The sequence below is a fragment of the Blastomonas sp. genome (assembly GCF_030373265.1).
Lineage (GTDB): Bacteria > Pseudomonadota > Alphaproteobacteria > Sphingomonadales > Sphingomonadaceae > Blastomonas.
This window is the reverse complement of record NZ_JAUCZC010000009.1, coordinates 1-56,879: the sequence shown is the minus strand read 5'-3', so window position 1 is coordinate 56,879 and position 56,879 is coordinate 1. Positions and strand designations below refer to the sequence as shown.

Genomic DNA, 56,879 nt, shown 5'->3' with positions numbered 1-56,879 from the left:
TCGACGACATTCTCGAGAGTCTCGCGGTCGAACCACCGCCGGCGCGCATCCTCGGCAACCGCGAGCTGATCGATCGGCTGTTCGCCTCGGACCGCTATGAGGACATCCTCGCGGCGCTTGAGGCCGAGGGCTCGGAGTGGAGCGGCAAAGAGCTCGCAACGCTGGCGCACAAGTCGCCGCAGACCTGCAAGGTGGCGCTGCGCCAGCTCAAGGAAGGCGCGGCCATGCCCGATTTCGCCAGTGAGATGGCGCAGGAATACGCCATCGGCGCGCGCGTCGTGCAGAGGCACGATTTCATCGAGGGCGTGCGGGCGCTGATCATCGAGAAGGACAATGCCCCGCGCTGGAACCCCGAAACCCCCGAAGGCGTGACTGATGCGCTGCTCGACAGCATCTTTGCGCCGCTTCCCGCCGATCAGGCCTGGACCCCATTGGAGATTGCACGATGACCTATGAAACCCTGCTCGTCGAACAGCGCGGTGCCGTCACGCTGATCACGCTCAACCGTCCCCAGGCGCTCAACGCGCTCAACAGCCAGGTGCTCGCCGATCTGATCGCCGCACTCGGCGCGTTCGATGCCGACGCCAGCCAGGGCTGCGCGGTGCTGACCGGCAGCGAAAAGGCGTTCGCCGCCGGCGCGGACATCAAGGAAATGGCGTCGCAGTCCTTCGCCGACATGTACGGCAGCAACTTCTTTGCCGGCTACGACCGGGTCACTGCGACCCGCAAGCCGGTGATCGCCGCGGTCGCAGGCTACGCGCTGGGCGGTGGCTGCGAGCTGGCGATGATGTGCGATTTCATCATCGCAGGCGACAACGCCAAGTTCGGCCAGCCCGAGATCAAGCTGGCGGTGACGCCGGGCATGGGCGGATCGCAGCGCATGGCGCGCGCGATCGGCAAGGCCAAGACGATGGACATGTGCCTGACCGGCCGGATGATGGACGCGGCCGAAGCCGAGCAATCGGGTCTGGTTGCGCGGGTCGTGCCCGTCGCCGATCTGGTCGAGGAAGCCGTCAAGGCGGCGACCACGATTGCGGGCATGGCGCCGCTGGCGACGCTGGCGGTCAAGGAAATGGTCAACGCCGCGTTCGAGACCACGCTGCAGCAGGGGGTGGTGTTCGAACGCCGCCTGTTCCACGGGCTGTTCGGCAGCGAGGACCAGACCGAAGGCATGGCGGCGTTCGTCGAGAAGCGCCCCGGCAACTGGACCGGTCGCTGATCGAGCGCGGACCGCCGCTGGTGGAGTGAGGCTTAAAATGGGTTGGGCGCGTTCCTATCTTCTGGCTCAGACAGGAACCGCCGTATCATGACCCAGACAGCCACCCCCTCCAAAGCCCGCCCACCGCATCCCCTGCTGACGCTGAGCGAGGGCAGGGCGGTGTTCGAGCTGGGCTGGTTCGTCGCGCTGCGCCGCGCGATGAAGCGGCTGCCCAAAGGCGATGGGCATTCTGTCATCGTGCTTCCCGGCTTTCTGGCGGGCGACACCTCGACGCGGCCGATGCGCGGACTACTCACCGATCTGGGCTATGCGACCTATGGCTGGGATCTGGGACGCAACCTGCGCTTCAACAGCGATCGCGAACAGGCGCTGTATGCGCTGCTCGACCGTGTCCACCAGGAGTCGGGCAGGCCGGTGTCGCTGATCGGCTGGAGCCTGGGCGGACTGTTCGCGCGCGAAATGGCCAAGCACAGCCCCGACAAGGTGCGCCAGGTGATCAGCCTGGGCAGCCCGTTGTCCAACGATCGCGGCTATACCAACGCCAGCCGTCTGTTCGAGCGGCTGAACGGCAAGGATCCCGAGCCGCTGCGGCAGGGTCGCTTCAGCCGTCTCGACGAAGCCCCGCCGGTGCCCACCACCTCGATCCTCAGCCGCAGCGACGGCATCGTCGCCTGGCGTGCGTCGGTGCAGAAGCCGGGGCCGCAGGCCGAAACGCTCGAGGTCATCGCCAGCCATTGCGGGCTGGCAGTGAACCCAGCGGTGATGTACGCGCTCGCCGACCGGCTGGCGCAGCCCGAAGGCGAATGGCAGAAGTTCGATCGTTCAGGCTGGCGCTCGATGGTGTTCCGGACCGTCGCGACGGACTGAGGGGGCGCGCGGTCAAAAGGGTGCAGGGAGGAAGCGTGAGACCTGCATGCTATTGCTCTTCGGCGCGCCAAACATAACCAATGTCATCGGCTGGTCAGGCACACCCAGCACGATGCTGAATGGACCGTTGTGATATTCTATCATTCTGGCAGGGAGCGATCCGAGCTCGGTCAACGTGTTCGTCGGGCTTTTGCAAATATCGGATCGTGTCGAGTCCTTGCATTCGATGGCGAGGGATGATTCGCCGGCTGCCACCTGGCGAAGCTTGCGTAATGCGTCGAGGGCCACCGACACCGGCAATCCTTTGCTAACAAGGGCGTAGCCATCAATCGGACACGGTTCAGAGCTGCTTAGAGCCGCTTCATACCCCGAATTGCGGGAGATGGCGCGGATACCGAGTTCTGCTTCTGCCTGATCGACCGAAGGGGTCCGTCGGTCGGCAAAGGCAACTCTCCACCACCGACGCGCGCATCCCAATGGTACCCGGCTTGCTGCCTCACGGTAGATCATCACCACCTCACCAGGTGGCGCCATCTGATTCTTTACACGTTCCGCTTCGACGATCGGGCCATGCTCGAGTCCGGCCAATGCCCAGTCGCCGGCTTCCGCTGCGGGCAGTTCAAGCGCCTCACTTACGGTAAGCGGCGGCTGCAAAGCCATCGCCAATAGCGTCAGCATCTCAAGGCTCACCGCATTGTTCCTGTCGCATCTAACTCACCCGCTGGGACTCTTGCGACAGAAAGCTATGCGGTTGTGCGCACGGGTCAATGCCGGATGACTGCAAAGCGCGATCGGGGCTGGACATTACGGCACGCGCCCCCAAATGAGCAGCCTCAAGGAGACGATATCGTGCACAGCATCTGGGCCCAGCTTGCCATCGCCATGTCCGCGCTTGCAGGAACTGCGGCGATTGCCGATTCGCGGCGCATGCGGCGGCGGAATTTCGACCGGGTGGGGTTCATGCCCTGGCCGCTGATCCTCATCGTCTCGGCGGTGATCGCGGTGTTCGCCACCGCGATCGCGCTCAAGGGCTATTGATCGGCCGGAGGGCGTTTACAGGCAGGCTTCGAGGAATGCCTGTTCGAAGCCGAACTGCCGCGCCTTTTCCAGCGTATAAGGGCGCAGACCCGTCGAGCGGTATTCGCCGATGATCTTGCCGTCGGCGCCTTCGTCCATGTATTCGAACTTGAACAGTTCCTGGGTGACGATGACTTCGCCCTCCATGCCGATCACCTCGGTGATGTTGGTGACGCGGCGCGAACCATCGCGCAGGCGCTTGACCTGGACGATCAGATCGACCGATTCGGCGATCTGGCGGCTGATCGCTTCCTTGGGGATCTTGATGTCGCCCATCAGGATCATGTTTTCCATACGGCCCAAGGCTTCGCGCGGGCTGTTGGCGTGGAGCGTACACATCGATCCATCGTGACCGGTGTTCATCGCGGCGAGCAGATCGAAGCACTCCGCGCCACGAATTTCGCCCAGGATTATGCGATCAGGACGCATACGCAGCGCGTTCTTGACCAGATCGCCAATGCTGATCGCGCCCTTGCCTTCGAGGTTGGGCGGACGCGTTTCCAGCGGCAGCCAGTGCGGCTGCTGCAGGCGAAGTTCGGCGGCATCCTCGATGGTCAGCACGCGCTCGCCCGGATCGATCATCTTCGACAGCGCGTTGAGCATGGTCGTCTTGCCCGAGCCGGTACCGCCCGAGATGACGACGTTGAAGCGGCAGGCGCCGGCGATCTTCAGCGCGGTCGCCATCTTTTCCGACATCGCGTTCCAATCCTTGAGATTGTCGAGCGTGATCGGCTTTTCGGAAAACTTACGAATCGAGATCGCGGTGCCGCGCAGCGACAGCGGCGGAATGATGACGTTGACGCGGCTGCCGTCCTTGAGACGGGCATCGGCCAGCGGCGTGGTCTGGTCGATCCGACGGCCGACCTGGTTGACGATGCGCTGGGCGATCTGCAGCAGATGTTCCTCATCGCGGAACTGGATCGGCGCGATGGTGAGCTTGCCCTTTTTTTCGATATAGGTCTGCTCGGGGCCGTTGACCATGATGTCGGTGATGTCGGGATCGGTAAGCAGCTCTTCGAGCGGGCCGAAGCCGAGCAGCTCGTCGATCAGCACCTTCTCGAGCGCGAACTGTTCGCGCCGGTTGAGCGTCAGCTTCAATTCGGCGAGCACTTCGAGGATGATCGGGCGGAACTCCTCGGCGAGCTCGTCCTTGGTCAGCGTGGCAGCCGCTTCGGGATCGACGCGTTCGAGCAGGCGCGGCAGCACCTGTTCCTTGATCTTGTGGACAGAGGCTTCGAAACCTTCGACCCGCGGCCCGGTGTCGGCGATCGAATTGGCGCGATCGGACAGCCGGGTCATCGCCTCGTTCAGCGCGACGCTCTCGGGGGTTTGATCCAGCATGTCGAGGCTGGGGAGTTCGGCGGAATCAAGGTCGGGAAACTGATCGCCGCCCATATCGAGCGACAGGCCGAGCCGGGATTCGGGGGCAGGGGCAGGTCCTCCGCCCTTCATCGGGCGTGCCACGCCAAAGCTTGGCCGCGCCCCGGCGCCCATCTGACCTATTCCGTTTTTTCTGCCAAACGCGCTCATGATGACCGATTTTCCCGGATTATTTGACAGATCAAACATCTGTCGATGACCAGAATGGTGAATAGCCCGGAAACTTTGACAATGTCCTAACGCCAGCCTTGGCTGACCGGGCATAAGGACGGATGACAGCGCCGGGCGGCCGTGATGCAGCTTGCATCACACCGCATATCGGGCATTAAGCCCGGCAAAAGTTAACAACATCCAAGCAGGTCTGCGCATTGCCCGATAATTCCGATTCCCAGACCGCAGCCGAGGCCAATCGCACCAATATCGCGGCCGGAATGGCCTATGCGCTGGCAGGCTTCGCGCTGCTGTCCGGCGGCGACGGGATGATCAAGTCCGCCAGCGGCGAATGGCCCGGCATGGCGGTGGCGGCGCTGCGTTTTACCATCGGTGCGATCGGGCTCGGCGTGGTGCTGCTGCTGGTCGAGGGCCCCAAGGGGTTCCGGTTCCCGCGGCCCAGGGTGCAGCTTGCGCGCGGTTTCTTCCTGGCTGCGGCGACTTTGACGTTCTTTACCAGCATCTTCATGATGCCGCTGGCAACCGCGGTGTCGATCCAGTTCATGGCGCCGTTGCTGACCGCGGTGATATCGTCGATCCTGTATCGCGAGCAGCTCAGCCGGGGACGATGGCTGGCGACCTTGGTGGCTTTTGTCGGGGTGATCATTGTGCTGCGCCCGAGCTTTGCCGATCTTGGCGTGGCGGCGCTGCTGCCGCTGGCGGCGGCGTTCGGCATGAGCGGGCTGATGATGACCAATGCCCGCGCCGCAGGGTCCGGCAGCGTGCTGCTGATGCAGTTTCTGGTGGCCGCGATCGCGGCGCCGATCCTGGTGCTGGCGGCGGCGATCGGCCATGTCTCGGGCTATCCGCCGCTGCGGGTCGGCTGGCCCAGCAATCATGTGATCCTGGTGTGCACCGTGGTCGCGGTATCGGCGAGCTTTGCGCACATGCTGATCTACACCGCAACGGTGCGCGGGTCGGCGGCGGTGGTCGCGCCGATGGTGTACGTCCAGATTCTGGTGGCGATCGGCATCGGGGTGGTGTTCTATTCCGACTATCCTGATCTGGTCGCACTGGCGGGCACCGGGATCATCATCGCCAGCGGCATCTACCTGCTGCGCGACGGACGCAAATAGGGGACGGGCATGGGACTGACGGGCTGGATCATCGGAATGGCCCTGCAGGCAACAGCACTGCCGAGCCTGCCTGCGCCGCCATCGCTGCCATGCTGGATCGAAGGACGCTGGCTGTCCGAAGAGGCCGACGACCGCTGGACCGAAGAAAACTGGACCGGATGCCGCGCGCAGACGATGCTGGGCACCGGGCGCGGCGGCCGCGCCGATGCGGTCACCAGCTATGAGTTCATGCGGATCGCGCGCAACGAGAATGGCGATCTGATGTTCTACGGATCGCCCTTCGGCAACCCCGCCGCCGCCTTTCGCGCGGTCAAGGCGGGCCCGGCCGAGGTGGTCTTCGTCAACCCCAACCACACCTACCCGCAGCGCATCCGTTACTGGATGGAGGGCGGGATGCTGCACGCCGAAGCGTCGATGATCGATGGCAGCAAGCCGCAGGCGTGGCGTTACAAAAGGGTCGCGGGCAAATAGCCTAGAGCAGCCATTCGACCGGCATCGCGCGCCAGAACACCACCTGCGCACGGCGCAGCAGGGTCGTGGCGGGATCGTGAGTGTGGATCACCGTGCCATCGGGGCGCTCGTCGATCCATCGCAGCGCGCCTCCTTCGGTCAGCTCGACCTGATAGGCGCGCTGGCGCATCGGTACGCTGAACAGCTCCTGCAGACGGCTGGCAAGCGCGGGGCTGTCCATGAGAAAGCCGAGCTCGGTGTTGAGATGCATCGAGCGCGGATCGAAATTGAACGATCCGACGAACAGCTTCTGGCCGTCGATGGTGAAGGTCTTGGCGTGCAGCGACGAGCGGCTCGAGCGTGGCAGGCTGCCGATCACACCGCTGCGCGGCGCCGGATGGCGCGGAGCATCGCCTTTCATTTCCCACAGATGCACGCCGGCGCGCAGCAATTGTTTGCGATAGCGGGCATAGCCGGCATGGACCACCGCGACATCGGTCGACGAGAGCGCGTTGGTCAGCACGTCGACCGTGACCCCGCGGGCCGACAGCGCCTCGAACATGGCAGCGCCTGCCTTGGCCGGGACGAAATAGGCCGACACCAGACCGAGCCGTTCGCGCGCCTGCTCCATGATCGCGCCGATCTCGCCGATCGGCTGCGGCGTGCGTGGCGAATGGCCCAGTGCCTTGGCGGGATCATCGCTGATCATCTTTACCGGCACCCAGTCGTAATCGATCGCGTGATGGGTCAGCGGGTCGGCATAGGACAGGGTATCGACCGCAGCCTCGTACTCTTGTGCCAGCCGATCGCTGTCCTTCAGCCGCTGTGTCTTGCGCGCCAGCTCACCCAGCGCACCGGGGCCAGCAGACGGCAGCATCAAGGGGGCAGGATAGGACGACGCGCTGGTCCAGTAGCGCGCGAAATCTGCGGCCATCTCGGGGACGATCGCACCGATCGCCAGCACGTCGAGATCGGCGAATTCGGGCTGGTCGCCGGGACCAAAATATTCATCGCCGATGTTGCGCCCGCCGATGATTGTCATCTGGTTGTCGGCGGTCATGCTCTTGTTGTGCATCCGCCGGTTGAGCCGGATGCAATGCAGCAGATAGCCGATCAGCTTTGGCGTGCGGATCACCGAGGGGTTGAACAGCCGCACCTCGATATTGGGGTGGCTCTCCAGCGCGACCAGTTCGTCATCGAGCCTGGCGATGCCGTTGTCGTCGAGCAGCAGGCGGACCTTTACCCCGCGGTCGGCGGCTTCGCGCAGCTCTTCCAGCAGCAACAGCCCCGCGACATCCTCGCGCCAGATGTAATACTGCACATCGAGATAGCGGTCGGCCGCGCGGATGAGCTTGACCCGAGCCGCATAAGCCCCGCGCGAGTCGATCAGCGGCAGGATGCCGGACAGGCCGGGATGCTCCGCCTCGAGCCCCGCGATCGCCTTGCCGATCCGGCTGTCGGGCGTGTCCTCGGGCGGGGGAGGGACAGGTTCGGGCGGCAGCTTGGGCAAGCGGAAGATCAGCCGCAGGACAACCACGGCCGCGACCAGCCCCGCAAGCACCAGCAGGATCGCCCCCCACAAGCTCATCGGGTGCCGGGCAGACGCAATTTGGCCCAGACGGGCAGATGATCGGACGCCAGGGCCGCCAGACGGCTCGAGTGCACCGCGGCTTGCTCCACCGCCAGCTCGGCCGAGACGAACATCCGATCGAGATGCCCCACCGGCCAGCGCGCGGGGAAGCTGGGACCCGGGCGAATATGCTCGAAGTGCCGCACCAGGTGGAGCAGGCCCGATGGCTCGCGGCGCCATTCGTTGAAATCACCGGTGATCAATGTCGGGCGCTCCTCGTCCTGCGCGTGGACATGGCCGACCAGGGCCTTGAGCTGGCGTGGCCGCCACAGGCCCGACAGGTCGAGATGCGCGCCGACGATGCGCAATGGGCTGCCGTCGATTTCCAGGTCCGCCAGCACCGCGCCGCGCGGCTCGAGCATCGGCAGCTTCAGCCGCTCGCCGCGGATGATATCGACCCGCGGCGAGACGAGGATGGCGTTGCCGTGCCAGCCGATGCCGTTGCGCGCGGTTGTGACCGGCACCACCTGCCAGCCGGCTTCTGCGACCAGACCTGCAGGCAGCGCGCTGTGCCGCTCGCCGAGGCGGCGGTCGGCCTCCTGCAGCACCGCGATGTCCGCGCCGGTTTCCGCGAGCACGCGCATGATCCGCTCGGGATCATGCCTGCGGTCGGCGCCGATCGCCTTGCGGATGTTGTAGCTCACGACACCAAAGGTTTGGGGATCCGTGGTTTCGGGACTGGCGGCGGTCATCGGATGTGCGGCCTCATGGCGTGGCGTCGGTGCCCGGGTGCGGGTCTGGATCGGCGGGTCGTCACCATATTACGAACGCGATAGTCGATTGTTGCGGTTACCGCCAGTTGCCGTGGTCGGCAGGCGCCGGATCTACCCCGCGGGGGGCGGCACCAGCCCCATGGCCTGCAGCACGGCAGCCTGCACCAGCATCGTCACCAGCCAGTATCCCGCCGCGCTGGCGATGGCGCGCGCCCCGGCTCCGCCGACGCTCAGGTTCACCACCAAAGCGGGGAGCACGAAGCCAATCCAGATGATGAACGCGCTGCCCAGTGCCATCGTCCAGGGCGGGGCCTGATCGGGTGCGAGGATCACCGCGCCGGCCAGGATCGCGACCAGCCAGAACTCGGCAATCAGCGCGGCGATGCCGACGCCGATGCCGATTGCCCGTCCAGATGCCCGCGCCCAGGCATAGCCGATGGCCAGCCCGGCAAAGGTCGCCGCCAGGATCGGAACAATGTTCAGCCAGATATAGATCATGCGCCCGCGCTCCTTTGGGCAAGCATGCACCAGACGCGTTCGATTGGCGAGGGCGGCGCGCGCACTTGCCGCCATGCGTTATTTGCATTGGCCCGCCGGGCATTAGGTTGTAATACAGGACTGATCTAGACGACAGGGGTGGCGCGCAGTGGCAATCGAATTCAAGGTCAATGGCAGGGATGTAAGCGTCGAGGCGGATGCCGATACGCCGCTGCTGTGGGCGCTGCGCGAGGATTTGCAGCTCACCGGCACCAAGTTCGGCTGCGGTATTGCCGCGTGCGGGGCATGTTCGGTGCATGTCGATGGCCAGATCACCCGCTCGTGCAGCGTACCGATCAGCGAAATCGCAGGCCGCTCGGTCACCACCATCGAGGGGCTCAAAGGGAGCGATGGCGCGCTCCACACCGTCCAGCGGGCGTGGATCGAGGCGCAGGTGCCGCAATGCGGCTATTGCCAGTCGGGCCAGATCATGGCGGCGGTGGCGCTGATCGAGGCGACCGGAAGCCCGAGCGACGCGCAGATCGACGAGGCGATGACCAACATCTGTCGCTGCGGCACCTATCCGCGCATCCGCAAGGCGATCCTCGCGGCGACCGGGCAAGCTGCGGCCGCCTTGCAGGGAGACGCATGATGGCAGACAATCCCACCCCGCACCTCGATATGCCGATCGAAGCTGCGCCGCCGAAGAAGAAGAAGGGCATGGTGCGCCGCGCCTTTCTGGTCGGCAGCGCGCTGCTGGTCGGCGGCGGCGTGTTCGGCGTCTACTGGAGCGACAGCTCAGCCAGGGCGCGCGCCAAGACGCTGACCGAGACCGGCAACGACCGCAATTTCCTCGGCTGGATGAAGATCGCCGAGGACGACACCGTCACCGTCTATTCGCCGCACATCGATTTTGGCCAGGGCAGCCATACCGCGCTTGGCCAGATGCTCGCGGACGAGCTCGATGCCGACTGGAGCAAGGTCAGGGTCGAGCAGGCGCCTGCCGACACCGCCTTTGCCAACACGCCTCTGGGCAAGGGCTTTCTCGCCGAGATGTCGGGTGCCCCCGGCGTCATCAACGCGCTGCCCGGTGCACTGATCGCGATGATCGCGCGCTCGCTGCCGCTTCAGATCACCGGTGGCTCGTCGGCGGTGCGCTACACCGGCCAGGTTGGCATGCGCACGGTGGGAGCAGCGGTCCGGCTCGCGCTGATCGAGGAGGCGGCTGATCGCCTGGGCGTTCCGACAAGCGAGCTAACCACTGCGGACAGCAAGGTGATCCACGCCAAGTCCGGCAAGGCGCTGCGCTATGGCGAGCTTGCCGCGGGCGCGGCCGAACGCTCGCTGTCGAGCGACCCGGTGCTCAAGACGCGCGACCAGTTCACGCTGATCGGCAAGCCGGTTCCCCGGCTCGATATCCCCGCCAAGGTCGATGGCAGCGCGGTCTATGGCATCGATCTTGTTCTGCCCGAGATGCGCGTCGCGACCATCGCCGCTGCCCCGGTGCGCGGCGGCAAGCTGCTGTCGGTGGACGAAAAGCCCGCGCTCGCCGTGACGGGGCTCGAGAAGGTCATCAAGCTCGATGATGCGGTGATCGTCGTCGCCAAACGCTATTGGCAGGCGCAAAAGGGGCTGAAGGCGCTCAGCCCACAGTTCTCCGATGGCGGCCATGGCAATGTTTCCAGCGCCTCGATCTACTCGGCACAAGAAGCGCTGCGCAAGGCGGGCAAGCCCGAGAACGAGGGCGGCGAGGGCGATGTCGATGCCGCGTTCGGCGTGGCGGGCGCAAAGACGCTGACCGCCGAGTATCGCGTCCCGTTTCTGCACCACGCGATGATGGAGCCATTCGCGCTGACCGGGCATTACGCGCAGGGCAAGCTCACGCTGTGGGGCGGTCTGCAGGACCCGCTCTCGACTCGCGCGCGCGCCGCCAAGGCGGCGGGCATCGCCATGGACGATGTCGTGTTCAATCCCATGATCATGGGCGGCGGCTTCGGACGACGCTTCCCCGACATGACCGAAATCATCGATCAGGTGGCGTTGCTCGCCAAGCAGGTGCCCTATCCGGTGAAGCTGATCTGGAGCCGCGAGGAAGAGGTGCGCCACGGCACCTATCGCCCGCAATCCTCGGCGCAATTGAAGGCAACGCTGGGCCAGGACGGCAGGATCAGCGCCTGGCGCACCGATTATGTGCAGAGCGGCGATGCCGAGGGTGAGACCAGCTTCATCTACGCGATTCCCGCTACCTCGCGGCGGCATTTCAGCTATCAGTCGAACCAGATGGATGGTCCGTGGCGCTCGGTGAATTCGACCCAGATCGGCTTCTGTAACGAAAGCTTCATCGACGAACTGGCGCATTCCGCGGGCGAGGATCCTTACCAGTTCCGCCGCAAGCATCTGCCTGCAGGCTCGCGCCACCTCAAGGTGCTCGATACCGTCGCCCAGCGCGCCGGCTGGGGGAGCCCGTTGCCCGAGGGTGTCGGGCGCGGTATCGCCATCGTCGAGAGCTTCGGCACCATCGTCGCCGAAGTGATCGAGGCGAGCGTGCGCGAGGATGGCAGCCCCAAGGTGCTCAAGGCCTGGGCGGTGGTCGATTGCGGCACCACGGTCAATCCGCTCAACGCCGAGGCGCAGATTGCAGGCGGGCTGATCATGGGGCTGTCCTCGGCGATCGGCGAGGCGATCACGCTCGACAAGGGCGCGGTGGTGCAGAGCAATTTCAACGATTACAACATCCTCAAGCTCGCCGATGCGCCGCCGATGATCGACGTGCATTTCCTCGAGAGCGGGGCCAAGATCGGCGGCATCGGCGAGCCGGGCGTCCCGCCGGCATCGCCTGCGCTCGCCAATGCGCTGTTCGCCGCGACCGGCAAGCGCATCCGCACGCTGCCCATTCTGACCCAGGCCAAGGCCTGATCGTGCGCGGCCCGCGTGCTTGAAGGCTGGGGCGCGCTGATCCTCGCGGCAGGCGCGGGGCGGCGCTTTGGCGGGGGCAAGTTGCTCGCCGATCTGGGCGGCGTGCCGGTGATCCGGAGGACCACCGAAGCGGTGCTGGCGGCGGGGTTTGATACCGTATTGGTCGCGACCGGCGACCAGCACCGCGCAATCGCGACCGCGCTCGAAGGGCTGTCCTGCCGCATCGTGCCGACACCCGGATGGGAGGAGGGCATGGCCGCCTCGATCCGCACCGGCAGCGTCGCGCTCGCCGCGTGCCGCAAGGGCGTGTTCGTGTTTCTGGGCGATATGCCTTTGGTGCCTGCGGCGCTGTGCGGTCGGCTGGCGGAGCTCGCCGAGACGGCAGGCTATGCCGCACGGCCGGTTGTCGACGGCAGGCCGGGTCATCCGGTCTGCTTCGTGCGCGAGGCGGTGGCAGACTTGGCCCGGCTTGAAGGTGATCAGGGTGCGGCGCACGGCCTCAAGCGCCGGCGCGATGTCGCCTATCTGGAGACCGACGATATCGGCGCGATCCTGGACATCGATTCGCCCGAGGACCTGCTGACCGCCGAGCGCGCATGGAAATTGCGCGCAACTTCGGCGACCAGCGACAGCGCGATATCGCGCGGCGCCTTGCCGAAGCCCTGAAGCCCGATCGGCGCGTGCAGCCGCGCGATGGCGCGCTCGGACACGCCATGGCCGCGCAATTTCTCGCGCCGCATCTCGAGCCGCGCGCGCGCACCGATCGCACCCACGTAGAACGCCTCGGACTGCAGCGCGTGCGCCAGCGCCTGCTCGTCGTCCTCGCGGTCATGGGACATCACCGCGACCGCGGTCCAGCGATCAAGGCCAATGGCGTCCAGCGCATCAACCGCGGCGGTGCGATAATAGCCGATGCCCGAAAACGGCGCCTGTTCGGGGCCGTTGGGGGTGATCAGCGCCACCTCCATGCCCGCCTGCTGCGCCAGCGCAGCACTCGCCAGCGCCGCAGCATCCTCGCCGATCAGCACCAGCCGCAGCACCGGCTCGAACAGCTTGGCGTAGTGGCTTCCATCCCATGGCTCGGGCGGCGGGGTTGTCGCGGACACGGCGTCGCGCGTGCGACCGTCGCTGCGCCACAGCACCGGCGTGCGGGTGGCAAACCCCTCCAGCAGCGCCGCCACCGAAGGCTCTGCCAGCGATACCTGCTCGACCAGCACCGAGATCCCCGAGCCGCAGGCCAATTTGATATCGATCCACGGACTGCCCTCGCCATAGCGCAGCAGCCGGGGTTCGCCATCGAGGATGACCTCGCGTCCGTGGCGCGCGACATCGTCCTCGATGCAGCCGCCGGACAGGAAGCCCCAATGCTGGGCGTCGGTGATCAGCATCTGCGCCCCGATCTCGCGCGGGGCGGGGCCGGAGGTTTCGACCAAAGTCGCGATCGCGCACAGCGGATGGTCGGCCCGCATATCCAACAAAACGGGCCGGATATCGTCCACCGCAGCCGCCAGCCGCCAGGCGCTCATCGTGTTGTGCTCCTCATCCGCGCTGCAGCACCAGCTCGGCCATCGCATCGATGATCGCCTCGCGGTCGAGCCGATAGGCGTGATACAGATCGAGCAGGTCGCCGGTCTGGCCGAAGCGGTCGGTGCCCAAGGGGCTGACCCGGTGGCCGCGCACCCCACCCAGCCAAGACAGCGCCGAGGGCGATCCATCGAGCACGGTGACGAGGCCTGCATCAGGGCTCAGAGCGCCGAGCAGCTTTTCGATATGGCTGGGACCTTGCGCCTTGCCGGTCCAGCGCGCGGCGCGCTGCGCGGACCAGTCGCGGTGCAGCCGGTCGGGCGAGGTCACCGCGAGCAGGCCGAGCCCGGGGATGTCGTCCTTGAGCGCGTCCCACGCCGCCAGCGCTTCGGGCGCGACCGCGCCGCAATAGGCGATCGCGGCGTCTGCCTGGCCCGACGGTTCGCGCAGCCAATAGGCACCCGCGATCGCGTCGTCCTCCCAGCTGCTATCCGTGCGGGCTGCCTGCTCGATCACCCGCGTCGTCAGCCGCAGATAAACCGAACTGCCGCCGTCCGCCTGCATATGCGCGAACGCCCAGCCCATCATCAGCGCGACCTCGTCGGCAAACGCCGGCTCGAAGCTTTCCAGCCCCGGCTGGCCCATGCCGATCAACGGGGTGTTGATCGACTGGTGAGCGCCGCCTTCGCCGGCCAGCGTGATCCCCGAGGGCGTACCGACCAGCAGGAACCGCGCATCCTGGTAGCAGCCGTAATTGAGCGCATCGAGCCCGCGCGCGATGAAGGGATCATAGACGGTTCCCACCGGCATCAGCCGCGTGCCGAAATGCGGCGCGGCAAGGCCCAAGGAGGCCAGCGCGAGGAAGAAGTTGTTCTCGGCGATTCCCAGCTCGATATGCTGTCCGGCGCGGTGCGCGGACCATTTCTGCGCCGAGGGGATCTTGATCCGCTGGTAGACATCGGCGAGCTCCTGCCGCCGGAACAGTCCGCGCTGGTTGACGAACGCGCCAAGATTGGTGGTCTGGGTGACATCGGGCGCGGTGGTGACCAGCCGGTCGGCGAGCGGTTCGCTCGATTTGGCCAGATCGTGCAGCACCTTGCCGAACGCCGCTTGCGTCGATTGCTCCTTGCCTTCGGGCACCGGCAGCCGGTCGGGCAGGGGGATGGCGGGCGCGGCATGCTCGGCCTGCTTGCGCGCGATCGGGCTGGCATCCACGAACGCCTGCAGCGTGCTGGCGAGGTTGTCGCCCAACCCGGACCATTTGCCCCATTCCTCGCCCGGCGAAATGCCCAGATCGCTGCGCAGGCTTTCGATCTGGCCGGTGTTCATCATCCCTGAATGGTTGTCCTTGTGCCCTGCGAGCGGCAGGCCATAGCCCTTGACGGTATAGGCGATCAGCAGCGTCGGGCGCTCGTCGTCCATGCTGTCAAAGGCGTCGAGCAGCGTCTCGATGCAATGCCCGCCCAGATTGGTCATCAGCCGGGCGAGTTCGGCGTCGTCAAACGAGCCGAGCAGATCGGCGACGCCGCGCTTCTTGCCGATGTCGTGCATCAGCCGCTCGCGCCACGCCGCGCCGCCCAGATAGGTGAGCGCGGCGAATTCGGCGTTGGGGCAGGTCTCGATCCAGTCCTCGAGCGCCTTGCCGCCGGGGCGCTGGAAGGCCGCGCGCTGCAATTTGCCGTGCTTGAGCGTGACGACGCGCCAGCCGCAGGTCTCGAAGATGTCGTCGAAGCGGCGGAACATGCGGTCGGCGGTGGTGGCATCGAGCGACTGGCGGTTGTAGTCGACCACCCACCAGCAGTTGCGCAGATCGTGCTTGTAGCCCTCGATCAGGCATTCGTAGATGTTGCCCTCGTCGAGCTCGGCATCACCCATCAGCGCGATCATCCGGCCCGACTGCTCCTCGCGCATCTGGCCGTGCGCGATCAGATAATCCTGCACCAGCGAGGAGAACGCGGTGATCGCGACGCCGAGGCCTACCGATCCGGTGGAGAAATCCACCGGGATGGAATCCTTGGTGCGCGAGGGGTAGCTCTGCACCCCGCCAAGCCCGCGGAAGCGCTCCATCTTCTCGCGGGTCTGCTCATCGAGCAGATAATGGATCGCGTGCAGCACGGGCCCGGCATGCGGCTTGACCGCAACCTTGTCCTGCGGGCGCAGCGCGTGGAAATACAAGGCCGCCATGATCGCGGTCATCGAGGCGCAGCTCGCCTGGTGCCCACCGACCTTGAGGCCGTCACGCTTGTCGCGCAGCGTGTTGGCGTTGTGGATCATCCACGACGACAGCCAGCGCAGCCTTTGCTCGATCTGGGTCAGCAACTCGACCGTCTCGGCGCGGTCCGGCCGGGTCGCGATGTCGGCGGCGAGGGTCGATGCAGTCATTGGCGGGGTAACCTTCCGATGGGCCAAGGGCAGGGCTGCATGCTATATCGTTGGTCGGCCGGATTTTGCTAGGTTGCAAAAACGCCGCCGGTCGATTGTGATGCAGTCCGAGCGGCAAAGACTGAGCGAGGGCGCAAGACCAATGAGCGACGAACGGCCTTCGGGCGAGATCATCGACCAGATCATCCACACCACCGCCAGCGACGGCAGATCGATCTGCATCCGCTCGATCCGCAGCTCGGACGCCGAGCAGATGCGCGCGGGCATCGCGCATCTTTCCACCCAGTCGCGCTATCTGCGGTTCTTCTCGGTGCAGCCGATGCCATCGGACAGCGTCATCCGGAAACTGGTCGACGCCGACGGGCATGACCATATCGCCTGGGGTGCGATCCATATGGACGGCGCGGACAACCCCGCGATCGGCGCGGTCCACGCCTTCCGCAGCTCCGAGCAGGACCGGTCGGGCGAGTTCTCGGTCGCGATCCTCGACGATTATCACGGCATCGGGCTGGGTCGGATGCTGACGGCGGTGCTGCTGATCAACTGCTGCGCCGAGCAGATGCCAGTGCTCGACATCCAGACGCTGGCGGAAAACCAGGCCGCGATCGGCTTCATCCGCGCGATCGGAGGCGAGCTGCGGCAATGGGACAGCGGCGTGCAGGACTATACTTTGGAGGTGAAGCCCGCCATCGCCAAGCTGCGCGCGACCAGCGACCTGCAGGGGATCCGCGACATCTTCGCGGCGCTCGACCGCTATCTATAAGGCGAGGCCCCGGCGAGGCCCCGGCGAGGCGTGGTCAGCCCGGGCGATTGCCCATCATCTCGCCCAGCCGCACCGGCCGTTCGGGCGCCCAATCGGGATTGAACACGATGTTGTCCTGCCGGAACAGCATGATCACCGTCGATCCCAGCAGGAAGCGACCCATTTCCGCGCCCTTGGCGAGCGTGATGTCCTGATCGGTGTAATCCCATTGCGAGAGCCTGCCCGTGCGCTTGGCGTTGATCACCCCGTGCCAGGGCGTCGCCATGCTGCCCACCACCGTAGCGCCGACCAGCACCATCACGAACGGGCCGTGCTCGGGCGATTCGAACACGCACACCACGCGCTCGTTGCGCGCGAACAGGTTGGCGACGCCGCGTGCGGTCACCGGATTGACCGAGTAGAGCGCGCCGGGAACATGGATCATCCGCATCAGCCGCCCGTCGCAGGGCATGTGCAACCGGTGATAGTCGCGCGGCGACAGGTACAGATTGGCAAAGCTGCCATGCTGGAAGGGTGCGGCCAGCGCGGCATCGCCGCCGACCAGATCGGTGATGGTGTAGCGGTGGCCCTTGGCCTGCAGGATATGGTGGTCGTCGATCGCGCCGAACTGGCTGATCGCGCCATCGACCGGGCTGACGAAATCCGCGTCGGCCAAGGGCCGCGCACCGGCCTTGAGCGGGCGGGTGAAAAAGTCGTTGAAGCTGGCATAGCTTGCGATATCGGGGTTTTCCGCCTCGCTCATGTCGACCTTGTAGCGGCCCACGAACCAGCGGATCAGCCTGGTGGTCGCGCCGCCGCCGCGCGCTCCGGCTACACGCCCGGCCAGCGTGGTGACGAGTTGCTTGGGCAGCAGGTGCTGCAGAAGGATGCTCAGACGTTCGGACATCTGTGAGGCTGTGTGCGAAAAACCGCGTCAGGTCCAGCCACTGTGCGGCGGGTGGTGCGCCCGGTGGTGCGTTCAGTCGAGCCCGAGCTTGCGCAGCACCCGGTAGCCGAAGGATTTCACCGCATTGTTGACCGGATAGCGCCGGGGCGGGGCGGGGTTGAGGCCGAACTTGCGCAGCACCGAATTCATCGCGTGCGCGTCGGTCTCGGCATAGCTCCATTCGGAGCGCCAGGTGATCGACAGCGAGATCGAGGGCTTGTCGCCGTTGCGGACATAATGCGGCGCCATCACGGGGACGAAGATCGCCTGGCCGGGATCGAGGCGGTAATCGGTGCCGTGTGCGGCAAAGCCCTCGTCCCAGGGCAGATTGCGCGGCCCGCCGCCCGAATGATAGGCCTCGTGCGCTTGCGGCGCGGCAAAGCGCGGGTCGCCTGCCGGGAACACCGTCATCGTCTTGTGGCCGCGCAATTGCAGCAGGATGTTGTGTTCGGGATCGAAATGATAGGGCGTCATCGATCCGGGCGAGGACACGAAGATGAAGCCTTCCGGGCGCAGCATCGCGCCGGTCGTCACGCTGGTGACATCGTCGAGTTCACCCAGCAGCGCCAGCAACAGATCGCTATAGGCCGGCACCTGTTCGATGTTCTTGAGCACGCACCAGCTGTTGGCGCTGTCGATCCCGCGGATCGTCTCGCCGATGGTCATGCCGTTCGAGGGCACGTCCTCGGGGCGGATGCCGATGGGCAGATCGCCGCGGTTGTATTCGAGCGACCGGTCGGGCAGCGATTCGCCCAGCTTCGCCAGCGCCTCGAGCTCGAGCAGCGGGTGCTGCAGCAGGCAGTGGCTGAGCACATGCGGCGTTTCGGGATAGCACAGCGCAAAGCGTGCCTTGGCATCGCCGGTGAACACCGCGCCGGTCAGGGCATCTGCAAATTCGGCCGGATGGGGCTGATCAGTCATCGTCATTCTCCACGGAATGGGAAGGCGCGGGGGCACCGGCAGCAGCGGCGCGGCGACGGTCCATCATGCGTTCGCCCTGGCGGAACAGGCCGAACAGGGCAGGGCGACCATAGCCCTTGAGCGCGACCGACACGCGCGCGACATGGCGGCGCTCGGCCCACAGGCTGTCGATCATCGGATGGCCCTCGGCGGCGCAGCTGTCCATCCAGGCGAGGCCATGATGCTTCAAAATATCGAGATTGTCGATCTGCAGCAGCACCCCGGGCGAGAAGCGGGCGTATTCCTCGGCAAAAGCGGTCTTGAACGAGAAGCCGCCGGGCGGGCTCAGGAAATTGACCAGCATTGCGATCGCATGTCCATCGAGCCGCATGGCGATGAGATGCAGCCGCCCGGAGGCGTGCGCGGCGTGGCTCGCCTCGAGAAACAGGGCCCGGGTCTCCGTCATATCGGTCAGGGCAGAGCCGTTGCGGCCCTTCCATCCCGATTGCTCGAGCGCCATGAACTCGGCCAGCCAGGCATCGAGCCCGGCGGGCTCGCAGCCCTCGATGGTTTCGATGCTGCCAAGCTCGGCGAGCCGGTTGCGCAGGCGGGCCAGTTCCTTGCGCTTCTTCTTGCGCACCACCTGCTCGTAATAGGCGGGGCCATCGAGGTCGGTCGCCAGCATCGCGCGTTCTTCGGCGAGCACGATGGCGCAGCCGCGTTGCTGGCGGGCGCAAAGCTGCTCCAGCGCGGCGAACACCGGGCCATCGGTGGCGATGCCGTGCAGGTGCAGAAACAGGCCCGCATTCGACCTGCGGTCAAGATCGCCAAGCAGCGCTTGCCAGAATGCGGTTTCGTGGCCGGGCCGAACCAAAGGCGTGCCCAGAAAGCAGTTGGGGTGCCGCCAGTTCTGGCTGTGCGGCACCGGCCATCGGCCATAATGCGTCTCGCGCGCGATCGGCATCAGTCCGCACAACTGGTCATCGATATGCACCGCGGCGATCTCGGCTCGGCGCAGCGTATCGCAGTGGCGGATCGCGGGAACCAGAAACTCGGGCGCATGGAAAAAATTGGGCTCGCTGGCGGTATCGGCAAGCCGGTGCCAGGCGTTCACGAACGCTGCATCGAGGGCCGCCGGATCGAAACGCGACAGGCGCATCCCGACGTCTGCCGCCGTGACGGTTATCGATCCTGCCGTGACCAGGCCTTGATCCATGCGGCTATAGCGTTCCTGCTTCAGTCCGGAACAACCTCGGACCCCCAAGACGCTATAGCGCATAACATCGAAACAACAGCTTAAGTGCAGTGGTTAATCCGTTAAGCCTGAAACGCGATCATGGCGCGGCGGCAGTTGCCAAGAAAAAGCCCCGCCGGAAGGGACCGGCGGGGCGAGTTGTCGTTCAGATGAGAAGGCTAACGCAAGCTTCAGCCGGCGGCAAGTGCCGCAAGCAGCAGCAAGGCGACGATGTTGGTGATCTTGATCATCGGGTTGACCGCAGGGCCTGCGGTGTCCTTGTAGGGATCGCCCACGGTGTCGCCGGTGACCGCGGCCTTGTGTGCTTCGGATCCCTTGCCGCCATGGTTGCCGTCCTCGATGTACTTCTTGGCGTTGTCCCACGCGCCGCCGCCGCTGGTCATCGACAAGGCGACAAACAGGCCGGAGACGATCACGCCGAGCAGCAGCGCACCCAGCGCAGCAAAGCCATTGGCCTGGCCCGCGACCGCGGTGATGACGTAATAGACCACGATCGGCGCGAGCACCGGCAGCAGCGAGGGGATGATCATCTCCTTGATCGCAGCCTTGGTGACCAGATCGACCGTGCGGGCGTAATCGGGCTTCGAGGTGCCCAGCATGATGCCGGGGTTGGTGCGGAACTGCTCGCGCACCTCCTCGACCACCGCGCCCGCTGCGCGGCCCACCGCGGTCATTCCCATCGCGCCGAACAGATAGGGCAGCAACGCGCCGAGCAGCAGCCCGACGATCACGTACGGGTTGGACAGCGAGAAATCGACCGGGACATCGGGGAAGAACTCCTTGAGGTCGGTGGTGTACGCGCCGAACAGCACCAACGCGGCAAGCCCTGCCGAGCCGATCGCATAGCCCTTGGTCACCGCCTTGGTGGTGTTGCCGACCGCATCGAGCGCATCGGTCTTTTCGCGGACGCTGTCGGGAAGGCCTGCCATTTCGGCGATTCCGCCCGCGTTGTCGGTCACCGGGCCATACGCATCCAATGCAACGACCATACCGGCGAGCGCCAGCATCGCGGTCGCGGCAAAGGCGATGCCGACCACGCCAGCGAGCTGGTGCGCGACGATCACCGCGACCACGATCAGCAGCGTCGGCAACGCGGTCGCCTCGAGGCTGATCGCCAGCCCCTGGATGACGTTGGTGCCGTGCCCGGTTTCGGACGCCTTGGCGATCGAGCGGACCGGGCGATAGTTGGTGCCGGTGTAGTATTCGGTGATCCAGATGATCAGCCCGGTGACGCCCAGCCCGACCAGCATCGTCAGATACAGGTCCATTCCGGTGAAGGTCTGGGTGATCACGCCTTCCTCGGGCTTCAACGAATAGGCGCTGCCCATGCCGATGATCGCATCGGTGACGAAATACAGACCGATCGCCGAGAGCACCGCGGTGACCGCGAAGCCCTTGTACATCGCGCCCATGATCGAGTTCGATGATCCCAGCCGCACGAAATAGGTGCCGATGATCGAGGTCAGGATGCACAGTCCGCAGACGCCCAGCGGCAGTCCGACCAAAGGCAGCAATGCGGCATCATCGCCTGCCACCAGCAGCGCAATCGCGACCATGGTGACGCCGATGGTGACGACATAGGTTTCGAACAGATCGGCCGCCATCCCGGCGCAGTCGCCGACATTGTCGCCGACGTTATCGGCGATCACCGCAGGGTTGCGCGGGTCATCCTCGGGAATGCCGGCCTCGACCTTGCCGACCAGGTCGGCGCCGACATCGGCAGCCTTGGTGAAGATGCCGCCGCCCAGACGCGCGAAGATCGAGATCAAGGACGCGCCGAACGCGAGCGCAACCAGGCCGTTGACGATGTTGCGGTCTTCGGGATTGCTCAGGCCATGGCCTGCGACTGCATAGAGGTAATAGAAATAGCCCGCGGTGGCGAGCAAGCCGAGCCCGGCGACCAGCATTCCGGTGATCGCCCCCGCGCGAAACGCCAGCGTGAGGCCCGCCTGCAGCGAGACGCTCGCGGCCTGCGCGGTGCGCATGTTGGCGCGGACCGAGATGTTCATGCCGATATAGCCCGCAACGCCCGACAGCACCGCGCCGAGCAGGAAGCCGATGGCGGAGACGGGATTGCCGAACTTGTCGAGCAGCGCCCAGACGAGCACCAGCACGACGGCTCCGACGATGGCGATGGTGCGATACTGGCGGCCGAGATAGGCCTGTGCGCCTTCCTGAATGGCGGCGCCGATTTCCTGCATTCTGGCGTTGCCGGGTGACTGGCTCAAGACCTGGCGGCTGGTGAAGATTCCATACAGAACCGCAACCACCCCACAAAGGATGGCTATCAAAACAACATTCATGCGTCGCTCCCCCAAAAAAGCGAAGGCCATATTGGCCAAGGTCGGTGATCACCGCGCCCTTCACATGAACGTCAGCGTCCCGGCGCATAGGTATAAGCGGGGTTTACAGGGGCGCAACTTAATAAAGTTAAGGGTTCAGCCGTGCAGCCAGCCGAGCTTTTTTGGCAAATCGACCGGCAATCCGTTCCATACCAGGCTGAGGCCAGACCCTTCGGAAAAACTGCCGACGCGCTGTGCGGCGACCGGCAAATGCGCTTCGCTGTCGGCGGCGAACAGCAGCCGATAATCGTCGCCACCGGTGGCGGCCGACAGGGCAGAGGCCTGATCGGCGCCAAACGTCTGGACGAAGTCGTCCGAAAGCGGAACCTTGGCCAGATTGATCCGCACCGCCAGGTTCGAGGCGCCTGCCATCCGCGCGGCATCGATCAGCAGCCCATCGGACACGTCCATCATCGCATGCGCGATCGGCGCCAGCGCGCGGCCATCGGCGATGCGCGCCTGCGGCCGGCGATAGGCCGCGATCAGCGAAGGCGGCGCGCTCTTGCCCTTCTGCAGCAGCTGCAGCCCGGCCCAGCCATCGCCGATCGTCCCGGTGACGAACAGCCCGTCGCCTGCGAGCGCGCCGCTGCGCGAAGGCGGCACCGGCACCGAGGGGAGGCCGATCGCGGTCAGCGACAGCACCCGCGGCGTGCCCACCGGCGCGCTGATCGTATCGCCGCCGATCAGCATCATGCCGTAATGGATTAGAGCCTCGCCCAGTCCGTCGACAAAGGCGCGGTCCCACGCCGCATCCCCGGACAGCGTGTGCCCGGTCAGGCAGGCCAGCGGGGTCGCGCCCTTGGCGGCCAGATCGGACACATTCACCGCGACCAGCTTCCACGCGACATCGGCGGGGGGATCGGCGGCGAGGAAGTGCACGCCCTCGGCGAGCATGTCCTTGGTGACGACCAGCGCCTGCTGGCCGATGGTCAGCACCGCCGCGTCATCGTTGAGCCCCCGCGCCGCCGGATCGGTGGCGAGCTTGCGGAGCAGGTCGATGAAGGCGGGCTCGGTGGTCAAGACCAAACAGCCTGACCTTTTACGTCACCCCCGCGCAGGCGGGGGTCCCGCTTTTGCGCCAGCGTCACACCGAAGCGGGATTCCCGCGTTCGCGGGAATGACGAAGATGGGCCGTTATGCCCGCACATCTTTGGCAATCGCGTCGAGCAACCCGTTGGCAAAGCGCGTGTCCTTGGCGTCGAAGAACGCGTGCGCGACATCGAGATATTCGTTGATCACGCTGCCCACCGGGACATCGCGCCGCGCCAGCAGCTCATAGGTGCCCGCGCGCAGGATCTGGTGCAACGTGCGGTCGAGCCGGGTCAGCGACCAGCCGCTGGCAAGCTTGCCCTCGATCAGCCCATCGATCTCGGCGAGCCGCGCAGTGGTGCCTTCGACGACATCGTCAAAGAAGTCGACATCGGCGTCGGCGAACTGGTCGTCATCGATTTCCTCCCCCAGCCGGTGCATGTGGAACTCGTGCAGCAACTGCGGGATGGGGATTTCCTCCATCGTGTGCTGGTACAGCGCCTGGACCGCGGCAAGGCGGGCGGCGGAGCGGGATTGGGATTTTGGGTTCATTGGGGTTCCATCATGTCAGGCGGCGCCGGACGCTGTCGGCGTGCGCGGGCAGGCCTTCCATCTCGGCGAGCGCCACCGCTGCCGGACCGATCGCCTGCAGGCCTTCGCGACCCAGCTCGATAAAGCTGGTGCGCTTCATGAAATCGAGCACCGACAGGCCCGAAGAAAAGCGTGCGCGCCGCCCGGTGGGCAGCACATGGTTGGGCCCGGCGACGTAATCGCCGACGGCCTCGGGGGTGAGGCGCCCCAGGAACACCGAGCCAGCGTGCTTCACCTTGGCGAACAGCTTTTCGGGCTCATCGACCGCGAGCTCGAGATGCTCGGCGGCGAGCCGGTTGACCAGCGGCATCGCGTCTTCGAGGCTGTCGACGACGATGATCGCGCCGTTGGTTTCCCACGCCTTGGTTGCAACCTGTTCGGTCGAAAGCTGGGCGAGCTGGACACCGACGGTATCCGCGACAATGTCGGCAAAGCCCGCATCGTCGGTGAACAGGATCGACTGGCTGGTCGGGTCATGTTCGGACTGGCTGAGCAGGTCGGCGGCGATCCATTCGGGGTCGCTTTTGGCGTCCGACACCACGACGATCTCGGAGGGGCCTGCGACCATGTCGATGCCGACCACGCCGTAAAGCTGGCGCTTGGCCTCGGCGACCCAGGCATTGCCGGGGCCGGTGATGACATCGACCGCGCGGATCGTGTCGGTGCCGAAGGCAAGCGCCGCAACCGCCTGCGCGCCACCGATCCGCCAGATCTCGTCGACTCCTGCCAGATGCGCAGCGGCGAGCACCAGCGGGTTGATGATCCCCTGGGGCGTGGGCGTGACGACGACCAGTCGCTCGACCCCTGCGACCTTGGCGGGGATCGCGTTCATCAGCAGCGATGATGGGTATGCCGCGCGGCCACCGGGCACGTAGAGCCCGGCAGCATCGACCGCGGTCCAGCGCGCACCGAGGCGCACGCCTGCGGCATCGGTATAGTCACGGTCCTCGGGCAGTTGCGCTGCGTGATAGGCGCGAATGCGGCTGGCGGCGAGATCGAGCGCGGTGCGCAGCTCGTCGGAGAGCGCCGCATAGGCTGCCGCACACTCCGCCTTGCCGATGCTCCAGCCGTCGCCATCAAGGCTGTGGTTGTCGAAGCGTGCGGTGTAATCGATCAGCGCCGCATCGCCGCGCGCCTTGACGTCGGCGATGATCGCGGTGACATCGCGGCTGACCTCGATATCGCTCTCGCGACGACCGCGCACCAGCCGGTCGAACGCCTTGGCGAAATTGGCATCGCGCGTGGAAAGTCGCAGCGTCATGCCGCCTGCCTCTGCTCGGCGGCGAGATCGCGGAACGCGGACATCAGCGGCCCCAGCCGCGCATGATCCTTTTTGAGCGCGGCGCGGTTGATGATCAGCCGTGCCGACACCTGCGTGATGACTTCGGTTTCAACCAGGCCGTTGTCCTTGAGCGTGCGGCCCGATTCCACCAGATCGACGATCTGCCGCGCCAGACCCAGCGAGGGGGCGAGCTCCATCGCGCCGTTCAGCTTCACGCACTCGGCCTGCACGCCCTGCCGTTCGAAATGGCGGCGGGTGATGTTGGGATATTTGGTGGCGACGCGGATGTGCGACGGGCGCGGCTGGCGCGCGCCGGCCTCGTCGACGGGCTCTGCCACCGACAGGCGGCAATGGCCGAAGTTGAGGTCCACGGGCGCGTAGAGGTCCGAATAATCGAACTCGTCGATCACGTCCGAGCCGACGATGCCGATCTGCGCCGCGCCATGCGCCACGAAGGTCGCGACATCGAACGCGCGCACGCGGATGATGTCCATGTCGGCGCGGTTGGTGCGGAAGCGCAGCGAGCGGTTCTTGGGATCGTGGAATTCGGGCGCAGGCTCGATCCCCACCCGCGCCAGCACGGGCAGGGCATCGTCGAGGATTCGCCCCTTGGGGATTGCAAAGATCAGCGTGTCGGCCATGGTCGCGGCATGTAGGGCCAAGCAGGGCAAAGGGCAATATGGAGCGGCACGACGAAATCGCATGGCAGATCGGCGCGCAGGCCGATCACGTGGCGGCCAATGATGCGCCGGCGACCGCGGCGATCTGCCGCGCGCTGATTGCCCTGGCACGCGGAGATACGGCGTGCGGGCGACGGATCGCGGATTGGCCGGGCGATGTGCTCGCCGATGCAATGCCGCTGCGGCTGGCGGGCGGGCTGCATCATCTGTTCCGCAAGGGGGAGGGGCCTGCGCTGGGCGCGGTCTACGCCCGCGAGGTGACGGGGCAGGCTCAGATCGATGCGATCGTCGCAGACGTGGTGGCCGCGCACGATGCCGAGCTGCTGCCGTGGTTCGACGGCCCGCCGCAGACCAACGAGGCGGGGCGCTCGGCAAGCTTCGTCGCGGCGCTGCACTGGCTGGCGAGCCGGACGACGGCTGTGTTCGAACTGGGCGAGATCGGGTCGAGCGCGGGGATGAACCTGCTGATCGACCGTTATGGCTATGATCTTGGCGGGGTGGTCTCGGGCCCTGCGGATGCACCGTGCACGATCCGCCCCGACTGGCAGGGCGCGCCTCCACCGGATACGGCTTTCCACATCACCAGCGTGCGCGGCTGCGACCTCCAGCCGATCGATGTGCGCGATGACGCCGCTGCCGACCGGCTGATCGCCTATATCTGGCCCGAGGCGCATGCGCGGTTCGAACGGATGGAGGCGGGCATCGCGATGATCCGTGCGCGCCCAGTCGATCTGGTCCAGGCCGACGCTGCCGACTGGGTCACCGCGCGGCTGGCCGAGCCGCAGGAGCCGGGCGTCACCCGCGTGCTGATGCATTCGATCGTTTGGCAATACATCCCGCCCGAGCGGCAGGTGATGATCGAAGCCGCGATGGCCCGAGCGGGGGCCGCAGCGACGGCGGAACGCCCGCTGGGATGGATCGCGCTGGAAACCAACCGCGCGACCTTCCGCCATGAGTTGAAGGTGCGGTACTGGCCCGGCGGTTGCGAGCCGAGTCTGCTCGGCGAAGCGCAGGCACATGGCGCCTGGGTGCGGTGGCGCTGAGATGGGGCCTTTTGCCTGACGTGGCGCGCGCGCCTGATGGCTCGGCCAAGGCTGCAACCGGACATGCGGGCAGATTTAGCCGCATTTTAAGGTTTGCCGCCTATCGCGGAACCTCGATCGGGCGGGCTCCGGCGGCACCATCGCGAGACAGGGCATGCACAAGACGATTTCATCCGCAGAAACCATCGTGCTCCTGGTGATCCTGGCGTGTTTCGGCGCGTCGGTAGTGCTGTCCTCTCAAGGATACGGAGAGGTGGCCTGGGGCAAGTTCGCGTTCCCCTATCTCTGCTCGCTGGGTCTGGTTGTCCTGGGCACGTTCTACAGAACGTCGCGCAACAACGACCGGATCGCCACGGTCCTCATCGTGACCGGATTGTACGTGGGGTTCACCAACGCCGGCGCGACCTTGAATTATCTGCTGTTCAGCGCCGATGCCCCGAAACTGGACCCGCTGCTGATGGCGCTGGATGCCATGATCGGTTTCGAATGGGCCGCCTTTGTGATGTGGTTCGAAGGACGGCAGCTGCTTTCCGACATTCTGGGGATCGTCTACCAAAGCTCGCTGCTCCAGCTCATGCTCGTCATCGGGCTGCTCGGGTTCACTGGCAGGACGCGTTCACTGCACGAATTCATGCTGGTTGGCGTTTTTTCGAGTGTCGTCAGCATATCGATCTGGGCGGTTGCCCCCAGCTTCGGACCGGCACACATCGTCGAGCTGCCCGCGCACCTGCGCGATGGCCTCGGTCTGACCGTCGATGCGGACTACATCGCGCATCTCCGGCTGATCGCCAATAACGGGTCGGAAGTGATTGAACCCTTGTCGCTGCAGGGGCTGATCGCCTTCCCGTCGATGCACACGGTGATGGCCATGATGACCGTGTTCTACACACGGCGGACCAGCCTGTTTCCCGTGTTTCTTGCGATCAACATCCTGATGCTGCCCGCCATCCTTCTGCACGGCGGCCACCATCTGGTGGATGTGCTGGGCGGCTTTGCAGTCTTTGCGTTTGTTGTCTGCGCCATCCGCGCTTTGGGCCACGCCGGTGCGCACCTGGTGCCAGCCCCGGCGTACGCGGGGACTGGCATTGCTCCTACGTTAGGGCGGGATAGCGTCCGCGACGATCCGGCGCTGTCGGCGCGGGCGGACTGAATAGAAATAGCCGGCTATCGCCCGGATGGGGCCTGATCGTTTGGATCGGCCAACCATTCTTCCATCGCCGCGATCAACGCATCCGGCTGTTCCCACGGCACGAAATGCCCGCCGGGGGCTTTCACCAGCGTCAGGTCGGGAACCAGGGTGTCGATGCCGACGAGCAAGGACGGACGCAGCGCGTAATCGTCCATCGCCCAATAGAGCAAAGTCGGCTGGGTCACCGGGGGGAAGGGGCGGTCGAGATATGCGGGCCGCTCCACTTCCCCTTCCATCGGCGGGACGATCAGCGGGCTGGCACGGTACCAGTTGACCATCGCGGTGAACGCGCCGGGGGTCTGCCATTGCGCGAGGTAGATCGCGCGTTCCTCCGGCGTGATGTGGACCACCGCGCTGGGTTCGGCAAAGCGCGAATCGAAATAGGCATCCCAGCCCATCTGCGCGACGATTTGCTCGAAATCCGGGCGACGCATTTCGGTGATGTATTGCGCCGAGGCGCGCTGGTCGGGGTCATCGAACAGCGCCTTCTGATAGGTGAACGGGTGCGCGGAATTGGCCATGATCAGCCGGGTGATCCGGTCGGGATGATTGAGCGCGGCCATCCACGCGATCGCGCCGCCCCAGTCGTGACCGACCAGGGTGAAGGTGTCGATACCCAGATGATCGGCCAGCGCCAGCAGATCCGCGACCATGGCCTTGGGCTGATACGCCTCGATGCCCTCGGGCTTGGAGGACCCTGCAAAGCCGCGCTGGTCGGGTGCGATCAGCCGGTAGCGGTCGGCGAAATGCGCCATCACGTAGCGCCACGTGCGGTGCGATTCGGGAAACCCGTGCAGCAGGATCAGCGGCGGCGCGTCGGCGGGGCCGGTGATCGCGACGTCGAGTTCGACCCCGGTGGGCAGCGCGATGCGGGTGAGTGCAAAATCGGTCATCACATGGTCCCCACAGGATCTGACGGCGAAGGCTCATGCCAACCATTTCTGCCGAAAAGCGTCAAGGCATCTGTCCGAACATGCGCCGCAGTCGACGGTGCCGGTGGTCGAAGAACATGCGGATCAGCGCAGCCGTCACGTCGGGCAGGATCTTTGGTTCAAACTCCAGCGTGTCGGTGACCTTGCAGCCGGTGCCGGCATCGGTCAGCCGGCGCTCGTGCCGCCACTGCGCCATTCCGGTCATCGGTGATTGCTCGACAAACCCCGATCCTGGCTCCAGCGAGAGCAAAGTGAGCGCGCTCGTCCCGGCTGGGAGGAAGCCGCCGAGCAGCAGCCGACTGCGAAACAGCGGCTGGCCTGGCGTCAGCGGCAGGTCAGTCAGACTATCCACCCCCGGCGGCGACGTCATCGCCAGCACCGGCATCATCTCGCGCCGCAATCCGGTCAGCGATGTCACCGATCGCCAGACCTGCACGCGGTCGGCGGCGAGTGCGGAGGTGAACGAGGCGGTGTGATTGCGCAGGGTTATTCCCCGGGTGCGCGGGCCTTGATCGCCATCGCGTGGACCTTCTGCCCCGGCAGGTCGCCCAGCGCGGCGTTGACCATCCGCTGGCGTTCGAGCCGCGACTTGCCGGTGAAGGCGGCGCTTTCGATGATCACGGTGAAATGCGATTCGCCGCTGCCGTCATCGCCCATATGGCCGCTGTGCTTGGCGCTGTCGTTGATCACGTCGAGCTGCAGCGGCGATAGCGCCGTCCTCAGCCGGTTTTCGATTTCGCTGGCCATCGGGCCCTTGGTTTTCGTGTCCATGCCACCCTATATAGACCGTTCCTTGCCGCAATACGAGGCGGCACGCAGCAACGGACGGCGTGGATTTTGACGGACTCTGGAGGATCGCAGCGAGATGGCGGCAGCGCACGGCGTCGGGCGCGATTCCATGGGCGGGTCGAGGGGACCGGACACCGCTGCGACTGGGCCGAGTGCCCCGAGGATGGCGAGTTTCGCGCGCCGCCGGCCGAAAATCGCGCGCATGGGGCGCAGTTCGATGGGCCGGGCCGCTATCGCTGGTTCTGCCTCGAGCACATCCGCGCGTTCAACGAACGCTACAATTTCTTCGCGGGAATGAGCGCCGAAGAGATCTACGAGGCGCAGCGGCCAACCTCGGGCTGGGACCGCGAGACCCGCGCCTTTGCCGCAGGTGCGGGCCAGGCGCCGCGCTGGGGCGACTTTTCGGATCCGCTCGATGCCATCGGCGCGCGCTTTCGGCAGAACATCAAGGATCGCGCCGCCGCCCAGGCCAACGACCGCGCCGCGGCGCAGCGCGGGCTCAGCGTCGCCGATCGCAGCGCGCTCAAGACTTTGGGGCTGAGTGCGGACGCCGACCGCGCCACGATCCGCCAGGCGTATTCAAAGCTGGTCCGCGCCTATCACCCGGACCGTAACGGCGGCGACCGCAGCCACGAGAAAGCCTTGCAGGAGGTCATCGCCGCCTATACGCACTTGCGCAAACTTGCTGCATTTGCCTGATGATGCCATCGGGCAGGGGCATCCCCCAAACGACCGACAATTAGCGGACACCACCATGACAGATATTTCCAATACCCAGCCTGACAGCCGCGACGGCACCGTGCTTGATGCCCCCGACCGGATGGTGAAGGCGCGCGACGTGTTCGGCGTCGACATCGACATGGAAGTGCCCGCTTTCAGCGAGGCCGACGAGCGCGTTCCCGATCTCGACCCAAGCTATGTGTTCGACCCGGAAACCACGCTCGCGGTGCTGGCGGGCTTTGCCCACAACCGCCGCGTGATGGTGCAGGGCTATCACGGCACGGGCAAGTCGACGCACATCGAGCAGATCGCCGCGCGACTCAACTGGCCGTGCATCCGCATCAACCTCGATGCGCATATCAGCCGTATCGATCTGGTCGGGCGCGACGCGATCGTGCTGCGCGACGGCAAGCAGGTCACCGAGTTCCGCGAGGGCCTGCTGCCCTGGGCGCTGCAGACCCCGACTGCTCTGGTGTTCGACGAATATGACGCGGGCCGCCCCGACGTGATGTTCGTGATCCAGCGCGTGCTCGAGACCGAGGGCAAATTGACGCTGCTCGACCAGAACCGGGTGATCCGCCCGAACCCGTATTTCCGGCTGTTCGCCACCGCCAACACCGTGGGCCTGGGTGACACCAGCGGGCTGTATCACGGCACCCAGCAGATCAACCAGGGCCAGATGGACCGGTGGAACATCGTGTGCACGCTCAACTATCTGCCCGCCGAGACCGAAGCCAAGGTGGTGCTCGCCAAGGTCGGCGAGACCGATCCCAAGGTGGTCAAGAACATGGTCAAGGTTGCCGATCTCACCCGCCAGGGTTTCATCAACGGCGATATCTCGACCGTGATGAGCCCGCGCACCGTGATCAGCTGGGCACAGAACGCCGCGATCTTCCACAACATCGGCTTCGCGTTCCGGCTGTCGTTCCTCAACAAATGCGACGAGGCCGAACGGATGCTGGTGGCGGAATATTATCAGCGCGTGTTCGGTGAGGATCTGCCCGAGAGCATCATCGGCAAGGGGTGATTTTGCGAGGTTGCGATGGACAAGGCGACAGCGATTGCTCGATTGAAGGCACACGAGGCCGAGCTTCGCGCGCTTGGCGTTGAGCGATTGTCCCTGTTTGGTTCAACCGCGCGGGGCGAAGAGGGCCCGCAGTCCGATATCGATCTGGCTGCGCGCTTCGCTGCAGTCGCGCAAGTTGGCGTCTTCCAATATGCCAAGATTGCAGACCGGTTGGAGGAAATTCTTACCGTAAAGGTTGATTTGGTAGCGGAACCTGCTCGCAAACCGAGAATGCAGATTGCGATCGACCGGGACCGAGTTGATGTCTTCTAACCGGGAGCACGATCGCCTGCAGGACATCATCGAAAATGCAGAATTCGTTGCAGATTACCTGGCTGACATGACCCTCCAGCAATTCTCTGCCAGTCGGATGACGGTTGATGCGATTGAGCGGTGTCTGCAGCGCATAACGGAGGCCGTCATCAGGATTGGAGAGGAGCGGATCGCCACCATCGCTCCCGACGTTCCGTTCCATGCCTTGCGTGGATTGGGCAACAGACTGCGTCATGAATATGACATGGTGGATCACGAAATTATATACGCAGCAGCCAAAAACGACGTGCCGCAATTGGCAGAGTGCTGCCGGGCAGCTTTGGACACGTGAGGGCGCTCTGGCCACCGCTGTCATATTGATATAATACACCGCTGTGTTCAAGAATATGCGATTCGGATCGGGGCGTTTTGGGGGTGGCGGGGCTTCTCCTGCGGATGCGCCGTGGCCTCCTGCGGGGCTGGGCGAGGCGCGCAATCCGTGGCTTGACACTGCCGACGGCGTTGCTCAGCCCGAACCGGTCAAGCCGCCGCGAACGCGCTGGTGGTGGGGCAAAAGGATCATCGCGGCAGGGTTCGCATTGTTCCTGATCCTGCTGGGCTGGCTGGCGATCACAGCGCCGCTGTCCAAGTCGCTTCAGCCGATCGCGCCGCCCGAAATCACCCTGCTCGCCGCCGATGGCACGCCGATCGCGCGCAGCGGGGCGGTGGTGGAAGAGCCGGTGGTGGTCGAGCGCCTGCCTGTGCATGTCGTACAGGCGTTCCTGGCGATCGAGGACCGGCGGTTCTATTCGCACTGGGGCATCGACCCGCGCGGCCTCGCACGCGCGCTTTGGGCGAACGTGTCAGGCGACAGCGGCACGCAGGGCGGCAGCACGATCACCCAGCAGCTCGCCAAGATCAGCTTTCTCACCCCCGAACGCAGCCTGACACGCAAGTTGCGCGAGATGCTGATCGCGTTCTGGCTCGAGGCTTGGCTGACCAAGGACGAGATCCTCGGGCGTTATCTTTCGAACGCCTATTTCGGCGACAATGTGTACGGGCTGCGCGCGGCATCGCTGCACTATTTCGATCGTCAGCCCGAGCGGCTCAAGCCCGAGCAGGCGATCCTGCTCGCAGGGCTGGTGCAGGCCCCCTCGCGCTTTGCCCCGACCCGCAACTGGGAAGGCGCGAGCCGTCGCGCAGCGATGGTGCGCACCGCGATGGTCAATGCAGGCTTCATGACGCGGGCGGAGGCGGATGCGCTGCCTTCGCCGCGGCTAGACGTGCACGAACGACCCAAGATCGCCAACGGCACCTATTTTGCCGACTGGGCGATGCCGCAGGCGCGCGCGCTGACGGAAATGTCGCACGCCCGTCTTGAGCTCACGACGACGCTCGACGCCCGGCTGCAGCGCGCTGCCGAGCGCATCGTTTCGCGCGCAGGGCTTGGCAAGGCGCAGGTGGCTTTGGTGGCGATGCGCACCAATGGCGAAGTGGTCGCGATGGTCGGCGGCAAGAACCACAAGGACTCGCCCTTCAACCGCGCGACCCAGGCGCGCCGGCAGCCGGGATCGACCTTCAAGCTGTTCGTCTATCTGGCGGCGCTCGAGGCCGGCATGGAGCCCGAGACGCTTGTCGATGACAGCCCGATCACCACCGGTACCTATCGTCCGCGCAACGCCGGCGACCGCTATCGCGGCACGATCAGCCTCGAAGAGGCGTTCATCCATTCGAGCAATGTCGCTGCCGTCCGGCTGTTCCAGCAATTGGGCAGCGAGGCCGTGATCAAGCAGGCGACCCAGCTTGGCCTCAAGGGGCCCTTTACCGAGGGCGACCCCAGCCTGGCTTTGGGCAGCGCCAGCGCCAGCCTGATCGAGCTCACCGCAGCCTTTGCCGGGGTCGCGGGCAACCAGTGGCCGGTCGAGCCGCACGCCTTTGCGCGCGAGGAGCAGGGCTGGTTCGAGTGGCTGGTCGAGGGCCCCGACAGCTATTCATCGCGGGTGCACGAGCAGATGCAGGACATGCTGCGCGCGGCGGTCAACCGCGGCACCGGGCGGGCGGCGAGCCTTTCCATCCCCAATTTCGGCAAGACCGGCACCAGCCAGGACAACCGCGACGCGCTGTTCGTCGGCTATGCCGGCGATCTCGTCGTCGGCGTGTGGATCGGCAACGACGACAACAGCCCGATGCAGGGGATCCGCGGCGGCGGTCTGCCCGCGCGCATCTGGCGGCAGTTCATGGGCGAGGCAGTGCGCGGCGCGGTTCCGCCACGGCGTGCCGCGCCTGCGGCACCCCCCGAAGAGATCGACTCTGATCCCGTCATCGGTCCGTTGATCGAGGGCGAGATCGATGCGCAGGTCGGCGGTACGAATGTCCGAGTCACGCCCGAGGGCGTCACCATTTCGGGCGATGTCGGTGGCGCGCCCGTGGCGGTGACGGTCGACGGCAACGGCGCGAGCGTCCAGCGGCAGCGCCCGCCGCCCCCTCCGCCATCCGAACCGCCGCAATAAGCGCCGCAGCGCCGCCGTCTGCTTGACATCGGTCGTGTCCATCTCCAGCCATAGGGTATGACAAATCGTACCCCGCTCGATGACCTGAAGAACGTGCTGGCCGGCACAGCGCGCGCGATCGCGAACGAGCCTGAGGTCGAGGTGGCGTTCACCGCCGATCCGCCGTCGCAATCGGGCAACAAATTGCGCGTGCCGATGCCGGGGCGCAAATTGCCCGCCGATCAGGTCGCCGAGGCGCGCGGTTTTGCCGATCTGTATGCGCTGCGGCTCAAGCATCACAACGCCATGCAGCACAACGCCAATGCGCCCAAGGAGGCGGTGGCGCGTGCGGCCTTCGATGCGGTCGAACAGGTGCGGATCGAGGCTTTGGGCACCCGCTCGATGACCGGGCTGGGCGCCAATCTGGATGCCGCGCTGGAAATGCGGATGCGCTCTGACCCGATCGCGCGGGCAACCAAAGTCGATGAGGTGCCGCTCTCGACCGCACTCGGGCTGATCGTGCGCGAGCGGCTGACCGGCAAGCCGATGCCCGCGGGCGCGGTCGCCGGGGTCGATCTGGTACGAGAATGGATCGAGGACAAGGGCGGCGAGGATATCGACAATCTCGCGCTGTCCCTCGACGACCAGGGCGCGTTTGCCGCGCTCGCCACCCGGCTGCTCGAACATCTCGAGCTTACCGAAGGCCAGATGGACGAGGAGGACAGCCAGGACGACGGCGACGACGACGATTCCTCCGAGGAAGGCGAGCCCGAAGACCAGGACGGCGAGCAGGACGGTTCCGATCAGGGCCAGACCGAAGCGCGCGGCGAGGAGCAGACCGGCGAGAACGAGGACGGCGACCAGTCCGAGACCGAAGGCGAAATGGAGCAGGGCGACGACGGCGACCCCGGCGAGATGGGCGACGATGGCATGATGCCGACCCGGCCCAACCGCCCATGGACCGATCTGCCCTCGGACTTCGAGTACAAGGCCTGGTCGACCCGCTTCGACGAGGTGGTCGAGGCCACCGACCTGTGCGACGAGGACGAACTGCTGCGGCTGCGCGCCTATCTCGACCAGCAATTGGCGCATCTGCAGGGCGCGGTGACCAAGCTTGCCAACAGGCTGCAGCGGCGGTTGATGGCGCAGCAGAGCCGCAGCTGGGACTTCGACCAGGAAGAAGGCATGCTCGATGCCGCGCGTCTGGCGCGGGTCGTGGTCGCGCCGGGACATTCGCTGTCGTACAAGATCGAGCGCGAAACCGACTTCCGCGATACCGTCGTGACCTTGCTGATCGACAATTCGGGATCGATGCGCGGACGCCCGATCAGCATCGCGGCGATCAGCGCCGACATCATGGCGCGCACGCTCGAACGCTGCGGGGTCAAGACCGAGATCCTGGGCTTCACCACCAAGGCGTGGAAGGGTGGCCAGTGCCGCGAGGACTGGCTGGCGCAAGGCCGCCCGCAGCTCCCAGGCCGGCTCAACGACCTGCGCCATATCGTCTACAAAAAGGCCGACGAGCCCTGGCGGCGCGCGCGCAAGAACCTTGGCCTGATGATGCGCGAGGGGTTGCTGAAGGAGAACATCGACGGCGAGGCTTTGCTCTGGGCCCACAACCGCCTGCTCGCGCGCCACGAGGAGCGGCGCATCCTGATGGTGATCTCCGACGGCGCGCCGGTCGATGACTCGACATTGTCGGTCAACCACGGCGCGTATCTCGAGCAGCACCTGCGCAAGGTCATCGACTGGATCGAGCGGATGTCGCCGGTCCAGTTGATCGCCATCGGCATCGGCCACGACGTCACCCGCTACTACAAGCGCGCGGTGACGATCATGGACGCAGAACAGCTGGGCGGCACGATGGTCGAGCAGCTGGCGGGGTTGTTCGACGACGCATAGCAAGCTGACTCATTGCTTATGTTATAACTTTGTGATAACAGTTCGGCCATGAAATCTGCTCTTCGCAAAATGGGTAACTCCACCGGTATGATATTGCCCAAGCCAGTTCTGGACGAGCTGGGCGTGAGCACGGGTACCGAAATGGACGTCGTCGTTGAAAACGGGCGCGTGGTGGCGACGCCGATCGTTCGTGACCGTCACCATGGCTGGGCAGAAGCGGCACAGATCATCGGGGATAGCGAGCTCGATGAGGCGTCGGCCGACTGGCTTGGCTTTGCCAACGATGACGACGAAAGCTTGACGTGGTGAAACGCGCCTTCCCCCAGCAGGGAGAGGTCTGGCTGTTCGCGCTCGATCCGACACGCGGCGCTGAAATTCAGAAAACCAGACCCTGCGTGATTGTGAGCCCCGATGTGCTGAACGCAAGACTTAAGACGGTGATCATCGTTCCCATGACGAGTGGCGGATTTGAGGCGCCTTTCCGACTGGAGGTCTGCTTCCAGGGGCGCGACGGCCTTTTACTGCCTGACCAGATGCGCGCGGTAGACAGGGCGCGGGGTATAAAGAATCTTGGCAAGATCGACGGGACGGCTTTGTCTGCATTGCTCGCCATTTTGCGCGAAATGTTCGGCAAATAGACGCACCTGCATCAGGTGTTGCTAAAGCGGTTTGCTGCGATTAACCAAGCGATTAAATCACTGATCCCGATCTGGAGAACCCGCCTTGAACGTATCCGAAGCCGTTGCCACCCGTCGGTCCGTGCGCCAGTTCAGGCCCGATGCGGTGCCGCTCGAGACGATCACGGAGATCCTGACCAAGGCGCAGCGCTCGCCATCGGGGGGCAATACCCAGCCCTGGCACGCCATTGTGCTGACCGGCGAGCCGCTCGCTGACCTCACCGCCCAGATCAAGGCCAAGGCGGCCGAGGAGCCGATGGGCGCGGGGATGGAATACGACATCTACCCCAAGGGCCTCGAAGGCCGCTACGAGGAGCAGCGGCGGCTGGTCGGCAAGAGGATGTTCGATGCTTTGGGGCTCGCGCGGGACGATGCTGCGGGGCGCATCGCACAGATGGGCAAGAACTGGGACAGCTTCGGCGCGCCGGTGCAGATCTTCACCTATTGCCGCACCTATATGGGGTCGCCGCAATGGTCCGACATGGGGATGTGGCTGCAGACCGTAATGCTGCTGCTCCGCGAAGCCGGGCTCGACAGCTGCCCGCAGGAAATCTGGGCGATGTATGGCAGTTACATGCGCGAGCTGCTAGGCATCAGCGACGACTATATCTTCTTCACCGGTATGGCGGTGGGCTATCGCGACCCCGATGCGCCGATCAACAATTTCGCGGTGCCGCGGGTCGACCTGACCGATGCCATCGAATTTCGAGGGTTCTGACAGACAGCCGGCATTCATCGGCTGCCGGATAATCTGCGTCCATCCCGCCGCGGAACTGGTCACGCGGGCCTGGGGAGATTATAGCAGCCGATAGAATCCGACCGGGTCGCACCGAGGACAGTATCTGCCGCCGCAGGATTTGCGGCGAGGCAGACGGGGTGTGACTATGCGCAAAGGCTTCCATGGATGCAGGATACAGCGCGATTGCGTCGCCGTGGCGATGCGCGCGCGTGGTCCGGCTGCATTTGCACCCTTTCGAATGCGCGCTAAGGCTGGCGACCGGGATTCGTACAAGCGCGCCGGGGGGCAGCAACCGATATCATGGCATTGAAACCCGTCACTGCATCCGCGCCGACCAGCCGCGACGAGGTCGGGCGTTCGGCCGGCCGATTGATCCGCCAGCTTGGTCTTGTGCGGCTGCTCGCGACCTTGGGCTTTCTGGTGTTCGCCATCGCGGTCGCCCGGTTCAGCCCGCAGATGCCGCTGCTGGGCGACGCCGAAAACGCGATGTACGACATGCGCGCGGCGAATTTTGCCCAGAAAGTCGACCAGGACCCGCGCATCCTGATGGTGGTCTATACCGACGACACGCTGATCGACACCGGCCAGCGTTCTCCGGTGGACCGCACCATCCTGGCCAATGCGCTGACGAATCTCGACGCGATGGGCGCAAAATCGATCGGCATAGATATCCTGTTCGATCAGCCGCAGGACGACGATGCGGCGCTCAAGTCGGCGCTGCGATCGATGACCACGCCCACCCATGTCGCTTATGCCTCGAACGATACCAACACCGAGGCGATCCAGTTTCGTCAGCAGGAATTTCTCGAGCAGTTCCTCAAGGATGTCACGACCGACAAGACGGTGCCCACCAGCATCCGTCTGCTGACCGATGCCGATGGCGTGGCGCGGCGCTGGCCTGACCAGCCGAAGAACCTGCCGCCGATCATGGTGCGCGCGATGACGCCGCCCAATGCCGCCTTTGCCGATTATCGCGGCGCCATTCGCTTCCGGCTGCCGCTGTCGTCGGACCGTCCGGTGATCAACAAGCTGCCGATCGATCTGTTCGCCGACTCCGCCAGCGCCGAGTTCCTGGCCAGCGAGGTCGCCGGCAAGCACATCCTGATCGGGGGCGATTTCGTCGACTTCGACAAGTTCGACACCCCGTTGACCCGCATCGGCGATGTCGTCACCGGCGAATCGCAGATGATCGGGCTGGAAGTGCACGCGCACATGATGTCGCAGCTGCTCGATAACGATCAGCCGTTTGCGTCTCCCGGCTGGTCGCTGTGGGTGATCGCCTTCGTCGTGGTGATCGCGGGCTGCGCCACCGCGATCAGCCAGGCGCGCGCGTGGATCATGGGGTTGCTGCTGGGGTCGCAGATCCTGTTCTTCATCACCGTGCCGTTCATCCTGCAACATCAGGGTTTCGATACGCTCAATCTGCCGAGCTTCGGCTGGGCGACGGGATGGCTGCTTGCCTATACCTCGGTCGGCGCGGCGGCGCGTGTGGTCGGCTCCAAGCAGCGCGCCTTCGCGCAGAACGCTTTGGGCAAATATCTGCCCCGCTCGGTGGCGGCGGAGATCCTCAAGGACCCCGACAAACTGGCGCTGCACGGCGAGAAGCGCGAGATCTTCTGCGTGTTCACCGATCTGGAAGGGTTCACCAAGCTGACCCACGCGATCGAGCCGGAAATGGTGGCGTTGCTGCTCAACGATTATCTCGACCGGCTGGCAGACGTGGTGCTGCAATATGGCGGCACGCTCGACAAGTTCGTCGGCGATGCGGTGGTCGCCTTCTGGGGCGCGCCGATCAGCTTTCCCGACGATGGCGAGCGCGCGGTCCGCGCCGCGTGGGCGATGTATGAAGCGGGCGAGGATTTCCGCCGCAGCGCGCCCGAAGGCGTGCCGCCGATCGGCCGCACCCGGGTGGGCGTGCATTTCGGCGAGGCGATCGTCGGCAATTTCGGCGGCGAGGGCCGTATCCAGTACACCGCCTTCGGCGACAGCATGAACACCGCCGCGCGGCTGGAGGCGGCCAACAAGAATCTCGATACCCGCGTGCTGGTCAGCCGCGAGGCAGCGGAGCGTTCCGGGCTCGACTGGTATCGTCCGATGGGGCGGATTGTGCTAAGAGGGCGCGCCAAGCCGGTGGATATATTCGAACCCGCGCCGGACATGCCGGTCAGCGAACGCACCAGTATCGGGGAGCTGGTGGCGGCCCACCAGGCAGGTGATTTGGCCGCTGTGGTTCAACTCACAACACGGCTTGAAGCATTGGGGCAAGAAGAGGCCATCGCGAATCTGTTCAAGCGACTTGGTCAGACACAAAAAGGAGAAAGCTATGTTCTCGGTTGAAAGGAAGTCCGTACTTCGCCGGGCGCTTGCGTTGGGTGCAGTCTTAACTTTGGGGATTACCGCAAGCGGTGCCGCCATCGCGCAATCGATGGTCGTCCGATCGGCGGGGCCCTCGGCGGCGCAATATCCCGCCGGCAAGAAGCTGCCCGCCAACACCAAGGTGGTGCTCAAGGCCAGCGACCGCGTAACTGTGCTCGACAAGGCGGGAACGCGCGTTCTTTCCGGCCCCGGCACCTTCACGCTCGATGGCGCGGTCAAGCGCGACCAGACGCAGAGCACGCAGATCGCCAGCCTGCTGTCGACCAGCGGCGGAGCCAGCCGGACCCGCACCGGAGCCGTTCGCGGTGCCCCGTCCGAAGCCAAGCCTGCAGCGCCGCGCAGCCCCAATCTGTGGTTCATTGATGCCAGCAAGGCGGGCAAGTTCTGTGTGGCTGAGCCCAACCGGCTGCTGTTCTGGCGCTCGAGCGTGGCGGATGACGTCAACCTCAAGCTGTCCGGCACCGGCGGTGCCTCGGCCGACCTCTTGTGGAAGAAGGGATCGGGCAACCGCGTGTGGCCGTTCGCCGAGGTCCCGGTGGTGAGCGGTTCGAGCTACACGCTGACCGGACCCGACGGCGCGGCGAAGAAGATCGACCTGGTCGTGCTGCCCAGCGTACCCACCGAGATCGACGAGGTTGCCGGAACGCTGATCGAGAATGGTTGCGAGAATCAGCTCAGCCTCTTGGTCGAATCCATGGCAGCGATCGAACCAGATACCGCAACCAGCGGCGACCGCTGATCTGATCGCGTTTCAACCCCGCCCGGGCCGCTGCGACCGGCCCGGGCGGGGTTTTTGTATCCGCGCCATGGTGCTTGACGGCCCGCGCGGTTTGCAGGCAAGGGCAGGGGGTCATGACCCAGTCCGCACCTTCATCCGACAAGGCACCTTTGGTGCTGTTCAACAGCCTGACGCGTTCGCTAGAGCCGTTCGAGCCCGTCCACCCGGGCGAGGCGCGGGTCTATAGCTGCGGGCCCACGGTGTATAATTACCAGCACATCGGAAACATGCGTGCCTATGTTTTCGCCGATACGCTGGGACGCACGTTGCAATGGAAGGCCTACAAGCTCACCCATGTCATCAACATCACCGATGTCGGCCATTTGACGTCCGACGCCGATGAGGGCGAGGACAAGATGGAACGCATGGCGGCGCGTGAGGGCAAGTCTGCGTGGGATATCGCGCGCTTCTATCAGGAGGATTTCGAGCGCGATCTGGCCCGCTTGAACGTCCAGCCCAAGCAGCATCCGCGTGCGACCGAATATGTCGGGGCGATGATCGAGTGGGGCAAGTCGATGGCCGACAAGCACTGCTATGAGTTGGACAGCGGGCTCTATTTCGATGTAACGACCGTGGCCGATTATGGCCGCCTGGCGCGCGCGGTGACCGAGGACGGTGAGGGCCGGATCGAGGGCGTGGAAGGCAAGCGCAACGCTGCTGACTTTGCGATCTGGCGCAAGACACCCATCGGCGAGACGCGGCAGATGGAGTGGGATTCGCCCTGGGGCCGGGGTGCCCCGGGCTGGCACCTGGAGTGCTCGGTGATGGGAGAAAAACTGCTCGGCTTCCCCTTCGACATCCATACCGGCGGTATCGACCATCGCGAAATTCATCATCCCAATGAAATCGCCCAGAATCAGGCATTCTGCTGCACTAATGGTCTGGATGATCCGCGAAACTCCGGCGCCAAGATCTGGATGCACAACAACTTCCTGATCGACCGCACCGGCAAGATGTCGAAGTCGTCCGGAGAGTTCCTCCGGCTGCAGTTGCTCATCGACAAGGGGTTCCACCCGCTTGCGTATCGGCTGATGTGCCTGCAGGCGCATTACCGCAGCGAGCTCGAGTTCAGTTGGGACAATCTGCTCGCGGCACTGACGCGATTGAAGCGGCTGGTGATGGCGGTCGCTGCCTTGCGATCGGGCGCGAGCGCGGCCGATACGGTCGATCATCCGCGTCTGGTCCAGCTGCTGGGCGATTTCGACGCTGCGGTATCCGATGACTTGAACACGTCGAAGGCGCTCACTGTGCTCGACGAGGTGCTGGCGCAGAAGAAGGTCGATGCAGGGCAGCGACTGGCAGTGATTGCCGCGATGGACGCCGTGCTGGGCTTTGGGCTGCTGGCGCTTGAGCGTGCAGACCTGCGCCTTCGCCCGGCGGCGGCGACCATCGACGAGGCCGACGTCGAGCGCCTGCTGAAGCTGCGCAAGGAGGCCCGCGCCGACAAGAACTTCGCGGCATCCGATGCGATCCGCGACGAGTTGACCAGCGCGGGTATCGAGGTGATGGATGGTGATCCGCTCGGCTGGGAGTGGCGGATCGAGGTCTAGCGCGCTCTTTGGATACAACATTCCCGAGTTCCCGAGCGAAGTCGAGGGACGTACACGCTACCGTCGGCGAACACGTCCCTCGACTTCGCTCGGGACAGACGGGTAGGGTTCGTTCTCCGGCGAAAGCCGGAGCCCAGGAGTCGGATTGCGCCACAACCGCTCTGGATTCCGGCGGCGGCCGGAGAACAGGTAGCGGTGCGTTTGCCTGAACAGGAGAGAGCATGACCAAGGCCGTAATTTCCGCGCTGGTGCGCCCGTTCCTGGAAAGCTCGATCCCTCAGGGCGTAGACGTCGCCTGGATCGGTTCGACCGAAGAGGCGGTGCGCGAGGTGGCCGATGCGGACATCGCCTGGGTCGACATGCACGACAAGCAGGCAATGCGCGATGTGATGCTCGCCGGAACGCAGCTCAAATGGGTCTCGACGCTGTATGCCGGGCTCGACCACTTCCCGGTCGAGCAACTGACCGCGCGCGCCACCCGCGTCACCAACGGCGTCGGCATCAATACGATTGCGGTCGCCGAATATGCGGTGCTGGGGATGCTGAGCATGGCCAAGTGCTATGCCGATGTCGTGCGCGCCGCCGACCGCAAGGAATGGCTGTGGGCCTCGCCGGGCACGATCGAACTGTTCGAGACCCGCGCGCTGATCATCGGCTATGGCGCGATCGGAGCGGCGATCGGCGAGCGGCTCAAGGGGTTCGGCGTCGCGGTGACCGGCGTTGCGCGCACCGCGCGGCCGGGCGAAGGCGTGTTGGGTGCGGACGACTGGCGCAGCAGGATCGGGGACTATGACTGGGTGGTCGTCGCCACGCCGGCGACGCGCGAGACCGATGCGCTGATCGGCGAGGCGGAACTGGCGGCGATGAAGCCCGAGGCGATTCTGGTGAACATCGCGCGCGGCGAGTGCGTCGATCAGGACGCGCTGATCGCCGCGCTCAAGGCCAAGAGCATCGCCGGCGCGTTCCTCGATGTCACCACGCCCGAGCCGCTGCCTGCCGATCACGAACTGTGGACGCTGCCCAACGTGCAGATTTCGATGCACCTGTCGGGCCGCGCGCAGACCCGCATGTTCCAGCGGTCGGCGGCGCTGTTCGCGGACAACCTTGGCCGTTACGTGCGCGGCGAGGCGCTGGTCAACGAGGTCGACCTGGCGCTGGGTTACTGATCGCGCGCTCGGCGCTCAGCTGTATCTGGCGTGCGCCGCCGCGATCTTCACGTGATAACTGTTCGCGGCATAGCCCGCGCCGTTATAGCCCTTGGCAAAGGCGATGCAGGTCGCTGCGACGTTGCTGATCGCCTTGAGCGCGGTCACCAGCTTTTTGGAGGTGATGAACGCGGCGAACGCGTTGAGGTGCGCGGCCTCTGACACCCTCATCGCGTCCCAGAACGCCTCGACGGTCTCGAAGCCCGCTGCCTTGTGGTTGAACCCCATGATCTGCGCGCCGCCCACCGAGGCTGAGAGCAGCGCGGCTTGGCGGTCGAGCGCCATCGCCTTCCACAGCCGGACATATTCGCCCTGGCCGCCGATATAGAGCTTCCGGTCCCAGCGCGCGCTCGACAGATTGGGGTGGCTCGCGCGGAATTTCCCTTCGGTGTAGCGGTCGAAGATATGCGCTTCGAACAGGATCTTGGGCAGATGCGGGCCATCGAGAAACCCGCCGGGGCCGTCGAGCGCGAGAATATCGGCGCGCACGTCCTTGAACCAGCCGCCGCCGCTTTCGACCTCCCACACCGCGCGGATCTGGGCGATGGTGCAGCCCAGGGCCGTCGCGACCTGCTGGAAGTCCGCTGCGGTCAGACCGATCTTCGCCGCCGTTGCCGCCGGGCCCGTCGATCGCGCAATCCCCAGCGTGTCGAGCAGGCCGTCGACCGCGACGACCTCGGCCTGTGTGAAAGGCTTTCCGGCGCGCAGCGCCTTGATCGCGGAAAAGACAGGGGACCGGTCCATGTATAATGACCTCCGGTGCTGGGGCGACGCTTCGCGCGCAGCCGATAGCTTATCCGATCGCACGCGCAGATGAAGTTATGATCGGTTAATGCCCAATAATACTGCGCCAATTCCAACATTCACAGGCCTTTGAACGCGGCACCGGTCCGCGCCCCAAAGGCCGGTCCCGACCGCGGCAACGCGCGGGGCATCCGATGCGGGCTTTTGGCGGGTGACTCGGCAAATATTTGGGGTTATGCCTTGGGTCACACGGGGCTTGGGCTGCGGAGTCCATGGTTTCGCAACGCTTTTTCCGCCCGGGCACCAAGCACAATGCACCGCCCGGTCATCCTTTCGGTCGCACGATTGCAACAATCTGCCAATTTCGGTTTCCGGGGGAGTTATCCATGACCAAAGCATCCGATCTGTTCATCCAGTGTCTGGAGGAGGAGGGCGTCGAGTATATCTTCGGCGTACCTGGCGAAGAAAATCTCGACATGCTCGATTCGCTCAGCCGGTCGACCCAGATCAAGCTGATCCTCACCCGGCACGAACAGGGTGCAGGCTTCATGGCGGCGACTTATGGCCGTCACACCGGCAAGACCGGGGTGTGCATGGCGACCTTGGGCCCGGGCGCGACCAACTTCGTCACCGCTGCGGCCTATGCGCAGCTCGGCGGCATGCCGATCCTGATGGTGACCGGCCAGAAGCCTATCAAGAAATCCAAGCAGGGTCGCTTCCAGATCCTCGACGTCGTCGGCATGATGAAGCCGATCACCAAGTTCACCCATCAGCTCGCCAGCGCCGACAACATCCCCAGCCGCGTGCGCGAGGCGTTCCGTCTGGCCGAAGAGGAAAAGCCCGGCGCGACGCATATCGAGTTTCCCGAGGACATCGCCGAGGAAAAGACCGATTCGGTTCCTTTGAAGCCCAGCCAGACCCGGCGGCCCAACGCCGACAAGAAGTCGATCCGCGCGGCGGTGACCGCGCTGGAAAAAGCCAAGTCGCCGATCCTGGTGATCGGGGCAGGGGCCAACCGCACGATGACCAGCCGCATGCTGCTGCAGTTCATCGAGAAGACCGGCATTCCCTTCCTCACCACCCAATTGGGCAAGGGCGTGATCGACGAGCGGCACCCCAAGTTCGTCGGCTGTGCGGCGCTCTCGGCGGGCGATTTCGTCCACCGGGCGGTGGAAGCGGCCGACCTTATCGTCAACATCGGCCATGACGTGATCGAAAAGCCGCCGTTCTTCATGCATCCAGGCGGCACCCCGGTGATCCACATCTCGTCCAAGACCGCCGAGGTCGACCCAGTCTATTTCCCCGAGATCGAGGTGATCGGCGATATCGCCAACGCAATCTGGCAGATGAAGGAAGACATCGTCCCCAATGGCGGATGGAAGTTCGACCATATGCTCGCCTTCCGCAAGGCTGAGGTCGATCACACCAAATCGCTGTCGGACGATGCGCGCTTCCCGATCTTCCCGCCCTATCTGGTGCAGCAGATCCGCGATGCGATGCCCGATGACGGCATCATCTGCCTCGACAACGGCGTCTACAAGATATGGTTCGCGCGCGGCTACGAGGCCTATCGCCCCAACACCGTGCTGCTCGACAACGCGCTCGCCACGATGGGCGCGGGGCTGCCGTCGGCGATGATGTCGTCTATGGTCTATCCCGACCGCAAGGTGCTGGCGATCTGCGGCGATGGCGGGTTCATGATGAACAGCCAGGAGATGGAAACCGCGGTCCGCCTCAAGCTCAACATGACCGTGCTGATCCTCAACGACAACAGCTACGGCATGATCCGCTGGAAGCAGGCGAACATGGGCTTTGCCGATTTCGGCCTGACCTATGGCAACCCCGATTTCGTCAAATATGCCGAGGCCTATGGCGCCAACGGCTATCGCGTCGAAAGCGCCGAGCACCTCAAGGAACTGCTCGCGCACACGCGCGACACGCCAGGGGTGCATCTCATCGATTGCCCGGTTGATTATTCGGAGAACGATCAGATCTTGAACATCGACATCAAGAAGATGGCGAAAGAGCTTTAAACAGAAATCCCCCTCTCCCCTTCAGGGGAGAGGGCCGGGGAGAGGGGAATGGACTTCCCGCTTCCCGCTTCATGCCAAGGGGGAGGGCGGCCCCCTCTCCCAACCCTCTCCCCTGAAGGGGAGAGGGCTATAAGGGACCCGCTATGACCACCCTCAAATCCGTCTATCCGCTCTATCTCAACAACGTCGCCCAGCAGCCGAACACCGATCTCGAGGTGACCGACAAGTTCACCGGCGAGGTCGCGTTTCGCGTCGCGCAGGCCGATGCCGCGACGATCGACGCTGCGATCGCGGGCGCTGTCGAGGCAGCCGAGCCGATGGCGCGGATGCCGAGCTATAAGCGGCAGGAAATCCTCAACCATTGCGTCACCCGGTTCAAGGAGCGGGCAGACGAGCTGGCCTATTCGCTGTGCGTCGAGGCGGGCAAGCCGATCAAGGATTCCGAAGGCGAGGTCAGCCGGCTGATCGACACCTTCCGCATCGCGGCCGAAGAATCGGTGCGGATGGCGGGCGAGGTCCAGACGATGGACATCAGCCCGCGCGCCAAGGGCTATCGCGGCATGTGGAAGCGGGTGCCGATCGGGCCGTGCTCGTTCATCTCGCCGTTCAATTTTCCTTTGAATCTTGCCGCGCACAAGATCGCGCCCGCGATCGCGGTGGGCTGCCCGTTCGTGATGAAGCCCGCCAGCCGCACGCCGTTGGGCGCGATCATCATGGGCGAGGTGCTCGCCGAGACCGACCTGCCCAAGGGCGCGTTCTCAATCCTGCCCGCCAGCCGCGATGGCGCCGACCTGTTCACCACCGATGACCGGCTCAAGCTGCTCTCATTCACCGGCTCGCCCGATGTCGGCTGGGACCTCAAGGCCCGCTGCGGCAAGAAGAAGGTCGTGCTCGAGCTCGGCGGCAACGCTGCGGTGATCATCGATTCCGATGCCAATCTCGACGATGCGATGGAGCGCGTGATCTTCGGCGCCTTCTACCAGTCAGGGCAAAGCTGCATCGGGGTGCAGCGCATTCTGATCCATGCCGATGTCTACGAAAAGTTCCGCGACATGCTGGTCGCCAAGGCCAAGACATTGGTCTCGGGCGACCCCAAGGACCGCGACACCTTTATCGGCCCGATGATCCACGTCAAAGAGGCGACCCGCCTGGACGGCTGGGTCCAGGAAGCGGTCTCACTGGGCGGCACATTGTTGTGCGGTGGCAAGCGCGATGGCGCGATGCTCGAGGCGACCCTGCTCGAAAACGTGCCGCACGAAGCGAAGATCGTCACCGAAGAGGCGTTTGGCCCGGTCGCGGTGCTTTCGAGTTTCACCGATTTCGGCAAGGCGATGAAAGAGGTCAACGCCAGCAAGTTCGGGCTGCAGGCAGGCGTGTTCACCCGCGACCTGTTCAAGATGTTCGACTGCTGGGACCATCTCGATGTCGGCGGAATCGTGATCAACGACGTCCCCAGTTTCCGCATCGACAACATGCCCTATGGCGGGGTCAAGGATTCGGGGCTGGGCCGCGAGGGCATCCGCTTTGCGATGGAAGACATGACCGAGATCCGCAACCTGCTGATCCGGGGCCAGTAGTCCGCCAGAGGGTTGCGCCGCCCGAGTGGGACCGCGCAACCCTGCCGACGTCGTTTGCTGAGTTAAGGCATCACAACCCCGCCCAGTGATGGCGCGGTGTTGAAGAAGTCGTGCGCCTCGCTGCCGATCGCGAGACCCAGCGGAACCCCGCCGATGTTCTCGCCATCGCGGCGCGGGATGCCGTCGAACCGCCAGTGGACGCCCAGATAGATCCGGCTGACCGAGTTTTCCCAGACCGCTTCGGCGAAATTGTCGAAGGTCTTGTCCACCCGGGTCCGGGTCGATCCATCGGGATCGCTGGCAATGCCGTCGAGCTCATCCGACACAAAGCTGAAGGTTTCCTTGGCGATCGGCGCGCTGTCGTGCGTCTCGACGTCGAGCACGTCCTTGAGCGTGATCGGCCCCGGCGCGGTGCTGAGCGCCAGCCGCAGCGTCTGGAACAGCGCCGCGCCGAAGGTGGCATGGCCCGAGGGGTAGGCAGGGAAGTTGGGGCTGCGGGTCATGGGCCCTGCGGTGTTGGTCTGCGGCGCGCCCAACGGTGCCCAGAACGGATCGCCACCCCGCACTGCATCCTCCTGGCGCAGCCCAACGACGGGCCGCCACAGGTCATAGACATACTTCCAGTGCCACGCGTCGATGCCGGAATCTGCCATCGCGACGTTGAGCTGGGCAAACAGCTCGGCGGCCTTGGGAATGTTCAGCGCCAGCGGCTCGATCACCCGGCGCGCGACCTGATTGTACAGCCGCGGCGGCACACCCAGGTTCATCGCGCCATCATAGCCCCAATAGACCCCGATGCGCTCCTGCTCTGCGCTCCGCTTGCCGCGCAGCTTCGCGCCATAGTCGCGGACTTCGTCGAAATCGTCGCGGTAGTCGGGGTTGTTGAGATAGTCGGACAGGCCGGTCCCCGGAAACGGATCGAGCGGCTGGTTCGATGCGCCGGTAAACCGCGTGACATTGCCCCACACCGGGCCCAGCCGGTTCTGCCCAGGCTGGAACGGGTCTGCCCGATGCTGGCCATAGACAGGGTCCGAGGGCTGGTTGGTGACGATATCGATATCCGAGCCATCTCCGGTCCGCGCATCGAGGATCGCCTGGCCGACCTGTTGGCCATATGCGAACCGCGCGGCGTTCACCGCCCCGGTCGAATCGTCGATATAGATGCCATAGCGCGGATACATCGCCTTGAGCGTGACCACCGCGGCGCCGGCGATGATGTCGGTCACGCTGCCGCCCGGTGCAGGGCCAAGGCCGTGGGCGATCGATTTCTTGCTCAGCCAGGCGGCGCCGGGATTGCCGCTGCTGAACGCAACCGCATCGTGAATGGCAAGATGAACGATCGCCATCGCCCGCGAGGTGCGGATCGGCCCGGGTTGCTGGGCATTGTTGAAGCCGCGGGTAAAGTCACGCCGCGAGCACTCCAAAAGTATTGCGTTCCAATACAGAACCGGATTCATGGTCAATTCCTTCAGACAAGCGTCATCGCTCTGCCAAATCAGGGCAGAGGAAACATAAGACACAGAAAAACGGCCACCAATCTGGTGACAGGTAACCGTATACGACTTTATTGTGTTGATGTGCGTGACGGCATCGAACAGGGCCCTTGTTCACGCGAGGTAATGCTACTGAGGTATGGGCCGAATCTATAGGACGGATACGACAGTTTTAGCATTAAACTTTGTTTAAGGACGTCTTTGGTCGGTCAGGCCGGGTAGGCGATGCCCAGCACTTCCCACTCCTTGGTCCCGCCCGGCAACGCCACCGTGCGCAGATCGCCTATCGCGGCGCCGCGCAGCGCGCGGGCGAGGGGGGAATTCCAGCCGATCCGGCCTGCGCCCGCGTCCTGCTCGTCATCGCCGACCAGGGTGAGGGTGCGGCGGTTGTCGTCCTCGTCTGCGATCTCGACCTCGGCGCCGAACCACACCTTGGAGTGGTCGGTCTGCGCGGCGGGATCGACCACCCTTGCTGCCTTCATCTTGCGCGCCAGCCGGTTCAGCTCGCGGTCGATCTCGCGCATCCGCTTGCGGCCATAGAGATAATCGCCGTTTTCGCTGCGGTCGCCATTGCCCGCCGCCCAGCTGACGATCTCGACGATCGCCGGCCGCTCGACGCCGAGCAGTTCGTCATACCGCGCCTTGAGCGCGGCGTAGCCCGATGGGGTGATGTAGTTGGGGCGGTCCATGGATGGGCTTTAGCAAGGCAGGGCGGACAAGGCGACGGCCTCCACCGTCATTCCCGCGAAGGCGGGGGTGAAGCTTCTGCTCGAACGATGCGCAAAAGCGTCGCCCCCGCCTTCGCGGGGGTGACGGAGCCTGGGATGGTCAGCCAGGCGAGTTCTTGCCCAGATAGCGTGTGAGCTTGTTGTTGCCGCGCATCGTCGACCGCTCGGGGTGCATCACGTCGTAGACCACCGCGTTCTCGAGCACGCGCTGGACATAGTTCTTGGTCTCGAAGATCGGGATTTTCTCGACCCATTCGACGATGTCGATGCCGCCGGTGCGCGGGTCGCCATTGGCGCGCAGCCACTTGTTCACGTTACCGGGACCGGCGTTGTAAGCCGCGACCGCGAGGGGATAGCTGCCGCCGAAATAGTCCATCATCCGCGCGAAATAGCCCGCGCCGAGCTGGATGTTGTATTGCGTGTCATCGGTCAGCGCGCCCAGCGAATAGCTCAGACCCATCTTGCCCGCCTGCTCGCGCGCGGTGCCCGGCATCAGCTGCATCAGCCCACGCGCGCCGGCGTGGCTGACCGCGTTCTGCGCATACTGGCTTTCCTGCCGGGTGATCGCGTGGATCATCGTCCAGTTGTTCTGGAAGCCTGGCGGTACCGGCATCTGCGGGAAAGCGAGCGATTGCAGATCGTCGACCCCCTTGGTGCGCGCTGCCTGGCCGACGATCACCGCAAGATCACGCCGTCCGATCTGGCGTGCCAGTTCGGCGGCCATCACATGTTCCTCGGGGGTTTTCGCGGAAGCGGCAACCGCACCAAAGAAGCGCCGCTGAGTGGGCCAGTCGCCGCTGCGTGCGATCACCTGGGTCGCCTGCACCAAACTGCTGGCGTTGAACCGTCCGCGATCGACTGCGCTCACCTGAACCCGCGGCGTCTCGGCAAAGGGAGCGATCGTCCGGCCCAGCCGCTCGGTGGCGAGCTGGCCGTAATAATGGTCAGGGTATTCCGCCGCCATTTCGAAATACCGGGTCGCTTCTGCCGTATCGCCCGCGGCAGCCGCTGCGCGCCCGGCCCAATAGAACCCCTTGGACCGGGTCTGCGGGGTGCGTGCGCCGCCGCCGTAGCGCGCGAACATGCCGATCGCGTCGCGCGGACGGCCAAGGTTCTGCAACGCCACCGTGCCGGCAAGCCAGGTCAGGCTGGTGTAATCATCGCGCACGCCCAGGCTTTCGTCGGAGATGTCGTGCCCTTGCGGGAACGCATCATCGACCTTGGAGGCGATGTCAAACGCGGTGCTGTATTGATTGTCATTGTTCGCGCCGCGTGCCTGCTGCAGCAGCAGTTCGTACCACGCTTCGGGATTGGTCGGACGATATTCGAGCGGCGGGCGGCTGGCGAGCAGATTGCGCGCCATCGGCCAGTTTCCGCTGTCGTTGAGCCGCTTGGCGCGCTGAGCCACGAAGCCTGAATCGCGCATCGCCTCGGCCCCGAGAGCGCCCGCGAGGCTGTCGGCGTCGGGCAGGTTCTTGAGCATCGCCAGCCGCGCCGCGAAAGTCGCGCGGCGTTCGGGCGAAACGAAGCCGAACTGTTCTTCGGCATCGGGCGTCGCCTTGGCCCACAGCAGGGCGTCCATCCGCGTGTCGTGATCGGCCAGCGTGAAATCGGTGCCAAAGCGGCTGAACAATTGCATCCTGTCCTGCGGCATCATCGTGCCGCCGCGCCAGGCCTTGGCCGCCTCGGCGCGGGCGGCATCGCGCTGGCCCATTGCATCGAGCGCCACCGCATGGCGGGCGCGACCGACATTGGTCAGCGGCGCGAACCGCGAGAAATACGATACCACCTCCTGCGGCGCTGCGGGGCTGATCCCCAGCGACTGCTCGGCGCTACGGCGAAGCTTGTCCTCATCGGGCCAGCCGGGGTTGGAAATGAGGAAGCTGGCGAAGGTGGAGAAGGTGTAATTGTTGGGGCTGGTGGTCAGCGACCGCCAGTTGGCGATGGTGCCCGACATGTCGGCTGGCATCGATTGCAGCAACTGCGCGCGGGCGCGGTCCCAGTCGCTGCCATCGCCCGATCGGCTGACCGGCGCGGGGGCCGCGGCATAATCTGCCGATTGTTCGCTCGCCAGACAGGCGGCTGGAATACCCAACAAAGGAAGGGCGATGAGTGCGGCCGTGCTGCGCGCAATTGCAATTCGTGAAACCATGCTGGACATCATGCGCTTTCGATCCTTATCAGGCGCTGAACACACATACGTGTCTATAGATATTCGTTCTTGCCCGATTTGCGGGCAAGGTAAAGGAGCTACCCGATGTTTTCCGGCTCAATTCCGGCCCTTGCGACCCCGTTCCGCGACGGAGCGTTTGACGAGCCGGCCTTTCGTGCGTTGATCGACTGGCAGATCGAGAACGGAAGCTCCGGACTCGTGCCATGTGGGACGACCGGAGAGGCTGCGACGATGTCGATCGAGGAGCATGATTACATCGTGCGCGTCTGCGTCGAACAGGCGGCAGGGCGCGTCCCGGTGATCGCCGGATGCGGATCGAACGATACCAAGGTCGCGATCGGCCATATGCACAACGCCAAGGCCGCCGGCGCCATCGCGGCTTTGGTGGTGCCACCCTATTACAACCGCCCCGGGCAGGACGGCGTCCGCGCCCATTTCAAGGCGCTGACCGAGGCGTGCGACCTGCCGATCATGCTCTATAATGTCCCTGCGCGCACCGTCACCGACATCAAGGTCGAGACGATGGCCAAGCTGTCGCGCTTTCCGACGGTCATCGGGGTCAAGGATGCCACCGGCGATCTGGAGCGGGTAAGTGCCCAGCGCGCGCAGTGCGGCAAGAAGTTCTGCCAGATGTCGGGCAATGACGAGCTCGCGCTGGGCCATCGCGCGATGGGCGGGGTGGGATGCATTTCGGTGACGGCCAATGTCGCGCCGGCGTTGTGCGCGCAGTTTCAGGCGGCGCTCGCCAAGGGCGACTACAAGGCGGCACTCGCGCTCAACGACCGGCTGTATCCGCTGCATTCGGCGATGTTCTCCGATGCCTCGCCCGGCCCGGTCAAATATGCGCTCAACCGCGTGCGGCCCGATTTCCTGCCCGATCTGCGGCTGCCGATGACCCCGCCCGACAAGAAGAGCCGCAAGACGGTCGATGCTGCGCTCGTCCATGCCGGACTGATTTGATGGCGCGACCCAAGCCCGAAACCTTCGACAAGACCAAGATCGTCGCCGAGAACCGGCGCGCACGCTACGATTACGCCATCGACACCGTGTACGAGGCGGGGATCGCGCTCACCGGAACCGAGGTCAAGGCGTTGCGATCAGGCCAGGGTTCGATCGCCGAAAGCTATGCCGAGGTGAAGGACGAGCAGATCTGGCTGATCAATTCGAACATCCCCGAATACAGCCACGGCAACCGCGAGAACCACGAACCCAAGCGCCCGCGCAAGCTTCTGCTGCACGCGCGCGAAATCGCCAAGCTGCACGGTGCGGTCAACCGCCAGGGGATGACGTTGGTACCGCTCTCGGTATTCTTCAACGGCCGCGGCCGCGCCAAGGTCGAACTTGCGCTTGCCAAGGGCAAGAAGGCGCCCGACAAGCGCGCCGCGACCAAGGAGCGCGAATGGAAGCGCGACCAGGGCCGCATCATGCGCGACAAGGGCTAGGGCCAGCCTGCAATCGAAGCGCAATCCGCCCCGGCTAGCCCTGGCGTTCCGACCGTCGAAAATAAACGTCGGTTCACGACATAGCGTGCGCCAGATCACGCGTGCGCGCTATGGGCTGTGGTGCACTGTCGTCGCTGCCCGATTCGCTGGCGAATTCGGGTAAACGTCGTTTTAATCCGCGATCGGCTATGGCCTTTTGCAGCGTCATTCCCACATGGAACGACGTCGCATTTGTCGCGATCAAAGAGTGCAAAAGGGTTTGGAGTTGACTGAGGGCCGGATCAGCCGCTGGGTTGGACGCAATCTGCCGACGCGCGAGAGCATGGAGCGCAACCGCTTCATCAAGCCCTTTGCCGCGCGCGTGCTGCGTTCGGAATTGTGGCGGTTTACCCGGCGCTCGGTTCCCCGCGGGGTGGCATTGGGGGTGCTGGTCGGCGTGATCATTCCGCTCGGTCAGATTTTCGCCGCCGCGTTGCTGGCGCTGCCGTTCCGCGCCAATGTGCCGGTCGCCGCGCTGACCACCTTCATCACCAACCCGTTCACCACGCCATTGTTCTGGCTGGCGAGCTATCACGTGGGCAGCTTCATCCTTCGTGTCGATGCGACCACATTCGGCCAGCCCGTGGCCACCGCGCTCAACCAGCCGCAGGTCGAAACCTGGATGGAATGGCTGACCGGCGCCGCCTCGATCACCGCGTTCGGTCTGGTGGTCGTGGCGATCGTCCTCGCCGCTGTCGGTTATGTGGCAAGCTCGATCGGCTGGCGGGTGTGGGTCGCGGGTAAGCGCCGGCGCAGGCTGGCGCGGGTCCGGCACCCCTGATCGCACAAGCTTGCGTTTGACCCGCAACTGCAATTTGTAACACGGCAAAACTTGCGCTAGCGTCGCACCCTTGATGCCAGGCCAGCAGGCCGCATGAAAGGGGCTCCGACGACCTTGACCACCACCCGTGCCCGCCCTGACCTTGACTGGCCGGAATGGTTGCCCGCAATTCCCGATCCCGATACGCCCGACGCTCGCATCACCGCGCTGATCATCGCCGGTGCCCTCATCGTCAGCGGTGGGCTGATCTGGCTTGCGCTGGGCGACTGGGTGCCGCTGATGCTGTTTGCTGCGGGGCTGGTCGGGCTGGCGGCGCTGATCCTGGTGTATCGCCGCCAATTCCCCGCGCGCGTGCGGGTACAGGCCGCTTTGCCCGACTGGTCGGTAACCCATGCCGCGACCGACCACCCGGTCATTGCGATTGCGATCACCGATGAGGCCGGGCGGATGATCTGTGCCAACCAGCGCTTTATCGACCTGTTCGGCGCCGAGACGGTGCCGCCCAAGCTGCCGCTGGCAGGGCAGGGCGGCGATCTGCTGGCCGAGGCGGGCCGTGCGGCCTGGCGCGATGGCCATGGCAAGGCCGCCGGGCTGGTGAGCTCGGGGAGCAACATCGATGCGCAGGTCCAGCGGGTCGGGCGCGGGCAGGATTATCTGCTGTGGCGGTTCGAGCCGGTGCAGCGGTTCGACCTCGCTGCCGAAGCCGATGCGATGTTGACAGGACGGCCCGGCCGCGCGCTGGGTGAGGGCGGTTTCATGGCCGCGGCGATCAGCCCGGAAGGCCGCATCCGCGCTGCCAACAGCGCCTTTGCCGCGCGTGCCGCGGGAGCAGAGGTCGGCAACGTCGTCGGACGCGATCTTGCCAGCTTCCTGCGCGCAGACGAACGCAACCGAATCTATTTCGAGCGCGAGGGCCGCAAGGGCGTGCCGCTCAGGCTGTTTCACCTGCCGCTGCTCGATCCGCTTTACAATACCGATCCCGAAGAGCGCGAAAAGGCGCCCGCTCTGGTCGTGCTGATCGACGAGGATGCGAGCGGCATGGATAAGGGCACGGCGCTGGGCTACGTCCAGACCCTGCTCGGGCTGCTGCCGGTGGGTCTGGCGATGACCGATCGCGATGGCCGTTTCCTATTCGCCAACGATGCGTTCCTGCGTGCTGCCGGGCTCACCGAGGGCGCACTGCCGCCATACCCGGGCGATCTGGTGGTGCGCGAGGGCAAGGGCGCGCTTGCCGATGCGGTGCGCCGCCACGCCAGCGGCCAGGCAATGTCCGCCGACGTCGCGCTGCGGCTGCGGCATCAGCCCGACGAGCCCGTGACGCTGTCGCTCGCAGGGCTGCGCGGTATGGGCGATGCCGCGGTGCTGCTGTCGATCAAGGACAATTCGGAGGAAAGCCGGCTCAAGCGGCAGGTCGCGCAGGCCAGCAAGATGCAGGCGATCGGCCAGCTGGCAGGCGGCGTCGCGCATGATTTCAACAATGTGCTGACCGCGATCATCGGCCATTGCGACCTGATGCTGATGCGCCACAGCCCCGGCGACAGCGATTATGACGACATCCAGCAGATCCGCAGCAACTCCAACCGCGCCGCGTCGCTGACGCGGCATCTGCTCGCGTTCTCGAGGCAGCAGACCCTGCGCCCACAGGTGCTGCAGCTGCCCGATATCGTCTCGGACACCTCCGAACTGCTCAAGCGTCTCATCGGCGAGAAGATCGTGCTCGAGGTTCAGCACGACCGCAATCTGGGGCCGGTGCGCGCCGACCCCGGCCAGCTCGAACAGGTCATCGTCAACCTCGCGGTCAATGGCCGCGATGCGATGCTGGCTAAGCGCCCGCCCGGCGGAACGCTGACCATCCGCACCCGCAAGGTGACCGCGGCCGAGGTGCGCGCGATGGCCAGCGATATCCTGCCGGCCGACGAATACAGCGCGATCCTGGTCGAGGACAGCGGCGTCGGTATTCCGCCCGACGTCCAGGCGCGTATCTTCGAGCCGTTCTTCACCACAAAGGATGTCGGCAAGGGCACCGGTCTCGGGCTGTCCACCGTGTATGGCATCGTCAAGCAATCGGGCGGTTACATCTTCGTCGATTCGGAGACGGGCAAAGGCACGACGTTCTCGATCTACTTCCCGGTCTATCGCGGCGGCGCGGTCGAGCAGCGCAGCCGCAAACCCGCCAAGGTCAGCAACGGCCAATGGGGCAACGCCCGGCTGCTGCTGGTCGAGGACGAGGACATGGTCCGCGCCGTCGCCGAACGCGCGCTGACCCGCCAGGGCTTCACCGTCGTGACCGCCACCGATGGCGAAGATGGGCTCGAGCGGCTCGCCGACAGCGGCCCTTTCGATCTGGTGGTCAGCGATGTCGTGATGCCCAATCTCGATGGTCCCGGCATGGCGATGGAGATGCGCAAGCGCATACCCAGCCTGCCGATCCTGTTCATGTCGGGCTATGCCGAGGAGACGCTGCGCCAGAGCAT

General features: G+C 65.1%; 52 protein-coding genes and 1 pseudogene (1 of these 53 running past the window's edge). 31 read left to right on the top strand and 22 right to left on the bottom strand.

The annotated features are described in order from the left end of the window. The 3 genes from QUV11_RS07365 to QUV11_RS07355 form a co-directional block, all read left to right on the top strand. Positions 1-449 carry the 3' end of an enoyl-CoA hydratase/isomerase family protein gene (locus QUV11_RS07365; protein ID WP_300881325.1) on the top strand. 607 nt of this gene lie to the left of the window's left edge, so 449 of the gene's 1,056 nt are visible here — the last part of the coding sequence; the start codon falls outside the window, past its left edge; the stop codon is at positions 447-449. Further along, on the top strand, positions 446-1,219 hold the full coding sequence (locus QUV11_RS07360; RefSeq protein ID WP_300881324.1) for an enoyl-CoA hydratase: 774 nt from the start codon (positions 446-448) through the stop codon (positions 1,217-1,219). Before QUV11_RS07365 ends, QUV11_RS07360 begins: the two co-directional genes overlap by 4 nt. Before the next feature lie 87 nt (positions 1,220-1,306). Further along, positions 1,307-2,086: an alpha/beta fold hydrolase gene (locus tag QUV11_RS07355; protein ID WP_300881323.1), complete on the top strand. Its 780-nt coding sequence runs from the start codon at positions 1,307-1,309 to the stop codon at positions 2,084-2,086. Positions 2,087-2,098: 12 nt separating this feature from the next. On the opposite strand, the gene QUV11_RS07350 is transcribed toward QUV11_RS07355, so the two are convergent. After that, complete coding sequence (locus QUV11_RS07350) at positions 2,099-2,776, bottom strand: hypothetical protein (protein ID WP_300881322.1); 678 nt, start codon at positions 2,774-2,776, stop codon at positions 2,099-2,101. 159 nt (positions 2,777-2,935) lie between these two features. On the opposite strand from QUV11_RS07350, the gene QUV11_RS07345 reads away from it, so the two are divergent. Continuing rightward, positions 2,936-3,124, top strand: a complete 189-nt coding sequence (locus QUV11_RS07345; RefSeq protein ID WP_300881321.1) for a hypothetical protein — start codon at positions 2,936-2,938, stop codon at positions 3,122-3,124. Between the two features lie 15 nt (positions 3,125-3,139). Here the strand turns inward: QUV11_RS07345 and QUV11_RS07340 are convergent, their stop codons facing one another. Next, positions 3,140-4,693, bottom strand: a complete 1,554-nt coding sequence (locus QUV11_RS07340) for a CpaF family protein (RefSeq protein WP_300881320.1) — start codon at positions 4,691-4,693, stop codon at positions 3,140-3,142. A 218-nt stretch (positions 4,694-4,911) separates the two neighbouring features. Between QUV11_RS07340 and QUV11_RS07335 the strand changes: the two genes are divergently transcribed. After that, positions 4,912-5,829, top strand: a complete 918-nt coding sequence (locus QUV11_RS07335) for a DMT family transporter (protein ID WP_300881319.1) — start codon at positions 4,912-4,914, stop codon at positions 5,827-5,829. Between the two features lie 9 nt (positions 5,830-5,838). Beyond that, a complete protein-coding gene (locus QUV11_RS07330) occupies positions 5,839-6,300 on the top strand; it encodes a DUF6265 family protein (protein WP_300881318.1) in 462 nt (153 codons plus the stop codon). A gap of 1 nt (position 6,301) precedes the next feature. Here the strand turns inward: QUV11_RS07330 and QUV11_RS07325 are convergent, their stop codons facing one another. The 3 genes from QUV11_RS07325 to QUV11_RS07315 form a co-directional block, all read right to left on the bottom strand. Continuing rightward, complete coding sequence (locus tag QUV11_RS07325; protein WP_300881317.1) at positions 6,302-7,867, bottom strand: phospholipase D family protein; 1,566 nt, start codon at positions 7,865-7,867, stop codon at positions 6,302-6,304. Then, a complete protein-coding gene (locus tag QUV11_RS07320; RefSeq protein WP_300881316.1) occupies positions 7,864-8,601 on the bottom strand; it encodes an endonuclease/exonuclease/phosphatase family protein in 738 nt (245 codons plus the stop codon). Before QUV11_RS07320 ends, QUV11_RS07325 begins: the two co-directional genes overlap by 4 nt. A gap of 132 nt (positions 8,602-8,733) precedes the next feature. Further along, positions 8,734-9,120: a hypothetical protein gene (locus QUV11_RS07315; RefSeq protein ID WP_300881315.1), complete on the bottom strand. Its 387-nt coding sequence runs from the start codon at positions 9,118-9,120 to the stop codon at positions 8,734-8,736. A 148-nt stretch (positions 9,121-9,268) separates the two neighbouring features. On the opposite strand from QUV11_RS07315, the gene QUV11_RS07310 reads away from it, so the two are divergent. The 3 genes and pseudogenes from QUV11_RS07310 to QUV11_RS07300 all read left to right on the top strand — a co-directional run. Then, complete coding sequence (locus QUV11_RS07310) at positions 9,269-9,751, top strand: (2Fe-2S)-binding protein (RefSeq protein WP_300881314.1); 483 nt, start codon at positions 9,269-9,271, stop codon at positions 9,749-9,751. Beyond that, positions 9,751-12,015 (top strand): molybdopterin cofactor-binding domain-containing protein, encoded by a 2,265-nt coding sequence (locus QUV11_RS07305; protein ID WP_300881313.1) that lies wholly within the window; start codon positions 9,751-9,753, stop codon positions 12,013-12,015. Before QUV11_RS07310 ends, QUV11_RS07305 begins: the two co-directional genes overlap by 1 nt. 15 nt (positions 12,016-12,030) lie before the next feature. Continuing rightward, positions 12,031-12,513, top strand: a pseudogene (locus QUV11_RS07300) (NTP transferase domain-containing protein); the annotation flags it as partial. A 23-nt stretch (positions 12,514-12,536) separates the two neighbouring features. Here the strand turns inward: QUV11_RS07300 and QUV11_RS07295 are convergent. Together QUV11_RS07295 and QUV11_RS07290 are read right to left on the bottom strand one after the other, a co-directional pair. Next, the gene (locus tag QUV11_RS07295; RefSeq protein WP_300881312.1) at positions 12,537-13,541 is read right to left on the bottom strand and encodes an XdhC family protein; all 1,005 of its coding nucleotides are present in this window, start codon (positions 13,539-13,541) and stop codon (positions 12,537-12,539) included. 13 nt (positions 13,542-13,554) lie between these two features. After that, a complete protein-coding gene (locus QUV11_RS07290) occupies positions 13,555-15,921 on the bottom strand; it encodes a transketolase (protein WP_300881311.1) in 2,367 nt (788 codons plus the stop codon). Positions 15,922-16,063: 142 nt separating this feature from the next. Here QUV11_RS07290 and QUV11_RS07285 point away from each other — a divergent pair, with 142 nt between their 5' ends. Then, complete coding sequence (locus QUV11_RS07285) at positions 16,064-16,684, top strand: GNAT family N-acetyltransferase (protein ID WP_300881310.1); 621 nt, start codon at positions 16,064-16,066, stop codon at positions 16,682-16,684. Between the two features lie 34 nt (positions 16,685-16,718). Here QUV11_RS07285 and asd read toward each other — a convergent pair whose 3' ends face one another. From asd to hisG, 8 genes are all read right to left on the bottom strand, one after another. Then, positions 16,719-17,570, bottom strand: coding sequence for an archaetidylserine decarboxylase (gene asd / locus QUV11_RS07280; RefSeq protein ID WP_300881309.1), 852 nt, complete (start codon positions 17,568-17,570; stop codon positions 16,719-16,721). Positions 17,571-17,642: 72 nt separating this feature from the next. Continuing rightward, the gene (locus tag QUV11_RS07275; RefSeq protein WP_300881308.1) at positions 17,643-18,530 is read right to left on the bottom strand and encodes a cupin-like domain-containing protein; all 888 of its coding nucleotides are present in this window, start codon (positions 18,528-18,530) and stop codon (positions 17,643-17,645) included. Further along, positions 18,523-19,725, bottom strand: a complete 1,203-nt coding sequence (locus QUV11_RS07270; protein WP_300881307.1) for a GNAT family N-acetyltransferase — start codon at positions 19,723-19,725, stop codon at positions 18,523-18,525. Before QUV11_RS07270 ends, QUV11_RS07275 begins: the two co-directional genes overlap by 8 nt. Before the next feature lie 209 nt (positions 19,726-19,934). Next, positions 19,935-22,067: a sodium-translocating pyrophosphatase gene (locus QUV11_RS07265; RefSeq protein WP_300881306.1), complete on the bottom strand. Its 2,133-nt coding sequence runs from the start codon at positions 22,065-22,067 to the stop codon at positions 19,935-19,937. A gap of 135 nt (positions 22,068-22,202) precedes the next feature. Further along, positions 22,203-23,126, bottom strand: coding sequence for a thiamine-phosphate kinase (gene thiL / locus QUV11_RS07260; protein ID WP_300881305.1), 924 nt, complete (start codon positions 23,124-23,126; stop codon positions 22,203-22,205). Between the two features lie 114 nt (positions 23,127-23,240). Beyond that, a complete protein-coding gene (nusB, locus tag QUV11_RS07255; RefSeq protein WP_300881304.1) occupies positions 23,241-23,687 on the bottom strand; it encodes a transcription antitermination factor NusB in 447 nt (148 codons plus the stop codon). A 10-nt stretch (positions 23,688-23,697) separates the two neighbouring features. Beyond that, positions 23,698-24,987: a histidinol dehydrogenase gene (gene hisD / locus QUV11_RS07250; RefSeq protein ID WP_300881303.1), complete on the bottom strand. Its 1,290-nt coding sequence runs from the start codon at positions 24,985-24,987 to the stop codon at positions 23,698-23,700. Then, positions 24,984-25,649 (bottom strand): ATP phosphoribosyltransferase, encoded by a 666-nt coding sequence (gene hisG / locus QUV11_RS07245; RefSeq protein ID WP_300881302.1) that lies wholly within the window; start codon positions 25,647-25,649, stop codon positions 24,984-24,986. Before hisG ends, hisD begins: the two co-directional genes overlap by 4 nt. A 38-nt stretch (positions 25,650-25,687) precedes the next feature. Here hisG and QUV11_RS07240 point away from each other — a divergent pair, with 38 nt between their 5' ends. Together QUV11_RS07240 and QUV11_RS07235 are read left to right on the top strand one after the other, a co-directional pair. Next, the gene (locus QUV11_RS07240) at positions 25,688-26,731 is read left to right on the top strand and encodes a DUF2332 domain-containing protein (protein WP_300881301.1); all 1,044 of its coding nucleotides are present in this window, start codon (positions 25,688-25,690) and stop codon (positions 26,729-26,731) included. Positions 26,732-26,885: 154 nt separating this feature from the next. Beyond that, positions 26,886-27,881 carry a phosphatase PAP2 family protein gene (locus tag QUV11_RS07235; protein ID WP_300881300.1) on the top strand — a complete coding sequence of 332 codons (996 nt, stop codon included), beginning with the start codon at positions 26,886-26,888 and terminating at the stop codon, positions 27,879-27,881. Positions 27,882-27,895: 14 nt separating this feature from the next. On the opposite strand, the gene QUV11_RS07230 is transcribed toward QUV11_RS07235, so the two are convergent. From QUV11_RS07230 to QUV11_RS07220, 3 genes are all read right to left on the bottom strand, one after another. Further along, a complete protein-coding gene (locus QUV11_RS07230; protein WP_300881299.1) occupies positions 27,896-28,813 on the bottom strand; it encodes an alpha/beta fold hydrolase in 918 nt (305 codons plus the stop codon). A 61-nt stretch (positions 28,814-28,874) separates the two neighbouring features. Next, complete coding sequence (locus tag QUV11_RS07225; RefSeq protein WP_300881298.1) at positions 28,875-29,270, bottom strand: hypothetical protein; 396 nt, start codon at positions 29,268-29,270, stop codon at positions 28,875-28,877. A gap of 68 nt (positions 29,271-29,338) precedes the next feature. Continuing rightward, positions 29,339-29,623: a BolA family transcriptional regulator gene (locus QUV11_RS07220; protein ID WP_300881297.1), complete on the bottom strand. Its 285-nt coding sequence runs from the start codon at positions 29,621-29,623 to the stop codon at positions 29,339-29,341. Between the two features lie 66 nt (positions 29,624-29,689). Here QUV11_RS07220 and QUV11_RS07215 point away from each other — a divergent pair, with 66 nt between their 5' ends. The 13 genes from QUV11_RS07215 to QUV11_RS07155 all read left to right on the top strand — a co-directional run bounded on the left by QUV11_RS07215 (position 29,690) and on the right by QUV11_RS07155 (position 43,356). Next, positions 29,690-30,340, top strand: coding sequence for a J domain-containing protein (locus QUV11_RS07215; protein ID WP_289619657.1), 651 nt, complete (start codon positions 29,690-29,692; stop codon positions 30,338-30,340). 55 nt (positions 30,341-30,395) lie between these two features. Then, entirely contained in the window at positions 30,396-31,388 is a 993-nt protein-coding gene (cobS, locus tag QUV11_RS07210; protein WP_289619658.1) for a cobaltochelatase subunit CobS, read from the top strand. A 15-nt stretch (positions 31,389-31,403) separates the two neighbouring features. Beyond that, positions 31,404-31,700, top strand: coding sequence for a nucleotidyltransferase domain-containing protein (locus QUV11_RS07205; protein ID WP_300881296.1), 297 nt, complete (start codon positions 31,404-31,406; stop codon positions 31,698-31,700). Then, positions 31,690-32,031: a HepT-like ribonuclease domain-containing protein gene (locus QUV11_RS07200; RefSeq protein WP_300881295.1), complete on the top strand. Its 342-nt coding sequence runs from the start codon at positions 31,690-31,692 to the stop codon at positions 32,029-32,031. Before QUV11_RS07205 ends, QUV11_RS07200 begins: the two co-directional genes overlap by 11 nt. A gap of 55 nt (positions 32,032-32,086) precedes the next feature. Next, the gene (locus tag QUV11_RS07195) at positions 32,087-34,189 is read left to right on the top strand and encodes a transglycosylase domain-containing protein (RefSeq protein WP_300881294.1); all 2,103 of its coding nucleotides are present in this window, start codon (positions 32,087-32,089) and stop codon (positions 34,187-34,189) included. 57 nt (positions 34,190-34,246) lie between these two features. Next, on the top strand, positions 34,247-36,070 hold the full coding sequence (gene cobT, locus QUV11_RS07190) for a cobaltochelatase subunit CobT (RefSeq protein ID WP_300881293.1): 1,824 nt from the start codon (positions 34,247-34,249) through the stop codon (positions 36,068-36,070). Between the two features lie 48 nt (positions 36,071-36,118). Then, positions 36,119-36,379: an AbrB/MazE/SpoVT family DNA-binding domain-containing protein gene (locus QUV11_RS07185; protein WP_300881292.1), complete on the top strand. Its 261-nt coding sequence runs from the start codon at positions 36,119-36,121 to the stop codon at positions 36,377-36,379. Next, positions 36,376-36,708, top strand: a complete 333-nt coding sequence (locus tag QUV11_RS07180) for a type II toxin-antitoxin system PemK/MazF family toxin (RefSeq protein WP_300881291.1) — start codon at positions 36,376-36,378, stop codon at positions 36,706-36,708. Before QUV11_RS07185 ends, QUV11_RS07180 begins: the two co-directional genes overlap by 4 nt. An 85-nt stretch (positions 36,709-36,793) precedes the next feature. Further along, positions 36,794-37,465: a nitroreductase gene (locus QUV11_RS07175; RefSeq protein WP_300881290.1), complete on the top strand. Its 672-nt coding sequence runs from the start codon at positions 36,794-36,796 to the stop codon at positions 37,463-37,465. 321 nt (positions 37,466-37,786) lie between these two features. Then, positions 37,787-39,823, top strand: coding sequence for an adenylate/guanylate cyclase domain-containing protein (locus QUV11_RS07170; RefSeq protein ID WP_300881289.1), 2,037 nt, complete (start codon positions 37,787-37,789; stop codon positions 39,821-39,823). Continuing rightward, positions 39,810-40,601 (top strand): hypothetical protein, encoded by a 792-nt coding sequence (locus QUV11_RS07165; RefSeq protein ID WP_300881288.1) that lies wholly within the window; start codon positions 39,810-39,812, stop codon positions 40,599-40,601. The genes QUV11_RS07170 and QUV11_RS07165 overlap by 14 nt, the downstream gene beginning before the upstream one ends. Before the next feature lie 113 nt (positions 40,602-40,714). Further along, positions 40,715-42,190 (top strand): cysteine--tRNA ligase, encoded by a 1,476-nt coding sequence (gene cysS, locus QUV11_RS07160; RefSeq protein WP_300881287.1) that lies wholly within the window; start codon positions 40,715-40,717, stop codon positions 42,188-42,190. A 221-nt stretch (positions 42,191-42,411) separates the two neighbouring features. Then, positions 42,412-43,356, top strand: a complete 945-nt coding sequence (locus QUV11_RS07155) for a D-2-hydroxyacid dehydrogenase (protein WP_300881286.1) — start codon at positions 42,412-42,414, stop codon at positions 43,354-43,356. 15 nt (positions 43,357-43,371) lie between these two features. Here the strand turns inward: QUV11_RS07155 and QUV11_RS07150 are convergent, their stop codons facing one another. Then, positions 43,372-44,139 carry an N-acetylmuramidase family protein gene (locus tag QUV11_RS07150; protein ID WP_300881285.1) on the bottom strand — a complete coding sequence of 256 codons (768 nt, stop codon included), beginning with the start codon at positions 44,137-44,139 and terminating at the stop codon, positions 43,372-43,374. 386 nt (positions 44,140-44,525) lie between these two features. Here QUV11_RS07150 and QUV11_RS07145 point away from each other — a divergent pair, with 386 nt between their 5' ends. Beyond that, positions 44,526-46,172 carry an acetolactate synthase large subunit gene (locus QUV11_RS07145; RefSeq protein ID WP_300881284.1) on the top strand — a complete coding sequence of 549 codons (1,647 nt, stop codon included), beginning with the start codon at positions 44,526-44,528 and terminating at the stop codon, positions 46,170-46,172. Between the two features lie 143 nt (positions 46,173-46,315). After that, complete coding sequence (locus QUV11_RS07140; protein WP_300881283.1) at positions 46,316-47,749, top strand: aldehyde dehydrogenase family protein; 1,434 nt, start codon at positions 46,316-46,318, stop codon at positions 47,747-47,749. 62 nt (positions 47,750-47,811) lie between these two features. On the opposite strand, the gene QUV11_RS07135 is transcribed toward QUV11_RS07140, so the two are convergent. From QUV11_RS07135 to QUV11_RS07125, 3 genes are all read right to left on the bottom strand, one after another. Continuing rightward, positions 47,812-49,206: a vanadium-dependent haloperoxidase gene (locus QUV11_RS07135; protein WP_300881282.1), complete on the bottom strand. Its 1,395-nt coding sequence runs from the start codon at positions 49,204-49,206 to the stop codon at positions 47,812-47,814. 245 nt (positions 49,207-49,451) lie between these two features. After that, positions 49,452-49,931, bottom strand: a complete 480-nt coding sequence (locus QUV11_RS07130) for a GreA/GreB family elongation factor (protein ID WP_300881281.1) — start codon at positions 49,929-49,931, stop codon at positions 49,452-49,454. 139 nt (positions 49,932-50,070) lie between these two features. Continuing rightward, complete coding sequence (locus QUV11_RS07125) at positions 50,071-52,122, bottom strand: lytic transglycosylase domain-containing protein (protein ID WP_300881280.1); 2,052 nt, start codon at positions 52,120-52,122, stop codon at positions 50,071-50,073. A 105-nt stretch (positions 52,123-52,227) separates the two neighbouring features. Here QUV11_RS07125 and dapA point away from each other — a divergent pair, with 105 nt between their 5' ends. From dapA to QUV11_RS07105, 4 genes are all read left to right on the top strand, one after another. Continuing rightward, on the top strand, positions 52,228-53,103 hold the full coding sequence (dapA, locus tag QUV11_RS07120) for a 4-hydroxy-tetrahydrodipicolinate synthase (protein WP_300881279.1): 876 nt from the start codon (positions 52,228-52,230) through the stop codon (positions 53,101-53,103). Then, complete coding sequence (gene smpB, locus QUV11_RS07115) at positions 53,103-53,585, top strand: SsrA-binding protein SmpB (RefSeq protein WP_300881278.1); 483 nt, start codon at positions 53,103-53,105, stop codon at positions 53,583-53,585. Before dapA ends, smpB begins: the two co-directional genes overlap by 1 nt. A 265-nt stretch (positions 53,586-53,850) precedes the next feature. Then, on the top strand, positions 53,851-54,405 hold the full coding sequence (locus QUV11_RS07110) for a DUF2062 domain-containing protein (protein ID WP_367279846.1): 555 nt from the start codon (positions 53,851-53,853) through the stop codon (positions 54,403-54,405). 198 nt (positions 54,406-54,603) lie between these two features. Continuing rightward, on the top strand, positions 54,604-56,879 hold a 2,276-nt coding region (locus QUV11_RS07105; protein WP_300881391.1), incomplete at its 3' end, for an ATP-binding protein.

Bases quoted from the DNA above. Each gene is read 5' to 3' on its own strand.
- QUV11_RS07360 (WP_300881324.1), top strand. From the start codon at position 446: ATGACCTATGAAACCCTGCTCGTCGAACAGCGCGGTGCCGTCACGCTG.
- QUV11_RS07355 (WP_300881323.1), top strand. From the start codon at position 1,307: ATGACCCAGACAGCCACCCCCTCCAAAGCCCGCCCACCGCATCCCCTG.
- QUV11_RS07340 (WP_300881320.1), bottom strand. From the start codon at position 4,693: ATGAGCGCGTTTGGCAGAAAAAACGGAATAGGTCAGATGGGCGCCGGG.
- QUV11_RS07330 (WP_300881318.1), top strand. From the start codon at position 5,839: ATGGGACTGACGGGCTGGATCATCGGAATGGCCCTGCAGGCAACAGCA.
- QUV11_RS07325 (WP_300881317.1), bottom strand. From the start codon at position 7,867: ATGAGCTTGTGGGGGGCGATCCTGCTGGTGCTTGCGGGGCTGGTCGCG.
- QUV11_RS07320 (WP_300881316.1), bottom strand. From the start codon at position 8,601: ATGACCGCCGCCAGTCCCGAAACCACGGATCCCCAAACCTTTGGTGTC.
- QUV11_RS07315 (WP_300881315.1), bottom strand. From the start codon at position 9,120: ATGATCTATATCTGGCTGAACATTGTTCCGATCCTGGCGGCGACCTTT.
- QUV11_RS07305 (WP_300881313.1), top strand. From the start codon at position 9,751: ATGGCAGACAATCCCACCCCGCACCTCGATATGCCGATCGAAGCTGCG.
- QUV11_RS07295 (WP_300881312.1), bottom strand. From the start codon at position 13,541: ATGAGCGCCTGGCGGCTGGCGGCTGCGGTGGACGATATCCGGCCCGTT.
- QUV11_RS07290 (WP_300881311.1), bottom strand. From the start codon at position 15,921: ATGACTGCATCGACCCTCGCCGCCGACATCGCGACCCGGCCGGACCGC.
- QUV11_RS07285 (WP_300881310.1), top strand. From the start codon at position 16,064: ATGAGCGACGAACGGCCTTCGGGCGAGATCATCGACCAGATCATCCAC.
- asd (WP_300881309.1), bottom strand. From the start codon at position 17,570: ATGTCCGAACGTCTGAGCATCCTTCTGCAGCACCTGCTGCCCAAGCAA.
- QUV11_RS07275 (WP_300881308.1), bottom strand. From the start codon at position 18,530: ATGACTGATCAGCCCCATCCGGCCGAATTTGCAGATGCCCTGACCGGC.
- QUV11_RS07270 (WP_300881307.1), bottom strand. From the start codon at position 19,725: ATGGATCAAGGCCTGGTCACGGCAGGATCGATAACCGTCACGGCGGCA.
- QUV11_RS07265 (WP_300881306.1), bottom strand. From the start codon at position 22,067: ATGAATGTTGTTTTGATAGCCATCCTTTGTGGGGTGGTTGCGGTTCTG.
- nusB (WP_300881304.1), bottom strand. From the start codon at position 23,687: ATGAACCCAAAATCCCAATCCCGCTCCGCCGCCCGCCTTGCCGCGGTC.
- hisD (WP_300881303.1), bottom strand. From the start codon at position 24,987: ATGACGCTGCGACTTTCCACGCGCGATGCCAATTTCGCCAAGGCGTTC.
- hisG (WP_300881302.1), bottom strand. From the start codon at position 25,649: ATGGCCGACACGCTGATCTTTGCAATCCCCAAGGGGCGAATCCTCGAC.
- QUV11_RS07240 (WP_300881301.1), top strand. From the start codon at position 25,688: ATGGAGCGGCACGACGAAATCGCATGGCAGATCGGCGCGCAGGCCGAT.
- QUV11_RS07235 (WP_300881300.1), top strand. From the start codon at position 26,886: ATGCACAAGACGATTTCATCCGCAGAAACCATCGTGCTCCTGGTGATC.
- QUV11_RS07230 (WP_300881299.1), bottom strand. From the start codon at position 28,813: ATGACCGATTTTGCACTCACCCGCATCGCGCTGCCCACCGGGGTCGAA.
- QUV11_RS07220 (WP_300881297.1), bottom strand. From the start codon at position 29,623: ATGGACACGAAAACCAAGGGCCCGATGGCCAGCGAAATCGAAAACCGG.
- cobS (WP_289619658.1), top strand. From the start codon at position 30,396: ATGACAGATATTTCCAATACCCAGCCTGACAGCCGCGACGGCACCGTG.
- QUV11_RS07205 (WP_300881296.1), top strand. From the start codon at position 31,404: ATGGACAAGGCGACAGCGATTGCTCGATTGAAGGCACACGAGGCCGAG.
- QUV11_RS07200 (WP_300881295.1), top strand. From the start codon at position 31,690: ATGTCTTCTAACCGGGAGCACGATCGCCTGCAGGACATCATCGAAAAT.
- QUV11_RS07195 (WP_300881294.1), top strand. From the start codon at position 32,087: ATGCGATTCGGATCGGGGCGTTTTGGGGGTGGCGGGGCTTCTCCTGCG.
- cobT (WP_300881293.1), top strand. From the start codon at position 34,247: ATGACAAATCGTACCCCGCTCGATGACCTGAAGAACGTGCTGGCCGGC.
- QUV11_RS07185 (WP_300881292.1), top strand. From the start codon at position 36,119: ATGAAATCTGCTCTTCGCAAAATGGGTAACTCCACCGGTATGATATTG.
- QUV11_RS07170 (WP_300881289.1), top strand. From the start codon at position 37,787: ATGGCATTGAAACCCGTCACTGCATCCGCGCCGACCAGCCGCGACGAG.
- QUV11_RS07165 (WP_300881288.1), top strand. From the start codon at position 39,810: ATGTTCTCGGTTGAAAGGAAGTCCGTACTTCGCCGGGCGCTTGCGTTG.
- cysS (WP_300881287.1), top strand. From the start codon at position 40,715: ATGACCCAGTCCGCACCTTCATCCGACAAGGCACCTTTGGTGCTGTTC.
- QUV11_RS07155 (WP_300881286.1), top strand. From the start codon at position 42,412: ATGACCAAGGCCGTAATTTCCGCGCTGGTGCGCCCGTTCCTGGAAAGC.
- QUV11_RS07150 (WP_300881285.1), bottom strand. From the start codon at position 44,139: ATGGACCGGTCCCCTGTCTTTTCCGCGATCAAGGCGCTGCGCGCCGGA.
- QUV11_RS07145 (WP_300881284.1), top strand. From the start codon at position 44,526: ATGACCAAAGCATCCGATCTGTTCATCCAGTGTCTGGAGGAGGAGGGC.
- QUV11_RS07140 (WP_300881283.1), top strand. From the start codon at position 46,316: ATGACCACCCTCAAATCCGTCTATCCGCTCTATCTCAACAACGTCGCC.
- QUV11_RS07135 (WP_300881282.1), bottom strand. From the start codon at position 49,206: ATGAATCCGGTTCTGTATTGGAACGCAATACTTTTGGAGTGCTCGCGG.
- QUV11_RS07130 (WP_300881281.1), bottom strand. From the start codon at position 49,931: ATGGACCGCCCCAACTACATCACCCCATCGGGCTACGCCGCGCTCAAG.
- QUV11_RS07125 (WP_300881280.1), bottom strand. From the start codon at position 52,122: ATGGTTTCACGAATTGCAATTGCGCGCAGCACGGCCGCACTCATCGCC.
- dapA (WP_300881279.1), top strand. From the start codon at position 52,228: ATGTTTTCCGGCTCAATTCCGGCCCTTGCGACCCCGTTCCGCGACGGA.
- smpB (WP_300881278.1), top strand. From the start codon at position 53,103: ATGGCGCGACCCAAGCCCGAAACCTTCGACAAGACCAAGATCGTCGCC.